Consider the following 57,671-nt stretch of genomic DNA (forward strand, 5'->3'; position numbering starts at 1 on the left):
ATCTGGCGTTGACTTTTGGCACGCTGTTGAGTTCTCAAGGAACGGCCGCTTCCTTTGTACTCACCCTCTCGGGCTTTCCTCCGGGCGCTTCCCTTTGGTCTTGCGTTTCCGACTCTATCAGATCATTTTCCGATCCGATTTCCTCGGTGCTTTCCAGGTTTCCGCTTCCGCGTTTCCCTTTCCTGCGACTCCGACTTTATCAGAAGTTCCGAGCCGGACTGACCGGCCACTCGTTTCCGATTTATCGGGAGAACTTCTTCGTAATCGACGTTCTATCGCCGTTCTGAAGAAGTAGACAGACACTCACCACTGCCGACCGGATCAGATCCAGTTCTAGGCAACTGTTCGAATCTACCTCCCCACCGGCTCCGCGTCAACGGCTCCTGTGGGGCGAAGGAGAGACTAACAGCTCAACAGACGTGTCTGCACATCAGGCAGCCGTGGGGACCGTGGCGCTGCGTTCCGCCTCCTCCACGTCGCCCGTCTCGCCGGTGCGAGCCGCTCGGCCGCCCAGGATGAACACGTAGGCCAGGAAGGCCGATTCGGCGCCCACTCCGATGGCGATCCGGGCCCAGGTGGGCAGGCCGGACGGGGTGACGAAGCCTTCGATGGCGCCGGAGACGAAGAGGACCAGCGCGAGGCCGATCGCCATGCCCACGGCGGCGCGGCCCTCCTCGGCGAGAGCTGTGCGTCGGGAGCGTGGGCCGGGGTCGATCACGGTCCAGCCGAGTCGGAGTCCTGTGCCCGCCGCCACGAAGACGGCCGTCAGCTCCAGGAGTCCGTGCGGGAGGACGAGGCCGAGGAAGGTGTCGAGCCGGCCGGCCGACGACATGAGGCCGAAGCCGACACCCAGGTTGAGCATGTTCTGGAACAGGATCCAGAGGACGGGCAGGCCGAGGAAGACACCCAGGATCAGGCACTGAGCGGCGGCCCAGGCGTTGTTCGTCCAGACCTGAGCGGCGAAAGAGGCTGCCGGGTGGCTGGAGTAGTACGTCTCGTACTCGCCCCCGGGGCGAGTGAGCTCGCGCAGTTCGTTGGGGGCCGCGATGCTGGCCTGCACCTCGGGGTGTGTGGCTATCCACCAACCCAGGAGCGCGCCCACAAGCGTGGACAGGAGTGCGGTGGGGACCCACCAGTACCGCGATCTGTAGACCGCCGCGGGGAATCCGTACGTGAGGAAGCGTGTGACGTCTCGCCAAGAGGCTCGCCGGGTGCCTGTCACGGCACTACGCGCGCGTGCCACCAGTTGGCTGAGACGTCCGGTCAGTTGCGGGTCTGGGGCGCTGGACTGGATCAGGGAGAGATGGGTCGCCGTGCGCTGATAGAGGGTGACGAGTTCGTCCGCCTCGGCGCCGGTGAGGCGGCGCTGACGTCCGAGGAGGGCTTCGAGGCGGTCCCACTCGGCTCGGTGGGCGGTGACGAAGACGTCGAGGTCCATCGTTGTGCCTGCTCCTCGGCTGTCGTCGGCGGCTCGTCGTTGAGGTCAGCTTGTCTTACTGCGGCGCAATGTGCCCTCAGCTTGGCAGACTGGCCGTTCACGGGGCAGGCCAGGGAAGGACGACGGGCGTGAGTGAGCTGGTGACGGGCGAGGCTGTGGCGTTGGAGCTGCGCCCTGCGAGGCTGCCCAGCAGGGCGCTTGCGGTATTGCTCGATCTGACCGCGGCCGTGTTCGTCTACACCGCCCTGACCATTGCTCTCGTCGCCGCGACCGCTTCGCTGGACGACGCCGCGCAGATCGCGGTGACGATCGCGAGCTTCGTACTGGTTCTGGTGGGTGCGCCGATCGCGGTCGAGACGCTCAGCCACGGACGGTCGCTCGGGAAGCTGGCCTGCGGACTGCGTGTGGTCCGGGACGACGGCGGGCCGATCCGGTTCCGGCATGCGCTGGTCCGCGGTGGGATCGGGGTGATCGAGATCCTGATGACGTTCGGGGTCGTCGCCGTCATCTCGTCCCTGGTCTCCGCTCGCGGCCGACGTCTCGGCGACGTCTTCGCCGGGACTCTTGTCGTACGGGAAAGGGTGCCGCTCGCTCGTTCCGGCTTCCTGCCTCCACCGCCGCCCTGGCTGGCGGGTCGGTTCACGGAACTGGATCTGTCCGCGGTCCCTGATGGACTGTGGCTCGCCATCCGCCAGTACCTGACGCGCATGCAGCAACTCGACCCGCAGGTCGGCTGGACCATGGCGGAGCGGCTCGCCGCCGACCTCGCGGCTCGTACGGGAGCTCCGGCTCCGCAGGGTGTTCCGCCGGCCGCGTATCTGGCAGCCGTCGTTCAGGAACGGCAGGCCCGGGAGGTACGACGGTCCTTCGCGAGCGGATCGGCACTGCGCGGCCCTGCCGTGGCCGGCCCGCCTGCGGCCGGAGCACCGGTAGCCGGGGCCGTCGGAGCGTCGCCTCCAGCCTTCCCCGCCTACCCGAGCGCCCCAGCAACCCCAGCAACCCCAGCAACCCCAGCAACCCCAGCAACCCCAGGAACCCCAGCAACCCCAGCAACCCCAGCAACCCCAGCAACCCCAGCAACCCCAGCAACCCGGACCAACGAATCCGCCGAGCCCACCGGCCCCTCCGGAAGCACGGGTTTCGCACCCCCGGCTTAGCCTCTCCCTGCACCGCCTCGCCCCGCCTCACGCGAACACGGACGGTGGTGACTCAAGGTCCTCCAGCTCGATCCCGGGCGCCACGAGGACCACGTCCCCGGCGATGTGCACGGTGTGCTGCTCGCCCGTGTCCAGGGCTGTGACCTGGTATTCGTCCACGGGCAGAGGGCCGTTGTCAGTGGCGTGTGCTTCGCTTTTCAGCAAGGCCCAGGACTGGTCCACGGTGCGCGGGGCGAGGACGGGGTCGGTGAAGGTGACGAGGCGTACGCGGGTCGCGGAGGCGGAAGGGGTGAGGCGCAGGAGACGGGCGGTGGCGATGAGGAATGCGGGGGATGTGGCGGCGAAGGCGTGTGCGGGGACGTTGCCTTCGGCGGCCTCGGCTCCGGTGGGGTCCGTGCGGACCCAGGTGACTCCGTCGAGGGCGGCCCCGCGCACCTGCCAACCCGCGGCATGGAGTTCGAGACGGATGGGGCGGCCCAGTTCGTCGAGGGTGAGGTCGACGGAGCCGCTGTGGTCGCCCGAGGGGGAGGTCACCTGGGAGACGTAGCGCCAGCCCGAGGGGCCGGGGGCGCAGTGGAAGTGTTCTTCGGCGAGGGGGGTGTGATCGTGCGGATCGTGGAGCGAATAACGGCCGCGGGGCATGTGGGTCCTGGATCTTGACGGGCCGGTCCGGCGCCGGGCCGCAGGGCCAAAGGGGCAGGCCCCCGACACGGGGGTGCGGGGGCCTGCCTCGGAGGACCTGCTGCTGGTGAGGTGAGCGTGTCAGCGCACCGACGCGCTCAACTCATCAGGGCGTGCGCCGAGTCGTGCGGCGGCGTCAGTAGCGGTAGTGGTCCGACTTGTACGGGCCCTCGACCTCGACGCCGATGTACGCGGCCTGCTCGGGGCGGAGCGTGGTCAGCTTCACGCCGAGCGCGTCCAGGTGGAGGCGGGCGACCTTCTCGTCGAGGTGCTTGGGCAGCACGTAGACGTCGGTCGGGTACTCCTCGGGCTTGGTGTACAGCTCGATCTGGGCCAGGGTCTGGTCCGCGAAGGAGTTGGACATCACGAACGAGGGGTGGCCGGTGGCGTTGCCCAGGTTCAGCAGGCGGCCCTCGGACAGCACGATGAGGACCTTGCCGTCGGGGAACGTCCAGGTGTGGACCTGCGGCTTGACCTCGTCCTTGACGATGCCCGGGATCTGCGCGAGGCCGGCCATGTCGATCTCGTTGTCGAAGTGGCCGATGTTGCCGACGATGGCCTGGTGCTTCATCTTGGCCATGTCCGCGGCCATGATGATGTCCTTGTTGCCGGTCGTGGTGACGAAGATGTCGGCCTTGTCGATGACCTCGTCCAGCGTCGTGACCTGGTAGCCGTCCATCGCCGCCTGCAGCGCGCAGATCGGGTCGATCTCGGTGATGATCACGCGGGCGCCCTGGCCGCGCAGGGACTCCGCACAGCCCTTGCCGACGTCGCCGTAGCCGCAGACGACCGCGGTCTTGCCGCCGATGAGGACGTCGGTGGCGCGGTTGATGCCGTCGATCAGGGAGTGGCGGCAGCCGTACTTGTTGTCGAACTTCGACTTGGTGACGGCGTCGTTCACGTTGATCGCCGGGAACAGGAGGGTGCCGTCGCGGTGCATCTCGTAGAGACGGTGCACGCCGGTCGTGGTCTCCTCGGTCACGCCGCGGATCTCCGAGGCGAGCTGGGTCCACTTCTGCGAGCCCTCGCTGATGGTGCGCTGCAGGACCTGGAGGACGACGCGGTGCTCATCGGACTCGGCGGTGTCGAGGGAGGGGACCTTGCCGGCCTTCTCGTACTCGACGCCCTTGTGGACGAGCATGGTGGCGTCGCCGCCGTCGTCCAGGATCATGTTCGGGCCGCCGGTGGGGGTGTTCGGCCAGGTCAGCGCCTGCTCCGTGCACCACCAGTACTCCTCCAGGGTCTCGCCCTTCCAGGCGAAGACCGGGATGCCCTGGGGGTTCTCGGGCGTGCCGTTCGGGCCGACGGCGACGGCGGCGGCCGCGTGGTCCTGGGTGGAGAAGATGTTGCAGGACACCCAGCGGACCTCGGCGCCGAGGGCGACCAGGGTCTCGATGAGGACGGCGGTCTGCACGGTCATGTGCAGCGAGCCCATGATGCGGGCGCCGGCCAGCGGCTGCGCCTCGGCGAACTCGCGGCGGATCGACATCAGGCCGGGCATCTCGTGCTCGGCGAGGGTGATCTCCTTGCGGCCGAACTCGGCCAGGGAGAGATCGGCGACCTTGAAGTCCTGTCGGTTGTCGACAGTGGTCATTAGGAGCTGCTCCTCGGGGTTGGGGCTACGGCTGATCTGCGCGGCGGCGGACACAGGGGTGCCCCGAAGGAGGACACAGGCATGCCCGCGTACGCGCAGCGCAGTTCGTCGGAGGCCCTCTCTCCCTCGGTCGGTCCGCGGTGGGACCGCCCGACCGCCATCAGCAGCGACGTCTGGCTCTGTTTCCAAGCTACACCGGCCGACCCGGCCGTCCCCAGTCCACCTACGAACAGATCGAGCCGATCACGGTGTGCGCCAGGGGGCGGCGACGGGATGCCGGTGGCGACGACCAGACACGTATCTCTCAGTGCTCGGGCGCCGGGTGCTGGGCCGGGCCACCTGGGGTCGCCTCGCGGTCCGGGCCCTTGGCGGCCTCGGTCTCGCTGTAGATGTCCGGTTCGAGGTAGATGACGCGGGCGATCGGGACGGCTTCGCGGATGCGGGCCTCGGCGGCGTTGATGGCGGTGGCGACCTGGCCGGCCGTGTCGTCGTGGTCGACGGCGATCTTGGCGGCGACCAGGAGTTCCTCGGGGCCGAGGTGGAGCGTGCGCATGTGGATGATGCCGGTGACCGTGTCGCCGTCGACGACCGCGGCCTCGATCTTCTTGACGTCCTCGATGCCCGCGGCCTCGCCCAGCAGGAGTGACTTGGTCTCGGCGGCGAGGACGAGCGCGATCAGGATGAGCAGGATGCCGATGCAGAGCGTGCCGACGCCGTCCCAGACGCCGTCGTCGGTGAGCAGCGCGAGACCGACGCCGCCCAGGGCGAGGACCAGGCCGATCAGCGCGCCGAAGTCCTCCAGGAGGACGACCGGCAGCTCGGGCGCCTTGGCGCGGCGGATGAACTGCGACCAGGAATGCGTGCCGCGCAGTTCGTTGGACTCCTTGATGGCCGTGCGGAAGGAGAAGCTCTCGGCGATGATCGCGAACGCCAGGACGCCCACCGGCCAGTACCAGTGCTCGATCTCATGCGGGTGCTTGATCTTCTCGTAGCCCTCGTACAGGGCGAACATGCCGCCGACCGAGAAGAGGACGATCGACACGAGGAAGGCGTAGATGTACCGCTCGCGGCCGTAGCCGAAGGGGTGTTGCGGGGTGGCTTCGCGCTGGGCCTTCTTGCCGCCGATCAGGAGCAGTGCCTGGTTGCCGGAGTCGGCGAGCGAGTGGACGCCCTCGGCGAGCATCGACGACGAGCCGCTGAACGCGAACGCGACGAACTTGGATGCCGCGATCGCGAGGTTGGCTCCGAGTGCTGCCACGATCGCCCTGGTGCCGCCTGACGCGCTCATGTGTCCGCGTTGTCCCTTCGCCTTCGTGCGTCTACGTCGGCCGGGCTCCGCGATCCCCGCAGTCGCCGCTGCCGTCGCTTTGCCCGGCCTTTGCCGGTGGGCCATTCTTGCAGCCCCGTCCACGAACGGCGCGTCAGGTATCCACAGCCCCGGTCATACGATCACAGTGGCGCGGAAGATCGTGCCTGCCCCGGACACCTCGACCTTCTCGGCGGCCGGCACGAAGACGGACTGACCGGGGGTCAGCTGCTGGTCGCCCGCGCGCACCGAGCCCGCCGTGCAGAGCAGGATCTGCGGGGCCTCGCGGGTGAGGTCGGGCGCGGTGCCGCCCTCGGGCAGGACGTACCTCGACAGCCGGAACTCGTCGATCGGCGTCTCGTAGACCTCCTCGCCGTCCAGGGACGCCTCGGGGCGCAGTACGCCCGCGTCGCCGGCCTCGAAGCGGACGATGCGCAGGAGTTCGGGCACGTCGACGTGCTTGGGGGTGAGGCCGCAGCGCAGGACGTTGTCGGAGTTGGCCATGATCTCGACGCCCAGGCCGGTGAGGTACGCGTGCGGGATGCCGGCGCCGAGGAAGAGGGCTTCGCCGGGCTGGAGGCGGACGTGGTTGAGGAGCATCGCCGCGATGACGCCCGGGTCGCCCGGGTAGTGGTGGGCGATGTCGGCGTAGGCCGTGTACGCGCCGCCCAGGCGCGTGCAGGCGGCCGCGGCCTCGGCGACCGTATGGCGCATCTGTTCGGGGTCGGCGGTGAGGATCGCCGTGAGGACCTCGCGCAGGGCGGCTTCCTCGGGGTGGGCGTGCAGGAGATCGACGTACGCCTTGAGGGAGTCGACACCGAGGCCGTCGAGGAGGTCGGCCGCCTGGAGCGGGTCGCGAAAGCCGCACAGGCCGTCGAACTCGGTGAGCGCGCAGATCAGTTCGGGCTTGTGGTTGGCGTCCTTGTAGTTCCGGAACGGGGCGTCGATCGGGATGCCGCGGCGCTCCTCGTCCTCGTAACCCTCCTTCGCCTGTTGGAGGTTGGGGTGCACCTGGAGGGAGAGGGGGGCGCCGGCGGCGAGGATCTTGAGGAGGAAGGGCAGGCGGGGGCCGAACTTGGCCACGGCCGCCGGGCCGAGTTCGCGCTCCGGGTCGGCGTCGATCACCTCGACGAGCGTGCCGCGTCCGGTGCGCGAGGGTGCTCCCGGGTGGGCGCCCATCCACATCTCCGCCTGGGGTTCACCGCTCGGCTCGACGCCGAGCAGGCCGGGGATGGCGGTGGTGGAACCCCAGGCGTAGGGGCGGACGGTGTTGTCGAGGCGGTCCATGCGGTTCTCTCTGCCGGGTCTCGGTACGTGCGGTGCGCTTGATGCGGGTGGGTGCCTACGGGCGGGACACCTGCGACGGAACAGTCACGCGCGCGTGCGTCCACGGCTGTTCGGTGCGCAGGCGTCCAGATCAGGCCCCCGAGGCGAGCGCCAGGTAGACGGCGGCGAAATCCGTCATGGCGATCAGTTCGGCGAGGGTCTCCAACTCGCCGCCCGCCTCCGGCTCCAGCTCGCTGATCGGGGTGTCATGGCCCAGGGCCAGGTCACGGGCGGCCGGGGCGGCGCTGAGGCCGCCGATCGGGCGGTCGCGGAGCAGCACCACGCGTGCGTGCAGCGCGGGCGCCTCCTCGACGCGGTCGCGGAAGAAGTCGTCGGGATCCGCGCTGGCGGCGAGACGACCCGAGAGCAGGACGCTGTGCGCGATGAGCGCCTCGGGGAGTTCGGCCACCACCGCGGGTGTGCCGGACAGCTCGGCGAGGGCGGCGGCGAAACGGCGACCCGCGGGTCCGGCCGAGACGCCCTCGGTCCATACGACGGGCAGTGACTCGGCGAGTTCGGCCGCGAGCGTCTTGGCGGGGTTGCTGTAGGTCGCGATGGCCGGTCCGCAGCGCTCGGCAACGTGGTCGAGGCGGTCGGCGACCTTCTCCAGGTCCTCCGGCGGGGCGGACAGCAGCCCGGTGCGGTCGAGGAGCGCGAGGAGGGGGGTGAGCAGCGCCCACAGGACTCCGGGGGCGGACGCGGTGAGCGGGCCCTCCTGCTCGTACGGGGCCGTCGCCATCGGCACGAACAGGCCGTGCGCGCCGTCCACCGCCTCGCTGAGCGGGGTGCGGGCGGGGGCCACGGCGACGACCGAGCAGCCGCGGCGATAGGCCGAGTCCGCGAGCAGGGACAGGCCGGGTTCGGTGCCGTCCGGGGTGGCGATCAGGAGCAGGTCGACCGAGCCGGCCCAGCCCGGGAGGTCCCAGCGCAGGGCGCCGGCCGCCGGGGCGACGCCGGTGGGGGCGAGGCGGGTGACGGGGCTGCCGGCGCCTGCCAGGGTGCCCAGGAGGTCGGCGACGCAGGTCGCGGCGGCGCCGGGGCCCGCGATGAGGACCGCGCGGGGGCGGCCGTCGGGCTTGAGTTCCGGGATGCCGGCCTCCACCGCGTGGCGGGCCGCGGTGCGGACGCGGGCGCCGGCTTCGGCGGCGCCGCGCAGGAGGCCGCGGTGGTCTGCCTCCGAGAGTGCCTCGGGGGTGTCGAGCAGCGACTCGTCGAGCATGTGCGGCAGCCTCCGATAGCCGTGCCGGGTCCTGGTGCGCGGGTCTGTCGTTACGCGGGCCGTGCCGTGGGGTGTTACGCGGGGCGGCGGGCCTCGTCGACCAAGAGGACGGGGATGCCGTCGCGGACGGGGTAGGCCAGGCCGCAGTCCTGACCTGTGCAGATCAGCTCGGTGTCCTGCTCCTTGAGGGGGGAGTGGCAGGCCGGGCAGGCGAGGATCTCCAGGAGGCCGGCTTCGAGCGGCATGGGGTGTCCCTTCGGGCGGGTGCACGTGCGTTGGGTTTGCGTGTGCGGGGTGGTGTGGGGATGTGCCTGGTCAGGGTACCGCCGTGGGGGTGGGGCCGGGGGTTTCTCGCCCCCGCCGCCCCTACCCGTCCCATCCCCAGGGGCTCCGCCCCTTCGACCCCGCTGGGGGCTGCGCCCCCAGACCCCCGCTTCGGCCTGAACGGCCTCGTCCTCAAACGCCGGACGGGCTGAAAGATGCGGACCGGCGTCCGAGAGGCGCAGGCCCGTGAGGTGGGGGTTGGGGTCACAGAGCCTTTGCCCCGAACGCCGGACCGGCTGAAAGGGACGGCTCGGCATCCACGAGCCTCGGCCTTGGAGGCAGGATCGGCTGGACGACAGAGATGCGGACCGCCGCCTAAAGGCGAAGGACCCTGTCCTCCCCCCATCCCCTCCGCCTCAGCCCCTGATCAACGCCAGTACCTCGTCCCGGACCTTCGTCATCGTCGCCTCGTCCCTCGCCTCCGCGTTGAGCCGCAGCAGCGGTTCCGTGTTGGAGGGGCGGACGTTGAACCACCAGTCGGTGGAGGTGATGGTGAGACCGTCGAGGGTGTCGACGGTGATGCCGTCCAGGGATTCGTACGTGGACTTGATCGCCGCCAGGCGGTCCTGCTGGTCGGCGACCGTGGAGTTGATCTCGCCGGAACCGACGTAACGGTCGTACTGGGCCACCAGGGCGGAGAGGGTGCCCTCCTGGCCGCCCAGGGCCGCGAGGACGTGGAGCGCGGCCAGCATGCCCGTGTCGGCGTTCCAGAAGTCCTTGAAGTAGTAGTGGGCCGAGTGTTCGCCGCCGAAGATCGCGCCCGCGCGGGCCATCTCGGCCTTGATGAAGGAGTGGCCGACGCGGGTGCGGACCGGTGTGCCGCCGTTCTCGCGGACCACCTCGGGGACGGACCAGGACGTGATCAGGTTGTGGATGACGATGCCCTCGCCGCCGTTGCGGGCGAGTTCGCGCGCGGCGACCAGGGCCGTGATCGCCGACGGGGAGACCGGCTCGCCGCGCTCGTCGACGACGAAGCAGCGGTCGGCGTCGCCGTCGAAGGCGATGCCGAGGTCGGCCTGCTCCTCGCGGACCCGCAGTTGGAGGTCGACGATGTTCGCCGGGTCCAGGGGGTTCGCCTCGTGGTTGGGGAAGGTGCCGTCCAGCTCGAAGTACATCGGGACGAGGGTCAGGGGCAGGCCCTCGAAGACCGTCGGGACCGTGTGGCCCCCCATGCCGTTGCCCGCGTCGACGACGACCTTGAGGGGGCGGATCGAGGTCAGGTCGACGAGGGAGCGGAGGTGGGCCGCGTAGTCCGACAACGTCTCTCGTCGAGTGATCGTTCCCGACTTCTCCGTGGGTTCCGGCGCGCCCGACTCCAGCCAGGCCTCGGCCAGTTCGCGGATCTCGACCAGGCCCGTGTCCTGGCCCACCGGTGCCGCGCCCGCCCGGCACATCTTGATGCCGTTGTACTGCGCCGGGTTGTGCGAGGCCGTGAACATCGCGCCCGGCAGGTTCAGCGCGCCCGACGCGTAGTACAGCTGGTCCGTGGAGCACAGGCCGATCTCGGTGACGTCGGCGCCCTGGGCGGCCGCCCCGCGCGCGAAGGCACGCGAGAGGCCGGGCGAGGAGGGGCGCATGTCGTGGCCGGTCACGATCGCGTCGGCGCCGGTCACCCGGACGAAGGCGGCTCCGAAGAGTTCGGCCAGCGGCTCGTCCCACTGGTCCGGGACCACTCCGCGCACGTCGTACGCCTTCACGATCTGTGACAGATCAGCAGCCACGGTCAAACCCCTCTGAAAGTCCTGTCGGTCGCCTCAAACTACCCGCCCTCACTGACAGTGCGCCGTGTGGACGCTGAGCCGACTTCCAGACGTAACCTCAGGTCAGGCAGGGGTGGGTGGGGAGGCGAGGAAGCGGGATGCGGAGACGGTCACGGCAGCATCCAGCCCAGGACCGGTGAGCTCTGGCCCATCACGATCAGGCACATCACCAGCAGCAGGCCCAGGCTCCACGGCAGCACCTTGCGCAGCAGATCCCCCTCGCGGCCGGCGAGGCCGACGGCCGCGCACGCGATGGTGAGGTTCTGCGGGGAGATCATCTTGCCGAGGACACCGCCCGAACTGTTGGCGGCGGCCAACAGCGCGGGCGACAGGCCCGATTCGCGGGCGGCGGTCACCTGCAGGCCTCCGAACAGCGCGTTGGCGGAGGTGTCCGAGCCGGAGACGGCCACGCCGAACCAGCCCAGGACGGGTGACAGGAAGGCCAGCCCGGCCCCGGCCGCCGCCACGAAGTGGCCGATGGTGGCGGCCTGTCCGGAGAGGTTCATGACGTAGGCGAGCGCCAGTACGGACGTCACGGTCAGGATCGCGAACCTCAACTCGCGCACTGTGGCGGCCCATTCCTCGACCGCCACGCGTGCGTGCACACCGAGCACGACGGCCGTGCACACCCCGGCGAGCAGCACGAGGGTGCCGCCCGTGGAGACGATCGGCCAGGTGAAGACGTTCGCGCCGACCGGCTTCCCGTCCGCGCCGACGACGTTCAGGAACGGCCAGTCGTACATGCGGGTCGCCCGGGCCAGCCAGTCCTTGACGGCAGGGATCTGCGCGATCGAGAAGATCACGACGATCAACGCGTACGGAGCGTACGCGCGCAGGACTTCACGCGGCGGGTCCTCCTCGTCCAACTCCTCGCTGCGCGCGCCGGTCAGCACGGACGCGCGTACGGACTCGGTGGCGGGCACACGCGCGTGCGGTACGGCGACCAGGGCACCCGCGCCCGCCAAGGCGGCGGCGATGTCGGCGAGTTGCGCGGAGACGTAGTTGGAGACGGCGAACTGGGCGATGGCGAAGGCGACTCCGCAGGCCAGCGCGGGGATCCAGGTCTCGCGCAGGCCGCGCCGCCCGTCCACCAGACCGACCAGCACGAGCGGCACCACCAGGGCCAGCAGAGGCGTCTGGCGGCCCACGACGGAGGCCACCGTGTCCAGCGGAAGTCCCGTCACCTGCGCGAGAGTCACGACCGGCGTGCCCATCGCGCCGAAGGCGACGGGCGCGGTGTTGGCCACCAGGGACACCACGGCCGCCCGGACCGGGTCGAAGCCGAGGGCGACGAGCATGACCGAGCAGATCGCGACCGGCGCCCCGAAGCCGGCGAGGGCCTCAAGGAGCGCGCCGAAGCAGAAGGCGACGACGAGTGCCTGGATGCGCGGGTCGTCGGAGAGCCGTCCGAAGGAGCGGCGCAGGATGTCGAAGTGGTGGGTGCGGACGGTCATCCGGTACACCCACAGGGCGTTGACGACGATCCACAAGATGGGGAAGAGCCCGAAGACGGCTCCCTGGGCGGCGCTGGAGAGCGTCTGGCCCAGTGGCATGCGGTAGGCGAGCCAGGCGACCAGAACGGCCGCCAGAAGGCCGATGAGGCCCGCGAGATGGGCTTTCAGGCGGACGCCGCCGAGCAGGATCAGGACGATCACCAGGGGCAGTGCGGCGACGAGGGCGGACAGGCCCAGTGAGCCGGCGACGGGTTCCAGTTCCTGGACGTACACGGGCGCCTCCCCGATGCGATCCGATGACGGCTCCGCACGCGATTCCGGCATGCGGAAAGCGATTTCTCGTTTCGGCCTACGGAATGGTCGTGTCCGCGACAAGCGCGCGTCAATGGGCGTGCACCGATGGCCGGAACGTGCACGGAACGCACACGAACGGGGTCGTCAGTAAGAGAGTCGATCGGCGGACCGGAACGGTCAGTTGTCCGGCGACCGCAGTACGCGCAGGTGGCCGCGGCGCGCGACCTCCATCGGGTCCGCCCCGCGGCTTCCGCCGCCGGCGCCGGCCGCGCGCTCCTGCGGACGGGCCGCCTCGCGCACGGCGTTGGCAAGCGCTTCCAGGTCGTCGCCGCTCGGACGGGCCGGAGCGGAACTGTCGAGAAGCCGGACGACCTCCCAGCCACGCGGCGCGGTGAGGCGCTCGGAGTGCTCGGCGCACAGGTCGTAGCAGTGGGGTTCGGCGTAGGTGGCGAGCGGGCCGAGGACCGCGGTCGAGTCGGCGTAGACGTACGTCAGCGTCGCGACGGCGGGGCGGCCGCAAGCGGTGCGCGAACAGCGACGTACAGGGCTCACGACGTTGGACGGTACCGCACTCTTGAGCGGGCCGCGACGACTCTCCCTCAGGTCACTCCACCGTGTCGTGGTGTGAATCACCCCACACACCCCTCCCGCCACACGGTGTTGACCTGCACGAACGGCCGTTCACAGGTCCGCACCCACCTCCAGAACCGATCAACTACCCGTACAAACACAGTCATTTGCCTCGTCGTCGGCGGTCTCGGAGAGATACGGAATCGAGCCCAACCTTGGCTGGAATGGTCATCCGGCGACATGCCCTCCGAGGGGGCCCGACGGTGTCCGTGACGGCGCGTGGGGTCGGGCACGCGGTCCCGTCGGGGACTACGCTTCACCAGTGATGGACAACCCTGTACCGCCCCGTGCCGCCGCCCCCGGGCCCCGCCGTCGTGATCGCCACGGCCGGGGCATGCGCGGCCCGATCGCGCCGCCCCAGGTGCCGCTCGCCGCGAGCCGCGCCGAGGCCTTCGCGGATCTGGTGCAGGACTCCGTGGAGCGCCTGGAGCGACGCTGGCCGCAGCTCGCCGACATCGATTTCCTCGTCCTGGAGGTGCCGCGACTGGACGGCCCGGGTCAGGCGTGGAACGACGAGGCCGTCCCCCTGGGGGGCACGATTCCCTCGCGCGAGGGACGCCCGGCCCGCGTGGTCGTCTACCGGCGCCCGGTGGAGATCCGTACCAAGGGGCGCGACGAACGCGCCGCCCTGGTGCACGAGGTCGTCGTCGAGCAGGTCGCCGAACTCCTGGGGCTGACCCCGGAGACGGTGGACCCGCGCTACGGCGAGGACTGAGCCCCGCCGCCTACGCGCGCGTGCCGTCCTACTTCTGCAGCACCGACAGATCCTGGTCCGCCTCCGGTACCGCCACCGTCCCCCGGTCGTCCGGGAGGGTCTGGATCGTGAAGCCCGGCACGCCGTCCTCCGTGGCGGCCAGCGTGCGGGCGCCGTAGACCGGGCCGCCGGACAGCGTCTCGACCGTCAGGGCGTACGTGCCCTTCAGACCGGCCGGGGTCGGGGCCTCGACGTTCTCGGTGGTGCCGGCCTTGATCGTGAACGTCTTGGAGACCGCCGTACCGCCGCCGCTGCCCGCCGACGCGGTGACCTTGACCTGGGCGGTCGCGGTCGGGGCGGTGAGGGACAGCGTGGAGCCCTTGGCGCTGTTGTCGGCCGACGTCGCGCGCGTGCCGACCGGTCCCGCGGCCGGGATGAACGCCGACTCCTGCTTGGCACCCTTTCCGCGTACGACCTGGAGGGCGGCGATGACCGGGACGGACTGGTCGGTGGGCGTGAGCACCAGGGAGCCCGCCTCGCCGCGCGTGACGTCGCCCAGATCGGTGGCGGTCGTCATGCCCGCCTTCACGTGCAGCGTCTCGTTGCCCGCGGGCGTGATCAGCCCGGACGGGGAGGCGAGGCGCACCTTGAGGTCGGCGTCCGCGTCACCGGGCGTGAAGGCGATCAGGCGTACGGCCGTGGCGTCCTTCGGGATGCCGGGCAGCACCAGGCTGCCGGCCGGGTCCGTGGTCGCGGCCAGCCAGTCGCCCCCGATCTTCTCGTCCAGGGCCTGCATGACGGCGCCCACGCGCCCGCTGCGCACGTTCACGTGCACGGAGAGGTCGGTCTGCTTCTCGTCGGTGAGCGTGGACAGCAGGATCGGGTCGCTGGAGTGCGGCGCGATCGTGATGCCCTCCCCCACCGTGGAGTCCAGGGCGCCGTCCTTGCCGTAGAGCTCGATGTCGACGACGGCCGCCGAGTCGTCGGGGTTGGTGAGGTGGACGTAGTCCGTGCGGTCGGCGGACGTGCTGGCGCCGGTGAACCAGAACTCCGTGTCCGGCGCGGTGCAGTTGACGCCCAGGAGGCCGCGTCCCGAGCCCGCGGCGACCTCGGTGGTCTCCTGAACGGCCCACCCGGGCGCGAACTTGCCCTCGGCCGTGCCCACCAGCGCGGGGGTCTCGCCGCCCGAGGTGTCGCCGGTGACCGGCGTACCGGGGTCCTTGGGGGTGAGGACCGGCTTGGCGGCCTTCTTCTTGCCGGTCTTCTTGCCCGAGCCGGCGCTTCCGTCGTCCGACTGCTCGTCGGCTGCGGCCAGTTCGGCCTTGCCGGTGGCCGCCGTGCCCTTCGTGACGGGCGTGAAGGACGTGTACGAGGTGTCGGCGAGGTCGGAGGTGCTGGGCTGCGGGCACAGCAGGCTGGTGCGCTCCACGGGCAGCACGGCGGCCGCCTCGGCGGTGTCCCGACCGGAGTCGCTCGGTGACTTGAGCGAGGCGAATCCGGTGACCGCGGCGAGCGCCGCCGTGCCGGCGATCAGGGACAGGGTGGTGCGGTTCACTGCTGGCTCCCGTCGGGGCGCTCGTTCGGGTGCGGGTGCTGTTGCTGCTGCTGCGGGTCGTACGCGGGGTCGTAGCCCTGCTGTGGGTACGAGGGGTCGTAGCCCTGGTCGTAGCCGCCCTGCCCGCCGTACGCGTACGGGTCGTACTGGCCGCCCTGGTAGGGATCGGCCTGGTACGTCTGGTCGTACGCGCCCGCCGGGTACTGCTGGGCGTCCTGGTACTGCTCGTCGTAGGTGCCGTACTCCGCGTTCGTGTACTGCGCCGGGGCCCACTCGTCGTAGGACTGCTGCGGGACCGCGACCGGGATGTCCTGGTCGGGCTGGACCGGGAACTCCTCGCTCTGGTCCGGCTCTTCGGACTCGGCCTGGGCGCGCAGGCGACGGGCGCGGCGGCCCTCGCCCGCGACGGGCTGGGCGGGGATGGCGGCCGGCTCGTCCGGCAGGTCGTCGTCGACGACCCGGCGCCGCCCGGGCAGGGCGAGCACGACGAGGACCAGCGCGAGGAAGCCCTGGGCCCACAACCACGCGGTGTGCGTGATCGGGTCGTCGTAGGTGACGGCCAACGTGCCGCCGGAGGCGGGCAGTTGGAAGCCCTGGGCCCAGCCGTCGACCGTGGTGCGGGTGAGCGGCTTGCCGTCCAGGGTGGCCGTCCAGTCCTCGGACGCGGTGTCGGCGAGGCGCAGGACGCGGCCGTCGGCGCCGGCCGGGACCGTGGTGCGGATGTCGACGGGGCCCGCGGCGACGGGCTGCGGGGTGCCGGTGCCGTCGGCGGACACGATCGTGGCGCGCGCGACCTCCTGGTCGACCCGCCACAGGGCGCCGCCGTCCTGCTGGCTGAGCCTGCTCAGACCGGGGGTGGCGTCCAGCACGCGCGTGACCTCGCGGGGCGCGCCCTTGTGGATGAGGACGTAGCGCACCGCGAACTTGCCGAGCTGGTCGGCCTGATCGGCGCCGGAACCGGCGACCAGGTTGGCGACGACCTTGTCGAGCTGGCTGTTCTCGCCGTCGGCGGCGGCGAGTTCGGCGTCACCGAGGCGGGCGCCGGAGCCGCGTACGAGGGTGTAGCCCACGCGCGCGGCGGAGTCGCTGTCGAGCACCAGCGTGCGGGCCTGGTCGCGCGTGCCGCTCTCCTCGGCGACGAACGCGGGCACCTGCACCGGATCGCGCCGCTCGACCGGTCCGTCGGCGCCGCCGATCATCCAGCCGCCGGCGACCAGCAGCGGGCCCGCCAGCGAGGCGAAGGCGATCAGCACGGCCACCGGCTGGCGCCAGCCGAAGCTCTGCTCGGCGACACGCGCGCGTGCGCCGTCGGCGCCGAGGACCGCGGCGGCCAGCAGGGCGATGCCGTAGACGAGAGTGGCGGGGCCGGCCCAGGTGGAGCTGTTGGACAGGACCGCGAAGACGAGGCCCACCAGGGCGACCAGCCAGGCCGCCCAGATGCCGAACTGCCGCTCGGAGCGCAGCAGGGCGGCCAGCGCGGCCAGGACGATGCCGATGAGCATCAGCCCGCTGACCGTGCCCGGGCCACCCGGGCTCGCGCCGAGCAGGTCGAGGGCGGAGGCGGCCGAGGAGCCGTACTCCAGACCGGCCTCCTGGAAGAAGCCGAACGGGAGCAGCGACAGCGACCAGGGCGCCAGGACTAGCAGCGGTGTGCCGAGCTGGGCCAGGAAGCGCAGGCCGTACGCGGTGATGTCGCCCCGGCGCACGGCCAGGACCGCGACGCCGAGGACCAGCGCGAGGGGCCACACGATCGGCGTGAACGCCGTGGTGATCGTCAACAGCAGGGCGTACGCCCAGGTGGCGCGCCAGCTGCCACGCGCGCCGGACGCGTGCGTGAGTCCGCTGGCGGCGATGCCCGCGCGGGCCAGCAGCGGCAGCAGGACGGCCAGGACGGCGGTGCCCAGGCGGCCGCCGGCGAGCGCGCCGGTGGCGGCGGGCAGGAAGGCGTAGACGACGGCCGCCCACGCGCGCAGCAGCCGGGACTCGACGAGCGGGCGGGAGGCGAAGTACGCGGTGAAGCCCGCGAGCGGCACCGAGCAGACCAGCAGCAGGGTGATCGCCAGGCCGGTCGAGCCGAACAGCGCGGAGGAGAGCATCGCGACGAGGGCGAGGTAGGGCGGCGCGGACGGGCTGCCGCCGGCGCCGACCGGGTGCCAGGAGTCGAGGTAGCGCGACCACAGCTCGCTGGAGTCGGCCGGGGCGGGCAGCAGGGCGCCGCCCGAGAGCGCGCCGCTGCCGAGCAGGTCGCGGCAGGCGACCAGCGAGAAGAACAGCAGCACCAGGAAGAGCATCGGGCCCGGCTTGCGGGCGATGCGCTTGAGGCGGGCGAACTGCTCGATCTCCAGGAAGTCGGCGTCGTCGCCGCCGGGTCCGGACTCGACCGCGCCGCCGTGCCGCCCCGCGCCGGAGACCGCCTCGGGGTCGGAGCTGCCGAACAGGTCGCCGGCGACCTGCTCGACCGTGGCCCGCACGGTCGCGCCGGGCGGCGGGAACAGCGCGCGCAGCTCGCCCTTGTCGATCTGCGGGGTGCCGCGCTTGCGGCGGCCCGCGATGATCCGCTCGGGCCGCAGGAGCGTGCCCAGCAGGCCGCGGATCTCGTCGAGGGCCTGCCCGGGGACCTTGCCGACCAGGTAGGCGACGGTCCTCAGGAGGGTGCCCAGCACCAGACGGAACAGCACCCACGGCAGCGCTGCCGTACGGGTGTTGACGAGGAGGGTGTAGGCGGCGCCCGCCTTGTCGACCTTGTGCGGAGAGGTGGCGGCGCGGCCCACGCAGTCGACGGTGCGGCGCTCGCGCGAGGACGCCTCCGCGTGGCGTACGACCGCCTCGGGGGCGATGAGGACGCGGTGGCCCGCGGCCGTGGCGCGCCAGCCCAGGTCGACGTCGTCGCGCATGAGCGGCAGCCGCTTGTCGAAGCCGCCGAGCTGCTCGAAGACGTCGCGCCGGATCAGCATGCCCGCGGTGGACACCGACAGCACGGTCCGTACGTGGTCGTGCTGGCCCTGGTCCTGTTCGCGGCGGTCCAGGCCCGTCCAGCGGCGGCCGGAGTTGGCGACGCTGACGCCGACCTCCAGGAGCTGGCGCCGGTCGTACCAGCCGCGCAGCTTGGGGCCCACAATCGCCACGTCGTCGCGGCCCAGCTCCAGTTCGGTGTCCACGACGCGCAGCAGCTGGGCCAGGGCGTCGGGCTCCGGGGCGCTGTCGTCGTGCAGCAGCCACAGCCACTGGATCGGTTCGCCGTACGGAAGCTCGGGCATGTCGTACGCGTCGTCGCGCCACGAGCGCGTGACGGGGTCCCAGCCGCTGGGCCGCTTCAGGTAGGTCAGCTCGTCCGGGGTCAGCACGGGCGCCGTCCGGTTGGCCTCCTCGACGGCCTGGCCGAAGCCGGTGCGCCGGGCCAGGTGCAGCACGTGGTCGGCGCCCAGGGCGTCGGTGACGAGCTGGGCGGAGGCGTCCGCGCTGCCGGTGTCGGCCGCCATGACGCTCTGAACGGGGCGTTCCTGGCCGAGCAGCCCGGCGAGCGCGTCGGGCAGCCAGCGGGCGCCGTCGTGGGAGACGATCACCGCCGTCACCACGTGACGCGGGAACTCAGGAGTGGCAGCGTCTGCTTGGGCTGCCGTATGGCTGTGCACGGACATCGAGGTACGGGCCCCGGTTCGATGGACTGCGGTGGACTCCCGCGCCCGCTGGTGGCGGCGAGGCGTCTCGGACGAGCAGCCACACTATCGGCTGGGCATGATTGCGGCCCGCCGCCTGTGGATAACCCACCTGCGACGGGCCGTTGAACACGTACCCGGATGCCGTTCGGACGGACGGCTCGGCAGCTTCGACTCCGGAAGCCTCGACTGTCGGTCCGCTCAGACCGCGGCTTTCTTCAGCCGGCGGCGCTCGCGCTCGGACAGACCGCCCCAGATACCGAAGCGTTCGTCATTGGCGAGGGCGTATTCGAGGCACTCGGAGCGGACCTCACAGGCGAGACAGACCTTCTTGGCCTCACGGGTCGAGCCGCCCTTCTCGGGGAAGAAGGACTCGGGATCGGTCTGGGCGCACAGTGCGCGCTCCTGCCAGCCGAGTTCCTCGTCCGCGTCGTCGACCAGCAGTTGCTGCACCGTCTCGGTCATGTGCGCCCCTCGTCTGTCTTTCGCGTCCCCGTGATGTAGCCGTTACCGATTTCGGCTGAACGACACGAGTGAAATTACAAGTGTGCTGCTCCGGGCGAGTCAAGCCGAGATCTGCTATTGGGCCCCTTATTCACTCTGCGGAACCAAGGCCATGCGGAAAGTGTTCAAATCGGCATAAACCTTGACATGCAGACGAGGCCCGGAAGGACCTCCGGCCCCGCGCAGAGCCTGTACGGGGAAGGACGCCCAGAGATCCGATCTCGTTCCACGCGCACCTCGGGGCGAACCGGATCACAGTCGGATCACAGGAACGCAACCAGGTTTGTGCGCCCGGTTGTGCGCCATGTGTCCCGGTGGGCGCATGGACAAACCTTTCGCCTCGGACATGAACCGGATGGGGTGAACCGTGTCCCACGATCCGGGCGTCGAGTTGACACTGAAGGTGTGAACCGATGTCCTTGTGGGCATGCTCGCGAACTTGGCACTCACCTCGACCCGCACCGCCGGGTCCCACGGTGCTGCCCGCGCTCGCTGTAGCTGTTGCTGTTCCAGCTGTTGAGCCAACCCCGCTCCAGCTGGAAACCGAGTCGACCACGATTCGTTCTCCGTTCCCTCTGACCTTCTTTCACTGAGGAACCAGCGCACCGAATGAACAGCGACAACGACCTCCAGATCGCCGGCGACATCCTCGAAGTCCCGCATCTGCTGCAGCCGCCGAGCGAGCACCCGGCCACCGTGGCCGAGTTCGTCGGCATGGCCCGCTCCATCGCCGCCGACCGCACACAGTGGGAACACCTCGTCCGCTACGACGCCACCGCGCGCTGGTACCACCGGCTGCGCACCGGGCCCGGTTACGAGGTGTGGCTGCTGTCCTGGGTGCCCGGTCAGGGCAGCGGGCCGCACGACCACGGCCCCTCCTCCGGCGTGCTGACCGTCCTGGAGGGCACGCTGACCGAGCGCACCGAGCGGGCCACGCGCGCGTTGGCGGCGGGCGCGCAGCGGGTGTTCGCGCCGGGGTACGTGCACGAGGTCGTGAACGACGCGCTGGAGCCGGCGGTGAGCCTGCACGTCTACTACCCGGGCCTGACCGAGATGCCGATGCACACCTCCCCGCACTGCGAGGCCCGGACCGAGCCGCGTGCAGTGACTGCCTGACGCGTTGTCGTACCCGCCTGCAAGACTTGGCCCATGCGCATTGTGGTTCTGGCAGGCGGCATCGGCGGTGCCCGGTTCCTGCGCGGTCTGAAGCAGGCCGTGCCGGACGCGGACATCACCGTCATCGGCAACACCGGTGACGACATCCACCTCTTCGGGCTGAAGGTCTGCCCGGACCTCGACACGGTGATGTACACGCTCGGTGGCGGTATCAACGAGGAGCAGGGCTGGGGGCGGGCCGACGAGACCTTCCATCTCAAGGAGGAGCTCGCGGCGTACGGCGTGGGGCCCGAGTGGTTCGGGCTCGGCGACCGGGACTTCGCCACGCACATCGTGCGGACCCAGATGCTCGGGGCCGGCTTCGCGCTGAGCGCCGTGACGGAGGCGCTGTGCGACCGGTGGCAACCGGGCGTACGGCTGATCCCGATGACCGACGACCGGGTCGAGACGCATGTGGCCGTGGAGGTCGACGGCGAGCGCAAGGCCGTGCACTTCCAGGAGTACTGGGTGCGGCTGCGGGCCTCCGTCCCGGCCGAGGCGGTCGTGGCCGTCGGCGCCGAACTGTCGAAGCCGGCGCCGGGTGTCCTGGAGGCGATCGCCGACGCGGACGTCATCCTCTTCCCGCCGTCCAACCCGATCGTCTCCGTCGGCACGATCCTCGCCGTGCCCGGCATCCGCGAGGCGATCGCCGACGCGGGCGTGCCGGTGGTCGGCCTCTCCCCCATCGTCGGCAACGCGCCCGTGCGCGGCATGGCCGACAAGGTCCTCGCGGCGGTCGGCGTGGAGTCCACGGCCGCGGCGGTCGCCGAGCACTACGGCTCGGGACTGCTCGACGGCTGGCTCGTCGACACGGTGGACGCGGACGCGGTGGACCGGGTCGAGTCGGCCGGGATCCGGTGCCGGGCGGTGCCGTTGATGATGACCGACCTGGACACGACGGCGGAGATGGCCCGGGAGGCGCTGGCACTGGCGGAGGAGGTGCGGGGGGCGTGAGCGGGGCGGACGGTGCGGGCAGCGGGGCGGAACCTGCGCGGGGTGCGGATTCGCGGAGTGCCGTGGGCGCGGGCGCTGTGGCCGGCGCGGGCTCGGGACCCGGCGCGGGTGCCACGGGCAGTACGCGCCCGGTGGGCGGCGAGGGCTCAGGGAGCGGCACGGATGGTGTGGCCGGCGGCGGCTCGGGAGGCGGCGCGGATGGTGTGGCCGGTGGCGGCTCGGGAAGCGGCTCGGACGGTGGGGACGGTGGCGGCTCGGGAAGCGGCTCGGAACCTGTGAGGGGCGCGGGCGCGAGCAGTGGTGCGGGGGGATTTCGGGTCTGGGCCGTGGGTGGGTTGCCTGAGGTTCAGCGGGGTGATGATCTCGGGAAGTTGATCGCCGAGGCCGAGCCCGGGCTGGTTGACGGGGATGTGTTGCTGGTTACCTCCAAGGTGGTGTCCAAGGCGGAGGGGCGGGTCGTCGAGGCGGACGACCGGGAGGCCGCTATCGATGCCGAGACCGTGCGGGTCGTGGCCCGGCGCGGGGCGCTCAGGATCGTGGAGAACCGGCAGGGGCTCGTCATGGCCGCGGCCGGGGTCGACGCCTCCAACACCCCTGCCGGGACGGTGCTGTTGCTGCCCGAGGACCCGGACGCGTCCGCGCGGGCCATCCGGGACGGTCTGCGGGACGCCCTCGGCGTCAACGTGGGGGTCCTGGTCACCGACACCTTCGGGCGACCATGGCGCTCCGGGCTGACGGACGTCGCGATCGGCGCCGCCGGAGTGCGCGTCCTGGACGATCTGCGCGGCGGCACGGACACGCACGGCAATCCGCTCAGCGCGACGGTCGTGGCGACGGCGGACGAGCTCGCGGCGGCCGGTGACCTGGTCAAGGGCAAGGCCGCCGGGCTGCCCGTCGCCGTCGTACGCGGGCTGGCGCACGTGGTGACCGACCGGCACGAGCACGGGGAGGGGGCGCGGGCGATGGTGCGCGATGCGCACGACGACATGTTCCGGCTGGGCACGTCCGAGGCGGTGCGGGAGGCGGTGACCCGGCGTCGTACCGTACGGGCCTTCACCGACGAGGCCGTCGACCCCGGGGCGGTACGGCGGGCGGTGGCCGCGGCGGTGACCGCGCCGGCGCCGCATCACACGACGCCGTGGCGGTTCGTGCTGCTGGAGTCCGCGGAGTCGCGGACGCGGTTGCTCGACGCGATGCGGGATGCCTGGATCGGCGATCTGCGGCGGGACGGGAAGTCGGAGGAGTCCATCGCCAAGCGGGTGCGGCGGGGTGATGTGCTGCGGAACGCGCCGTATCTGGTGGTGCCGTGTCTGGTCATGGACGGGTCGCACGACTACGGGGACCCGCGGCGGGACGGGGCCGAGCGGGAGATGTTCGTGGTCGCGGTGGGGGCGGGGGTGCAGAACTTCCTGGTCGCGTTGGCCGGGGAGCGGCTGGGGTCCGCGTGGGTTTCCTCGACGATGTTCTGTCGGGACGTGGTGCGTGAGGTGTTGGGGCTGCCGGAGGAGTGGGATCCGATGGGGGCGGTGGCGGTCGGGCATGCGGCGGAGGAGCCGCGGGCTCGGGCGGAGCGGGATGTGGGGGCGTTCGTTGAGGTGCGGTGAGTTGTTTCTTTTGCCGCTGGTTCGTCGTACGAGCGCCTAGGCTCTGGCTTTCCGACCTCCCTTCCGCCTTCCGACCTCCCTTCCGCTTCCCAGGACTTCCTTCGTGGCAGGACGATTCGCTCCGCGACCCACCCGTACGACCGTGCGCGGTGGGCATGTCGTCATGCCGTCCGGCGGGTCCGGCGTGCCTCGGCAGGCCGAGGAGTCGGGGCTGGTGCGGACCTGGGTGCCGGGGTGGCCCGTGGATCTCGGGCTTGTGCTCGGGCCGTTGCGGCGGGGGCCGGGGGATCCGACGTTTCGGGCGATGCCGGACGGGTCCGTGTGGCGGGCCAGTCTCACGCCGTGTGGGCCGGGGACCCTGCGGGTCTCCGTGCGGGGCGAAGAGGTGCGTGGGGAGGCTTGGGGGTCGGGGGGTGCGTGGCTGCTCGATCGGCTGCCCGAATTGCTTGGCGCCGCGGACGAGCCCGAGGCGTTCGTGCCGCGGCATCGGGTGGTGGCGGTCGCTCGGCACCGGCGGCCGGGGTTGCGGTTGACGCGGACCGGGTTGGTGCTGGAGTCGTTGATTCCGTCGGTGTTGGAGCAGAAGGTCACGACCGATGAGGCGTATCGGGCGTGGCGGTTGTTGGTGCGGAAGTTCGGGGAGCCGGCGCCGGGGCCCGCGGCGGTGGTGCGGGGGCGGATGTGGGTGATGCCGGGGGCTCGGGCGTGGGCGTTGATTCCGTCGTGGGAGTGGCATCGGGCCGGGGTGGACGACAAGCGGGCGTCGACGATTCTGCGGGCGGTTCGGGTGGCTCGGCGGTTGGAGGAGGCGGTGGTGATGTCTCCGGAGGTGGCTCGGGCGCGGTTGGAGGTGGTGCCGGGGGTGGGGCCGTGGACCTCGGCGGAGGTGGTGCAGCGGAGTCATGGGGCGGCGGATGCGGTGACTGTGGGGGATCTGCATCTGCCGGGGATCGTGGGGTGGGTGTTGGCGGGGGATCGGGATGCGGATGACTCCGTCATGTTGGAGCTGTTGGAGCCGTATGCGGGGCAGCGGCATCGGGCGGCTCGGTTGATTTTGTTGAGTGGGCGGGGGCCGGCTCGGCGGGCGCCGCGGATGCCTGTCGGCGACATTGGGCGGCTTTGAGGCGTACGGCTGTGTACTGACGGGCGTTTTTCGCCCCCGCCGCCCCTACCCGTCCCATCACCAGGGGCGTTGCCCCTTCGACCCCACTGGGGGCTGCGCCCCCAGACCCCGCTTCGGCCTGAACGGCCTCGTCCTCAAACGCCGGACAGGCTGAAAGATGCGGACCGGCGTCCGAGAGGCGAAGCCCCCTGGGGGTGGGTGGGGGATCGGGACGGCACAGCCACGGCCCCGGACGCCCGACAGGCTCACGGACGCGGACCGGAGTTCAAGAGGCGCAGCCTCGGCCCCGGACACCGGACGGCTCAAAGGCCCGGACCGGCATCCAGTCAGCGCCGCGTGCAGCGTGCTGGATGCCGGTCCGGGAAGTAATCGCCCTCCCCCGGAGGGAGCCCCGTTTACTGGTCCGACGAAAATCTCACCGATCCTGCCGGGATGCGGGCGTCGCACCACACCCTGACGCCGTCACGGAGTTCGTTGTCGGCGCCGATGATCGCGCCGTCGCCGATGACCGTGCCGGTGAGGACGGAGCGTTCGCCCACGCGAGCCCGGGTGCCGATGAGGGAGTCGGTGATGACGGCGCCTGGTTCGATCACCGCGCCTGGGAGGATCGTCGAGCCGAAGACCCTCGCGCCCTCGGCCACGAAGGCTCCTTCTCCCACCACCGTGCCGCCCGTCAGTTTCGCGTCCGGGGCCACCCTTGCCGTGGGGAGGACCAGTCGGTCGCCGCAGCGGCCGGGGATCGCGGGGGACGGCGCGTGGCCCAGGACCAGGTCGGCCGAGCCGCGCACGAAGGCCGCGGGGGTGCCCAGGTCCAGCCAGTACGTGGAGTCGACCATGCCCTGGAGGTGCGCGCCCGCCGACAGGAGGTCGGGGAACGTTTCGCGCTCCACTGACACCGGGCGGCCTGCCGGGATCGTGTCGATGATCGAGCGGCGGAACACGTACGCCCCCGCGTTGATCTGATCGGTGACGATCTCCTCGGGAGTCTGGGGTTTCTCCAGGAACGCCAGGACTCGGCCCGTCTCGTCCGTCGGGACCAGGCCGTACGCCCGCGGGTCCGTCACCTTCGTGAGGTGGAGGGACACGTCCGCGCCCGTCTCCTCGTGGGTGCGGACCAGGCGCCGGATGTCCAGGCCCGTCAGGATGTCGCCGTTGAAGATCAGGACCGGGTCGTCGGGGCCCGAGTGGAGGCGCGAGGCCACGTTGCGGATCGCGCCGCCCGTGCCCAGCGGTTCCTCCTCCGTGACGTACTCGATGTGCAGGCCCAAGGACGAGCCGTCGCCGAAGTACGGTTCGAAGACCTCCGCGAGGTAGGACGTGGCCAGGACGATGTGTTCGACCCCCGCCGCTCTCGCTCTCGCCAACTGATGCGTGAGGAAGGGGACACCCGCCGCCCGGACCATGGGCTTCGGCGTGTGCACCGTGAGGGGGCGGAGCCGCGTGCCCTTGCCGCCGACCAGGAGAATCGCTTCTGTCACCTGTCGTCTCTGCTTCCTGCCGGGACCGGCCGAACTGACTTTCGGCCGGCCAGTGTATGCAGAACGTTGTTCGGCGCCTTCGACGGTCGTGCGGCATCCCGCGAGTCCACCCATGCCCCCGACGGCGGTGAATGCGACCCCCGAAGTCCCGCCCGCCGGTCAGCGGCCCTGGAAGCGGGCGGCAGTCGTGCGGGTCGTGCCGAGCTTGCGGTAGAGCTGCAGGCCCGGGCAGTCCGTGGCGAAGCCGTCACGGTGACCGGAGATCACATTCAGTCGTACGTTCTTTCCTTTTCGGTAGAGATTGCCACCTCCGGACTTCAAATATGTCTTTCCCTTCGGATTGCCGCCCCAGATCCCGAGTTTCCAGGCCGTGAGGCGGGCGATCGCCTTCACCGCGGCGGTGGGCGGCTTGGCCGAGCCGAAGCTGCCGAGGACCGCGATCCCCATGCTCTTGGTGTTGAACCCGAGGGTGTGGGCGCCCAGCACCGGCTTCGCCACTCCCCCGGCCCGGCCCTCGTAGATGGTTCCGCACTTGTCGACCAGGAAGTTGTAGCCGATGTCGCGCCAGCCCATGCTCGTGACGTGGTAGCGGTAGATACCGCGGATGACGGAGGCCGCCTGCGAACACTTGTACCCGTTGCCGGTGTCCGTGTGGTGGACGAAGGCCGCCTTGACGTTCCTCGTGTAGACGAACTTCTTCTCGCGCAGCTTCTCGTCCGCGCCCCAGCCGCGCCGGGTGACGATGCGCGGACGGGGGCCGATGTACGGCTTCACGCGCTGACTCCGCGTCAGCTCGCTGCCGTAGAGCGCTTGTACTTCCTGTTCGGTGGCCCGCAGGTCCAGCGCCGGGATCTCGGTGGCCTCGGGCGGGGTCCCTGCTCGCGTCACCGGCTCCGGCCCGGCCGGCTCCGCCTCTCCCGGGTCCACCAGTTCGAGGCGCAGGCCCGTCGGGAGCGCGGTCGCGGACGTCAGCGTGCGGGTGCCGCGGGCCGTGTCCTCCGTACGGCTCACGCCCTCGGCGCGTACGCGGACCTCCACGCCGTCCGAGTCACCCACCCACAGCGGCGGGGTGGAGCCGCGGACGCGGCCCGAGGTGCGCTCGGCGGAGTCGGGGTCGGGCGCGTCGTCGTTGTGGGTCCCGATGTCCTGCCAGTCCGACCAGGTGCCGGAGCCGGTGGCCCGGGTGCGGACCTGGACGCTGCCGTGCAGGGCGGTGTCCGGGTCGTCCCAGATGACGCCGACCATTGAGAAGTGGCGTACGTCCCGGCGGGCCAGGCCCTGTTCGGGGGCGGCGGAGCCGAGGACGCGGGCGCGGGTGAGCGGGGCGAGGGGCAGGGACTGGGTGCCGCCGGACAAGCCGGCCGGGCGGGCCGCCGGCATGGACGCCGTGCGGCTCGACGCCGGACTCGCCACGGCGGACGCCGGCTGGGTCAGCGGAAGGGCGAGGGCGGTCGCACAGGCGACGCCGACCGAGGAAGCAAGGAATCCACGCATGCATCCGATGTTGGACATAGTCATATATATCTGTCCATCCGGGAACTGACGGACCGTCGGCTGCCGCTGCGCCGAACCGGTGGCCCCGCACCCGGCCGCGCACCGTTCCTCCCGCGTACCCTTGCGCGGGTGAACGCCACCGACCGCACCCCTGCCGACCTGCTGCGTTCCGCGCTCTCCGCGGACCCGGGACGCCCCCTGGTGACCTTCTACGACGACGCCACGGGCGAGCGCGTGGAATTGTCCGTGGCCACCTTCGCCAATTGGGTGGCCAAGACCGCGAACTTCCTCCAGAACGACCTCGCCGCGACCCCCGGCGACCGGGTCGCGCTGCTGCTGCCCGCGCACTGGCAGACGGCGGTGTGGCTGCTGGCGTGCGCGTCGGTGGGCGTGGTCGCGGACGTGGGCGGGGACGCGGGGACGGCCGACGTGGTCGTGAGCGGGCCCGACTCGCTGGACGCGGCGCGGGCGTGCCGGGGCGAGCGGGTCGCTCTCGCCCTGCGGCCGCTGGGCGGGCGCTTCCCGCAGGCCCCGGAGGGCTTCGCGGACTACGCCGTCGAAGTGCCGAGCCAAGGGGACCGGTTCGCGCCGTTCTCCCCGGTGGACCCGGAGGAGCCCGCGCTGATCGTGGCCGGGCGGGGCTTCAGCGGGGCCGAGGTCGTCGAGCGGGCGCGGGAGGAGGCGGGGGCGCTCGGGCTGACCGGGCCGGGATCCCGGATCCTGTCGGGGCTCTCGTACGACACCTGGGAAGGCCTCAACGCCGGGTTGTACGGGCCGCTCGCCACCGGCGGTTCCGTGGTGCTGTGTCGGAATCTGGATCAATTGGGCGAGGACGCCCTGGCCAAGCGGATCGAGAGCGAGCGCGTTACCGCTTCGCGCCACTGAGGGATCGGACGCGGCTGGTTCGGCGAGTGCGGGCCCGTCGCGGCCGGTCGCGCAGTTCCCCGCGCCCCTGGGGCATGCAGTCACCCGATCGGATCAGCACCGGCCGCCCCCGGCGGCCGCCACGGGTCATGGTCGTAGGAGCAGACCGCACCGCATGCTCGTACGCCATGAGGGGGATCCGCCGTGACCGACAGCGCAGGCACCCTCGGGCCCGGCGCCGGGTCGTCGGCGAGCGGCAAGGGGCTCATACGGCGGCGTCGGCGGAAGTGGGTCACGTACGGGGGGCTCGGGGTCGCCGTCCTGGTGGTCGTGGCCGCCGGGGGCGGGTGGGTCCTCTACGCGAAGCTCGACGGGAACATCACGCCCGACAACGCGGCGGCGGCCGAGCTGGCGCGGTACGAGAAGGAGCGGCCGACCTCGCTCGTCAAGGACGCGCAGAACATTCTGCTGATCGGGTCGGACTCGCGGTCGGGGGACGGGAACGCGCGCTACGGGCGGGACTCGGGAACCGAGCGGTCGGACACGACGATCCTGCTGCACCTGGCCGCCGGGCGGCGCGCGGCCACCGCCGTCTCGTTGCCGCGGGACCTGATGGTGGACGTGCCGGCCTGTCTGCGGCCGGACGGGACCCGGACCGAGCCGATGTTCGCGATGTTCAACTACGCGTTCCAGACGGGCGGTTCGGCCTGCACCATCCGGACCGTGGAGAAGCTGACGGACGTGCGGATCGACCATCACATGGTCGTCGACTTCCATGGCTTCAAGGAGATGGTCGACGCGGTGGACGGGGTGGAGATCTGTCTGCGCCGGTCCATCCACGACAAGGCCGCGAAGTTGAACCTGCCGGCCGGGAACGTGACGCTCGACGGGGAGCAGGCGCTCGGGTACGTGCGGGCCCGCAAGTCGCTGGGCAACGGCAGTGACACCGACCGGATGGACCGTCAGCAGCGGTTTCTCGGGGCGCTGGTCAACAAGGTGCGCGGCAATGACGTACTGCTGAATCCGGTGAAGCTCTATCCCGTGCTGGACGCGGCGACTTCGTCGCTGACGACCGACCCGGATCTGGCGAGCCTGCGCGGGTTGTACGAACTCGTGCGCGGGGTACGCGACATCCCCACGGAACGTGTGCAATTCCTTACCGTGCCGCGGGAGTCGTACGTCTACAACGCCAATCGTGACCAGCTCGTGGAACCCGAGGCCGAGAAACTGTTCGAACGGCTGCGCACCGACGCGCCACTCGCGGTGGCCAAGGAAATTCCGCGGGATTCCGCCGCAAAGGGCCGCAATTCGACGTCTCGCGACGAGGAGAACTCGTACGGGGACGGAGAGGAGTCTTCGTACGAGGGGTCGTACGAAGACGCGTATGACTACGGCGAGTACGGAGACGACGACTCAAAGGCAGGCGGAAAGCGGCCCGACGAGCCCGTGGCCGGTGTTTCTCCCCGGCCGACGTTCCGCGGCAACACCGCCGCCGAAGACTTGTGCGGGTAAAGCGCTCACCAAATCGGCGCACTAATGTCCGAGAAAATGGGCGAATTGACCAGTTGCCCGGACGTGCAATTCGTCACCGCGGTCCCCCGGCACTGAACAGGGCGGATAGTGTGAGCGATCCGGTGCGTTCGGCCGCGAGGTGCTTCCTGGCGTCGTGCACTGTGTGACCAGACAAGCGCCTTGTAGGGGGGAAGGCGCTTGCGTGGCCCCGACGGAGGATTCGGACAACCGTGGACGCGCAAAGCCGTGGGCGGGCGGACGACATCGACCCCGCAGACCAGTGGGTACTCAACCCGAACACCGGTGAATACGAACTGCGACTGACCCCTTCCGCACCGCAATCGGGTGTGCCGGGCCCGCGCAGATCCGCCTCACAGGGCGCGGTCCGGACGGCGGCGCCCGGGCGGGCGGCGGGACGGGCGGCACCGCAGGCTCCCGAGCGCGAGACGCAGCCTTCGCGTCGGCGGCGCGGGGCGCCCGAGGAACCGTTGCCGGGGCGGCGCGGCCGGCGGCCGGTGAAGAAGAAGTCGAAGACCAAGAAGGTCCTGTTGTGGACCGGCGGCATCATGGCGTTCGTGCTCGTGGGCACGGCGAGTGCCGGCTATCTCTACATCAAGCACCTCAACGACAACATCACGGCCGTCTCCGACGACGGCGCGAGCACCGGTGGCTTCAACAAGGACAAGGCGATCAACATCCTGTTGATCGGCACCGACAAGCGCACGGGCGCGGGCAACACGAAGTACGGCGACGCCGGCAGCGTCGGCCACGCCGACACCACGATCCTGCTGCACGTCTCCAAGGACCGCTCCAACGCGACCGCGTTGAGCATCCCGCGCGACCTGATCACCGACATCCCGGACTGCCCGACCAGCCAGGACGACGGCTCCTCCAAGGTCATCCCGGGCTCGACCGGCGTCCGCTTCAACACCAGCCTGGGCCAGGACGCACGGACGCCCAGCTGCACCATGCGGACCGTCACCGAACTGACCGGGATCACACCGGACAACTTCATGGTGGCCGACTTCAACGCGGTGAAGACGCTGACGGACGCGGTCGGCGGGGTCGAGGTCTGCCTGGCCAAGGACATCGACGACCCGGACTCGCATCTGAAGCTGTCCAAGGGCACGCACAACATCTCCGGCGAGCAGGCGCTGGCCTTCGTGCGCACCCGGCACTCGGTGGGCTTCGGCGGTGACCTGAGCCGGATCACGCTCCAACAGCAGTTCCTGAGCGCGCTGATGAGGAAGCTGAAGTCCAACTCCACGCTCACCAACCCGACGAAGATGCTGAAGCTGGCGGAGACCGGCACCAAGGCGCTGACCGTAGACTCCAAGCTCGACAGCATCGGCAAGCTGAAGGACCTGGGTCTTGAGCTGGGCAAGCTCAACCCGAAGAACCTGACCTTCACCACGGTTCCGGTGGTCGACAACCCGGCCGAGAAGGTCGCGGCGACCGTCGTCCTCAACGACACGACGGCACCGCAGGTCTTCGACATGATCAAGAACGATGTGTCGTTCACCGCGGTCAAGCAGCAGCAGAAGAAGGAAGCCGCCGCCGTGGCCGCCCGGCTCAAGGGCACCAAGTCCGCCGCCGCGGACGTGCGGGTCCGGATCCTCAACGGCGGTGCCGCGCCCGGCAGTGCGCAGGCCGAGCTGAACTACCTGCAGAACGACGAGGGCGTGCTGAAGTCCGAGAACGCCGGCAACGCGGACGCGGCGCTCGCGAAGACCACCCTCGAATACGCCCCCGACCAGGCCGACCAGGCCCGCCGCCTGGCCGCCATCATGGGCCTGTCCGGCTCGGCGCTGAAGCCGGGCAAGAGCGTGACCAACTCCCAGGGCCTGCCGACCATGACCCTCACCCTCGGCAAGGACTTCAAGGGCGCCGGAGTCAAGATCAACGCCTCCTCCGGGTCGACCCCCGCAGGGGTCCAGAAGTCCACCGCGGACAAGGTCGAGTGCGCCAAGTGATCCTGAAGGGCCTGCCGTACGTCTTACAGGACGCACGGCAGGCTCTTTTCTTTTCGGATGCTTTCGGCGCAGGGGTGGGGAGACAGCGGAATGACGCAGAGCAGTGTGCAGGGGGAAGGGACGTCCGAGGACGTCCGGCACGCTCCTGATCTGGGCAGGGGCGGCTCCGACGGCCCCGCCGAGCCGGCGGGTGGTCCCCGCGGGCCGGAGGGATCCGGCCGCCGCAGACAGCCGCCCAAACGCGGGCACCGGGTGCTGCGCTGGTCGGCGCTGACCCTGTCGGTGCTGATACTCGGGACGGCCGGCGCCGGATACCTCTACTACGAGCACCTGAACAGCAACATCGAGAAGGGCCGGCGCAGCAGCGGCGACTCGAAGGCGCGGAAGACCGGTCCGAACGCGGACGGGCAGACGCCGATGAACATCCTGCTGATCGGCTCCGACAGCCGCAACTCCGCGGAGAACCTCAAGCTGGGCGGCTCCAGGAACGACGTCGGCAGCCCGCCGCGCGGCGATGTGCAGATGCTCATCCACCTCTCCGCGGACCGCAAGAGCGCCGCGATGGTCAGCATCCCGAGGGACACCCGGGTCGACATCCCCAAGTGCGAGGACCCCGACACCGGCACGGTGTACCCGGCGACCAACACCATCATCAACGAGTCACTGGCCCGCGGCGGCGCCGGCTGCACGCTGGCCACCTGGGAGAACCTCACCGGGGTCTACATCGACCACTGGATGACGATCGACTTCGCCGGCGTGGTGCGGATGGCGGACGCCATCGGCGGTGTCGACGTCTGTGTGCGGCAGAACGTGTGGGACCACCCGACGGCCGCCGTACCCGGCGGTTCGGGGCTGAAGCTGACGGCCGGCACACACAAGGTCAAGGGCAAGAAGGCGCTGCAGTGGCTGCGCACCCGGCACGCCTGGGGCAGCGACCTGATGCGGGCCAGGGCCCAGCACATGTACCTCAACTCGATGATGCGCACGCTGACCAAGCAGAACGTCTTCACCGACACCGGGCGCCTGACCGGCCTCGCCGAGGCGGCCACCAAGTCGCTGACGGTCTCCGAGGAGATCGGCACCGTCAAGAAGCTGTACGACCTGGGCATGCAGCTCAAGGCGGTGCCGTCCGACCGGATCACGTCGCTGACGATGCCGAATGTCGAGGACGCCGAGAACAGCGACCACGTGGTGCCGGACGCCACCAACGCCGACAAGCTGTGGCGGATGCTCCGCGACGACGTGCCGCTCGACAAGAACGGCAAGGCGTCCGACGACAAGGCGTCCGACGACAAGAAGAGCAAGGGCACGGGTACGGCCACCGAGGCGCCCTCGGTCGACCCGGCCGCGCTGGGCGTGCTGGTGCAGAACGCCACCCGCACCCCCGACCGGGCACCGGTCTCCGGCCGGGCGGGCGCGCTCACCCAGGTGCTCGCGGGCAAGGGCTTCACCAGGGCGGCGGCGGACACCACGGCGACGCTCTCCGAGGAGAAGACGGTGGTGCGCTACCCGAGCGCGGACCTGAAGGGTGACGCCCAGGCGGTCGCCAAGTCCCTCGGGATCCCGCTGAGTTCGGTGAAGAAGTCGACCGATGTGTCGGGAGTCACGGTCGTGGTGGGCGCCGACTGGCGGGAGGGCACGGCGTATCCGAAGCAGTCCGCGCCGCAGGCCGGTGACCTGCCGGACAACGCCGACGCCATCAACGGCTCGGACAAGGGCCAGTGCATGGATGTGTACGCGCCCTATCGCTGGTAGCGGATCCGTGTTCGAGATTGAGAGGGAATGACCACTTGTAGGGGGGCGCGTTTGCCCAGCGGCGACACCTGAGGCGGAACTGTGCGGTTAGTGTGGGCGATCCAGCGCCGCGCCTGACGGAGGACTCATACACCGTGGACGTGCAAGGCCGTGGCCGTGCGGACGGCATCGACCCCGCAGACCAGTGGGTCCTCAACCCGAACACGGGCGAGTACGAACTGCGTCTGACGCCGTCCGCGCCCGACTCGGCGGTCCCGGGCCCGCGCAGACCGGCCCCCCGGGACCCCGCACCCCGTGCCAACGCCCCCCGGGGAACCGGCCGTACGCCGTCCTCGGCGGCGAGCGCGGGCCGGCGCGGCCGTCGTCCGGTGCCGAAGAAGCCGAAGGCGTCGCGGGCCAAGAAGGTCCTGCTGTGGACCGGCGGCACCATGGCGTTCGTGCTGGTCGCCACCGCCGGCGGTGCCTACTTCTATCTGAAGCACCTCGAAGGCAACGTGGCGACGACCGACATCGGCGACGCGGGCAAGAGCGGCTTCAGCAAGGACGAGGCCTTCAACATCCTGATCATCGGCACCGACAAGCGCACCGGTGACGGCAACGAGGGCTACGGCGACCAGGGCAGCGTCGGCCACGCCGACACCAACATCCTGCTGCACGTCTCCAAGGACCGTACGAACGCGACCGCGTTGAGCATCCCGCGCGACCTGATCGTGGACATCCCCGACTGCCCGACCAAGCAGGCCGACGGCACCGAGAGCGTCGTCCCGGGGCAGCAGGGCGTGCGCTTCAACCGGAGCCTGGGCGAGAGCGGCCGGGACCCCGGCTGCACCATGCGCACGGTCAAGGAGACCACCGGCATCTCCGTCGACCACTTCATGATGGCCGACTTCAACGCGGTCAAGACGCTGACGACGGCGGTGGACGGCGTCACGGTCTGCCTCGAACACGCCGTCAAGGACAAGCAGTCCAAGCTCGACCTGCCCGCGGGCGAGTCCAAGGTGGAGGGCGAGCAGGCCCTCGCCTTCGTGCGCACCCGGCACAGCTTCGGCAACGAGGGCGACCTCGACCGCATCAAGGTGCAGCAGCAGTTCCTCGGTTCGCTGATGCGCAAGATGTCCTCCGGCGACACCCTCACCAGCCCCACCAAGCTGCTGAAGCTGGCCGAGGCCGCCACCAAGGCGCTCACCGTGGACAGCGCCATCGGCAAGGTCGGCACGCTCAAGGACATGGCCCTGGAGCTGAAGAAGGTGCCGACGAAGAACATCTCCTTCACCACGGTGCCGGTGCTGGACAACCCGGCCGAGACGATCAAGGCGACGGTCGTCGTCAACGAGGCGAAGGGCCCCCAGCTCTTCGACCTGATCAAGAACGACGTCTCGCTCACCGCGGTCAAGCAGCAGAAGAAGAAGGAAGCCGCCGCCGTGGCCGCCCGGTTGAAGGGCACCAAGTCCGCCGCCGCGGACGTGCGGGTCCGGATCCTCAACGGCGGTGCGGCCGGCGGGAGTGCGCAGGCGGAGCTGAGCTATCTGCAGAACGACGAGGGCGTGCTGAAGTCCGAGAACGCCGGCAACGCGGACGCGGCGCTCGCGAAGACCACCCTCGAGTACGCCCCCGACCAGGCCGACCAGGCCCGCCGCCTGGCCGCCATCATGGGCCTGTCCGGATCGGCGCTGAAGCCGGGCAAGAGTGTCACCAACTCCCAGGGCCTGCCCGCCATGACCCTCACCCTCGGCAAGGACTTCAAGGGCGCCGGGATCAAGCTCAACTCCTCCGCCGCGGCGAACGTCGACGTCGACAAGTCCACGGCCGACAAGGTCCAGTGCGCCGGTTAGAGGGTCCGCGCGCGGGTTAACCGTGCGGTAACGCGGATCAGGGCAACCTCACGGGCCCGTCGCATGTCTCCAGAACGTACGGGGGACAGGTGGGAGGACGGGTAAGTGACGCAGGGGACTGTGCGGGAGGCCGAGTCCGCCGCCGCGGGGGACGGCGCCGGTGACGACACCGGCGCGGCCGAGGGTTACGGGCGGCACGGCGGAGGCGGCCGGTCGCCGCGGCGATTCCGGCTGCTGAGATGGTTGGCGCTCACGCTCGCCGTGCTCATGATCGGCGCGGCCGGGGCCGGATACCTCTACTACGAGCACCTGAACGGCAACCTCAAGAAGGACGACCTCAACCTCGGCGACAACAAGGTCGCCGCGCCCACGCCGAACGCTGCCGGGCAGACCCCGCTGAACATCCTGATCATCGGCTCGGACGCGCGGGACACCAAGGAGAACCAGGAACTCGGCGGCGCCCGGGAGACCTTCGGCTCCACCCCGCTCGCCGATGTCCAGATGCTGGTCCATCTGTCCGCCGACCGGTCCAACATGTCGGTCGTCAGCATGCCCCGCGACACCCTCGTGGACATCCCGAAGTGCACCGACCCCGACGACGGCGAGGTGTACCGGGCGAGCGACGGGCGGGTGATGACCAACCAGAGCCTCGGGCGCGGTGGTCCGGGCTGCACGGTGGCCACCTGGGAGAAGCTGACCGGGGTGCACATCGACCACTTCATGATGGTCGACTTCTCGGGCGTGGTGTCCATGGCGGACGCGATAGGCGGTGTCCCGGTCTGCGTCGACGCCAACATCCACTCCCGCGACAGCGCGGGTCACGGGTCCGGGCTGAAGCTGAAGAAGGGCACCACGTCCATCAAGGGCGAGCAGGCCCTGCAGTGGCTGCGCACGCGGTACGGGTTCGAGGACGGCAGCGACCTCGCCCGCGCCAAGGCCCAGCACATGTACATGAACTCGATGGTCCGCCAGCTGCGCGAGAACGCCACGCTCAGCAACCCGGGCAAGCTGCGCACCCTCGCCGAGAAGGCCACCGCGGCCCTCACGGTCGACCCGGGCCTGGACACCGTGAAGAAGCTCTACGACCTCAGCAACGAGCTGCGCAAGCCCGCGCCGAAACGAATCACCATGACGACCATGCCGAATCGATACGTCGGCGCGCGCGTCGAGCCCACCGAGGACGCCGACCAGTTGTTCCGGCTGGTGCGCGAGGACATCGCGCTGGACGGCAAGGACAAGAAGAAGACCACGGCGGAGGAGACCTCGGACGACCCCGCAGCCGCTCCCGGCGCGATCGACGTCCAGGTGCGGAACGGCACCCGCACCGACACCCTCGGCGCGGCCTCCGGACGGGCGGGCGCGGTCGCCGGGCTGCTGGCGGAGAAGGGCTTCACGAAGGCCGCCGTCGACCGGGGCACGATCCTCAGCGAGGCCCGGACGGTGGTCCGCTACCCGAGCGCCGACCTGGAGGGCGACGCCCAGGCGGTCGCCAAGTCCCTCGGGATTCCGCTGAGTTCGGTCAAGAAGTCGACGGACGTCTCCGGGGTCACGCTCGTCGTGGGCGCGGACTGGCGCGAGGGCAGCGCGTACAAGGCACCCAAGAAGAACGACCGCACGCCGAAGACGGCCGAGGCGCTCAACGGGGCGGACGAGAAGGCGTGCATGCACGTCAGCCCCGGGTTCACGTGGTCCTGAGCCTCGGGGCCGCGGGGTCCTGAGCCGACGGCCGGCGCTTCCTCGTCAGGAACCCACAGCGAACTCCTAGCTCTCTCCCGAATGATGAGCCCGGCTCGGTCGGTCGCCGTCAGGCGCAGGGGTGGGAGGGCACTGAGTTGACGCAGAACAGCGTGCGCGCCGAGGTTCCGGCGGTCGAGGACACCATGTCCCTCACACCGCAGGCCGGCGGCCGGCGCGGACGTGGCCCGGGCGGTGGCCGAAGGCGTCGTGGACGGCGGATCCTGCGCTGGACGGCGATCGTCACCACGTTGGTCACCGTGAGCACGGCCGGCGCCGGCTACCTCTACTACCGGCACCTCAACGCCAACATCGAGAAGGACGCCCTCAACATCGGCGACTCCAAGGACCGGGCCGCCGAGTCGAAGGCGAACGCGGCCGGGCAGAAGCCGCTGAACATCCTGCTGATCGGCTCGGACGCGCGGGACTCGGCGGAGAACCAGAAGCTGGGCGGCGCCGAGGACACGTACGACACCCCACCGCGCGCCGACGTCCAGATGCTGCTGCACGTCTCCGCCGACCGCACCAACATGTCGGTCGTCAGCATGCCCCGCGACACCCTGGTCGACATCCCCGAGTGCACCGACCCCGACACCGGCAAGGTCTACCCGGCGAGCACCTCGGCGATGACGAACACCACGCTGGAACGCGGTGGTCCGGGCTGCACGGTGGCCACCTGGGAGAAGCTGACCGACATCCACATCGACCACTTCATGATGGTCGACTTCGCCGGCGTGGTCTCCATGGCGGACGCCATCGGCGGAGTCCCGGTCTGTGTGGACGCCAACATCTACTCCCACACCTCCTCCGGCCACGGCTCGGGCCTGAAGCTGGAGAAGGGCACGACGTCCGTCAAGGGCGAGCAGGCGCTGCAGTGGCTGCGGACGCGCTACGGGTTCGAGGACGGCAGCGACATCGCGCGCACCGAGGCCCAGCACATGTACATGAACTCGATGGTCCGCCAGCTGCGCGCCAACGCGACTCTCAACAACCCGGGCAAGCTGCGGAAGTTGGCCGAGACGGCCACGAAGGCGCTGACCGTGGACGACGGGCTCGGCACCGTGGCGAAGCTCTACGACGTGTCGACGGAGCTGAAGAAGGTGCCCACCGCGCGCATCACGATGACGACGATGCCGTGGGTGTACTCGGCCGACGGCAACCGTGTGCTGCCCAAGGCCACCGACGCGGAGAAGCTGTGGCGGCTGGTCCGCGAGGACATCGCGCTGGACGGCAAGGACAAGAAGAAGACCGACACGGCGGCCGTGACGACCGACAAGGCCGCGGCGGACGACGAGATCGCCGTCCAGGTGCAGAACGGTACGGAGTCCGACGCGGAGCCGGCGGTGACGGGCCGGGCCGGCGCGGTCGCCGAACTCCTCGTCTCCAAGGGCATCGACAAGGCGGTCGCGGACTCCTCGGCACCGCTCAGCCAGGCCGAGACGGTCGTCCGCTATCCGTCGGCGGACCTCCAGGCCGACGCCCAGCGGGTCGCCAAGTCGCTGGGGATTCCGGTGAGTTCGGTGCAGAAGTCGACCGCCGTTTCCGGTGTCACACTGGTGGTCGGCGCGGACTGGCGCTCGGGGGCGAAGTACACCGCCGAGGACGACACCACACCGGCCTCGGCGAGCGCTCTCAACGGCGCGGACAGCAAGGCCTGTATGCATGTCGACCCGGACTACACCTGGTAATTCGACAGCAGCTCGACGGGAGAGCCGTGATCCGTTGGTCCACCGCCCTGACTCAGGCGGGAATCACCGATCCGCGTCTGCGCAGAACCTATGACGCCCAGCGCACGCAGGTACGAAGATTCGCGCTGCACGAGTACGTCGCGGCCCGGCTCCTGCTGCCGGCGCGCCTTCATCCGCCCGTGGTCGCCGCGGTGGCGTACATGCACGCGACGGACGAGCTGATCGACACCGGTGCCGTGCGCGACCGCCACGCGGCCCTGCGCGTCTGGGAGGCCGACACCGTGGCGGCCCTCGACGGCGACGAACCACCCGCGAACGGCACCCTGTCGGCCCTCCGGGACGCCGTGGACCGCCACCCGCACCTGGCCGCCCGGGTACGCGCCTTCCTCGACGGCGCGCCCGTGGAGGCCAGTTGGACCGGTTTCGGGACGGAGGCCGACTTCCAGGCCTACGTGGACGGGTACGCGCTGCCCGCCCTGATGCTCACCGCGTCCCTGATCGCGCCCGACCCCGACGCGGGAGACGACGACCCGTTCGTCATGGGCTGCCGGGCCCTGATCGAGGGAATGCAGCGCACGGATTTCCTGGCCGACCTCTCGGAGGACGCCGGCTGGGGCCGGATCGGCATACCGAAGGACGAGCTGGCCCTGCACGGACTGAAGTTCGGGGATCTGCTGAGCAAGTCGGAGGAGTGCGTACCCGCGTTGGAGGACCTGGTCCAGGCCCAGGCCGACCGCGCCGAGTCCGCCCTCGCGGAGGGCCGTGGACTGCCCGGTCTGGTCGCGCCCGAGTACCGCCCGTTCCTCGACGCCCTGATCACCGTCCAGGACCTCCGCCTCGCCGCGGTACGGCGCGCGGGAGGCGGCCTGCTGCACCGCGCGGCGAACCCGTCGGCGACCGCCTCGCTGCGGGTCCTGGGCCGCCAGTACCGCCACGCGCGGGCCGCGCGGCGGTAGCTCACGGGCGAGCGGTGGGCCCCCACCCGGTGGCGCTCAGCCCGCCGTCAGTACCGCCGGACGGCGGGACGCGATGACCTTCTTCGCCAGGGACTTGGGGCTGGTCAGGAAGCCCCAGCCCCAGCTCATGTGCATGGTGGCCAGGGCCACGGGGATCTGGAGGCGTGCCTTGAGGGGGAGGCCCCTGCCCGCCGGGAGGGAGCCCAGCACGATCGCCGCGAGATAGCCCCCGGGGATCACCAGACCCCAGGGCGTCAGGGCCGCGCCGACCACGAGGCCGGCCGCGATGGCGAGCACGGCCGTCGGCGGGGCGAGGTAGCGCAGGTTGATGGAGCCCTCGTGGTAGCGGGCGACGACGTGCCGCCAGCGGCCGTAGTCCTTGTACTGCTTGGCGAGGGCTCTCACCGACGGACGGGGGCGGTACGACACCCTCAGCTCCGGCGAGAACCAGATCAGGCCGCCCGCCTCGCGGATGCGGAAGTTCAGCTCCCAGTCCTGGGCGCGGATGAACTCCTCGTTGTAGCCGCCCTGTTGCTCCAGCGCCTCGCGCCGGAACACCCCGAGGTAGACCGTCTCGGCCTCCCCCGCGGCGCCGCCCGTGTGGAAGACGGCGTTGCCCACGCCGATCTTCGACGTCATCGCGGCGGCGACGGCGTGCTCCCAGTCGTTCTCGCCCTCGGCGTGCATGATGCCGCCGACGTTCTGCGCGCCGGTCTCCTCCAGGAGCCGTACGGCGGTGGCGATGTAGTTCGGCGAGAGCATGCCGTGGCCGTCGACGCGGACGACGATCGGATGGCGGGAGGCCTTGATCGCGGCGTTGAGGGCGGCGGGCGTGCGGCCGACCGGGTTGGGGACGGTGTGCACGCGCTTGTTCTCGAAGGATGCGGTTTCGCGTACGAGCTCGGCCGCGATCTCGTCCGTGCGGTCCTTCGAGGGACCGAGGGCGAGCACGACCTCCATCTCGCCGTCGTACTCCTGCGCGAGGATCGCTTGGACGGCTCCGCGCAGATGCCGCTCCTCGTCGAGGACGGGCATGATCACAGATACGGCGGGGAGGCGCACGTCGGAATTGGCGTTCATCGGTGCTCACGTTACCGCGAACGGGGGACACGTTCGCGCCCGGCCGGGGCGGCGGACCGGGCCACAGATCGTATGGACCTACGGTGCTCACGGATCCCACATACGGCCGTCGCCCGGAGGTGTCCCCCTTGCCCACGCCGCCACGGTCCGCCGCCACCGCCCGCCCCCAGCCGCCCCGCGCGCCACAGGGGCGCGCGCCCAGGCCCCCCGTCCGGCGCAAGAAGCCGCGCTGGGCCATGCGGGCGGTGACGACACTGTCCGTCGTCGTCCTCGCCTCGGCCGGGATCGGGCACGCGGTGGTCACCAGCCTGGACGCGGACATCGCCCGCGTCGACCCCTTCAAGGACATGAAGAACCGCCCGCGTGCGGGCCACGGCATGAACGTCCTGCTGGTCGGCACGGACGGCCGCGACAGGATCACCGAGAAGGAGCGGCGCCGCTACCGCCTGGGCGGCGCGCCCTGCCACTGCACCGACACGATCATGATCGTGCACATCTCCGAGGACCGGGAGCGGGCCAGCGTGGTCAGCCTGCCGCGCGACTCGTACGCCATGACGCCCCCGCACGTCGACGAGACCACCGGGCACCGCCACAAGGGCCACCCCATCAAGCTCAACGCGGCCTACGCGGAGGGCGGTCCGAACCTCACCGTGCGGACCGTCGAGGACATGACCCATGTGAAGGTCGACCACTATCTGGAGGTCGACTTCACCAGCTTCATGAAAACGGTGGACGTGCTCGGCGGGGTGAAGGTCTGCACGGCCGCCCCCCTCAAGGACACCTACACCGGCCTGAACCTCCCGGCCGGCTCCCACACCCTGATGGGCGGCCAGGCCCTCCAGTACGTCCGTGCCCGGCACGTCGACGGCGCCTCCGACCTCAGCCGGATGAAGCGTCAGCAGCGCTTCCTGGCGGCCCTCATCGAGCGGGCCACGTCCTCGGGGATCCTGCTGAACCCGATGAAGTTCCGTGACGTGACCCGGGCCGTGCTCGGCTCGGTCCGCGCCGACAAGGGCTTCGGCACCGACGAACTGCTCGACCTCGGCCGGGCGATGCGCGACTTCTCCCCCTCCTCCTCGGAGTTCACGACGGTCCCCATCGGCCGGATGGGATACGCCGTCAAGGGCGTCGGCTCGACCCTGAAGTGGGACACCGCCAAGGCCAACCGGCTCTTCCGCGCCCTGAACGACGACAAGCCGCTCACCGCGCACCGGCCGGTCAGCAGGGCGGTAAGGGTGGACGTGGCCCCGCAGCAGATCCGCGTGCAGGTCGAGAACGGGACTCCGACCGTCGGCCTCGGCAGGCGCGTGGACGCGCAACTGGCCGGCACCGGCTTCCGTACCACCCGTGCCCCGTCGAACGCGGCCGACCGGACCGTGAAGCGCACGGTCGTGGCCTACGACCCCCGCTGGGACCGTTCCGCCAAGTCCCTGGCCGCCGCGCTGCCCGGCAGCGAGCTACGGGCGGTCAAGGGCCTGGGGCCGACCCTGAAGGTGATCGCGGGCGCGGACTTCCGCCAGGTGCGCACGGTGCGGGCGGACGACCCGTACCAGGGCGAGTTCGGGGTGGTGACGGGCGACCAGGTGGTGTGCCCGTAGTCCTTCGGACGCGTCGCTCAGCGGAACAGCGGCTCCAACGCCCGCTCCAGGTCCGCCGGTTCGCGGAAGTGGACGGTGTGCATGCCGAGGGCGGCGGCCGCGGTCACGTTCTCCTCGCTGTCGTCGATGAAGAGACAGCGGTCGGTGCTGACGCCGACCAGGTCCGCGGCGAGACGGTAGATGCGCGGGTCGGGCTTGGCCAGGCCGACCCGCGCGCTGTTGACCACGTGGTCGGCGAGGTCGCTCAGGCCCATCGAGTCCAGGTCGGACTCCAGCTCGAGGGCCGCGTTGGAGACCAGCACCAGCGGCACCCGGACGCGAGCCCGGCGCAGCAGGCCCACCACCTCGTCGTCCGCGTGGAAGGGCGTCTCCAGCAGGGCGCGGGCCAGGTCGAACGCCGTCTGCGGCTCGGGCACCAGATCGGCGAGGTCCGCCGCGATCGCCTCCGCCCACTCCTGGGAGGTGATCTCGCCCAGCAGCAGCGGCAGATCCGCGTCCGGCGCGAACGCCAGCTTCCTGGTGGTGCCCTCGGCTATCCCGGCCACCCGCTCCAGCGCCTCCAGGCGCCCGGAGTCGAAGGACCGGATCACGTTGTCCACATCGCACAGAACCGCCCCGAAGGGCGGTCTGGCATCGCCGGTGTCAGTCACTCGACACCGTGACCTTCTGGTCGTTGTTCAACTCGTTCACCAGCGTCTTGACCTTCGCCTTGTCCCAGAGGAGGTTGCCGCCGCTGGAGCCGGAGATCGGCATGTTCATGGAGGTGCCGTCACCGCCGCTGACGCCCTTCATCGCGAAGAACATCGACGCCAGGTCCCACAGGCTCATGTCCTTGTCCACGCTCAGCGAGTCGAGGCCCGCACCGAGCGTCGGGTAGAGCTTGAAGGGGTTGAGGATGGTCGACGGGGTCGCCACCTGGTGGGCCAGCGCGGACAGGAACTTCTGCTGGTTCTTGGTGCGCTGCAGGTCCGAGGCGGCGAACGCGTGCCGGGTGCGGACGAAGGCGAGGGCCTGCTCGCCGTTCAGCTTCTGCTTGCCGGCCTTGAAGTCGGCGCCCGAGTACTTGTCCTTGAAGGCCTGGTCGATGTCGATGGTGACTCCGCCGACCGAGTCCACGATGTTCGCGAAGCCGGCGAAGCCGATCTCGACGTAGTGGTCGATGCGCAGACCCGTGTTGAACTCGACGGCGCGCACCAGCAGGGTCGGGCCGTCCTCGGCGTAGGCCGCGTTCAGCTTGGTGTGCCGGCCGGTGCTCGGGTAGGTCTTGCCGGAGGTCGAGCCCTTGTACGACGGGATCTCCACGTCCGAGTCGCGGGGCAGCGAGATCAGGGTGTCGCCGCTGTCACCGACGTGCAGGATCATCATCGAGTCGGTGCGCTTGCCCTCGGCGGAGCCGGTGTGCAGGTCCTTCTTCTGCTCGTCGGACAGGCCCGCGCGGCTGTCGGAGCCGACGATCAGGTAGTTCGTGCCGTCGCCCCCCGAGGGGCGGTCGATGACCTTGGAGAGGTCGACGTCACGGTTGAGCTTGGAGTCGGCCCAGAAGTAGGTCGCGACCGATGTCACCACCAGCACGGTGACCAGCGTGATCGCCGTCCACTTGATGCGGCGGCGCCAGTTCGGCCGGGGCCGCTCGCCCTGGTAGCCACCGCCGCCGGCGCCCCCGCCGCCGGGCGAGCCGTAGACCTGGCCGGTGTTGTAGCCGTCACCGGCGGAGCCCTGGCCGTAGCCGCCGTACCCCTGGCCGTCGTCGTACCCCTGGTCGCCGTATCCCGGCTGCTGCGGCACGGAGCCGCCGTAGGGCGGTGCGGACGGGCCGGAGGCGCCATAGGCGCCCGAGGCGGGTCGACGAACCTGGCGCATGACGCGTGCAGGGTCGGGCTGTGCGCTGGCGCTGCCTCGTCCGTACCCGCCGCCGCGGTTGTTGTCGGACCATTCCTCGGGCCAATCGTTCATGGGGCCCAGTGTGCCGTCCGCGGCCATGTCCTTCACAAGGGTCGTCGGAAAATCAGGGCACTGCTGTTGCCAACCCGACACAAAGTCCCCGGAAGTCGCCTCGGCATAAAGTGGCGGTCATGACAGATCAGGCCCTCGCACCGGAGTCGGGCACCCCGGGCACCCCGGACAGCCCGGGTACGCCGGACATCCCCGGCAAGCCCACCTCGGCGTCCCGGACCACGCTGAGCCACATCATGACCAACGCCGACACCAACCTGCTGGGGACCGTGCACGGCGGCGTGATCATGAAGCTGGTCGACGACGCGGCCGGGGCGGTGGCGGGCCGGCACAGCGGCGGTCCCGCCGTCACCGCGTCCATGGACGAGATGGCGTTCCTTGAGCCGGTCCGCGTCGGCGACCTGGTCCACGTGAAGGCGCAGGTCAACTGGACCGGACGGACCTCCATGGAGGTGGGCGTACGGGTCCTGGCCGAGCGCTGGAACGAGTCGACGCCGGCCACGCAGGTCGGGTCGGCCTACCTGGTGTTCGCGGCCGTGGACGCGGACGGCAAGCCCCGGCCGGTGCCCCAGGTGATCCCGGAGACCGAGCGCGACGAGCGGCGCAACCAGGAGGCCCAGATCCGCCGCACGCACCGCCTCGCGCGGCGCCGGGCGATCATGGAGCTGCGGGAGAAGCGGGCGGCGGAGGGCCTGGACGACTGACGAACGACGAACGTCGACCGGCCCCCGAAGCGACTTCGGGGGCCGGTCGGCCTGTTACAGAACGGTCAGTTGTGGACTTTTCTGTTACAGAAAGGTGCGTTACGGAAGGTTTCGCGCCATGACGATGCGCTGGACCTGGTTCGTGCCCTCGTAGATCTGCGTGATCTTCGCGTCGCGCATCATGCGCTCCACCGGGTAGTCCCGCGTGTAGCCGTACCCGCCGAGCAGCTGGACCGCGTCCGTGGTGACCTCCATCGCCGCGTCGGAGGCGAAGCACTTCGCGGCGGCACCGAGGTAGGTGAGGTCGGCGTCGCCGCGCTGGGAGGCGGCGGCGGCCTGGTAGGTGAGGGCGCGGGCCGCCGAGATCTTCATGGACATGTCGGCGAGCATGAACTGGATGCCCTGGAAGTCCGCGATCGGCTTGCCGAACTGCTTGCGCTCCTGGACATAGCCCTTGGCGTAGTCGAGGGCGCCCTGCGCGATGCCGAGGGCCTGGGCGGCGATGGTGATGCGGGTGTGGTCCAGCGTCTTCATCGCCGTCGCGAAGCCCGTGCCCTCCTCGCCGATCATGCGGTCGGCGGGGATGCGGACGTTGTCGAGATAGACCTCGCGGGTCGGGGAGCCCTTGATGCCGAGCTTCTTCTCAGGGGCGCCGAAGGAGACGCCCTCGTCCGCCTTCTCGACGACGAACGCGCTGATGCCCTTGGAGCGCTTGGTGGGGTCGGTGACCGCCATCACCGTGTAGTACTCGCTGACGCCCGCATTCGTGATCCAGCGCTTGACGCCGTTGAGGACGTAGTGGTCGCCGTCGCGGACCGCCTTCGTCTTCATGCCGGCCGCGTCGGAACCGGCGTCCGGCTCGGACAGGGCGTAGGAGAACATGCCGTCGCCCTTGGCGAGCGGGGTCATGTACTTCTTCTTCAGGTCCTCGGAGCCGGAGAGGATCACGGGGAGCGAGCCCAGCTTGTTCACCGCGGGGATGAGGGAGGAGCTGGCGCAGACGCGGGCCACCTCCTCGATCACGATGACCGTGGCGAGCGCGTCGGCGCCCCCGCCGCCGTACTCCTCGGGGACGTGCACGGCGTGCAGGTCGTTGGCCACGAGGGCGTCGTGGGCCTCCTGCGGGAAGCGGGCCTCCTCGTCCACCGCGGCGGCGTACGGCGCGATCTTCGCCTCGGCCAGTGAGCGGATCGCGTCGCGGAGCATGTCGTGCTCCTCGGACGGGCGGTACAGGTCGAAGTCAGCCGATCCGGCCAAGGTCTCTCACGCTCCAAGGACGCTTGTGACGCACTGCGGTGAAGGTGCTAATTACCGTTAAGTAACTCAAATTTTAGGGGCCCGCCCACGGGAGTGATACGTGAGCTTGGCGACAGAGGGAAAGGTGCCCGTCGAAGGCCCTTTCCACGCCCCGGATATGCTCGGGCACCGCACCAGCAGCCGTACCTCTCGGGAGCCCCCATGAGCCTCAAGATCACCGTGATCGGCACCGGCTATCTCGGCGCCACGCACGCCGCGGCCATGGCCGAGCTCGGGTTCGAGGTGCTCGGGCTCGACGTCGTGCCCGAGAAGATCGAGATGCTCCAGCGGGGCGAGGTCCCGATGTACGAGCCCGGTCTGGAGGAGCTGCTGCGCAAGCACGTCGCCGGCATCGAGGGATCGAGCGGGCGGCTCCGCTTCACCATGGACTTCGCGGAGGTCGCGGCCTTCGGAGACGTGCACTTCGTGTGCGTGAACACCCCGCAGCGGCACGGCGAGTACGCCGCCGACATGTCCTACGTCGACTCCGCGATCGCCTCTCTCGCGCCGCACCTGACCGGGCCCGCCCTGGTCGTCGGCAAGTCCACCGTGCCCGTCGGCTCGGCCGACCGGCTCGCCGCCTACCTCGCCGCGAACGCCCCGGCGGGCGCGGACGCCGAGCTGGCCTGGAACCCGGAGTTCCTGCGCGAGGGATACGCCGTCCAGGACACCCTGCACCCCGACCGGATCGTGGTCGGCGTGCGCAGCGAGCGGGCGGAGAAGCTGCTGCGCGAGGTCTACGCGACGCCCCTCGCCGACGCGACACCGTTCGTGGTCACCGACTTCCCCACCGCCGAACTGGTGAAGACCTCCGCCAACTCCTTCCTCGCCACCAAGATCTCCTTCATCAACGCGATGGCGGAGGTGTGCGAGGCCGCCGACGGCGATGTGGCCAAGCTCGCCGAGGCGATCGGCTACGACGACCGGATCGGGAAGAAGTTCCTGCGGGCCGGCATCGGCTTCGGCGGCGGCTGTCTGCCCAAGGACATCCGGGCGTTCATGGCCCGCGCCGGTGAGCTGGGCGCGGACCAGGCGCTGACCTTCCTGCGCGAGATCGACTCGATCAACATGCGCCAGCGCGGCCGCATGGTGGAGCTGACCCGGGAGGCGCTCGGGGGCGGTTCCTTCCTCGGCAAGCGGGTCGGGGTCCTCGGCGCCGCCTTCAAGCCGGACTCGGACGACGTCCGGGACTCCCCCGCGCTGAACGTCGCGGGCCAGATCCACCTCCAGGGCGGCCAGGTCACGGTGTACGACCCCAAGGGCATGGCCAACGCCCGCCGCCTCTTCCCGACCCTGGGCTACGCCGACACGGCCCTGGAAGCCGTCCGCGGCGCCGACGTCGTCCTGCACCTGACCGAGTGGCAGGAGTTCCGCGACCTCGACCCGGCGGCCCTCGGCACGGTCGCCTCCCACCGCCTGATCCTCGACGGCCGCAACGCCCTGGACGCGGAACTGTGGCGCAAGGCGGGCTGGACGTACCGGGCGATGGGCCGCCCGACGGCGTAGGACCGCGCAGCGGCACAGCGCTCGACGGCCGGACAGGCGACGCCGGTTCGGCCGAGGCTCAGTCGGCCGAACCGGCGTCTGGCTGCATTCTGCACCACCGCAACCACCCGCAGGCGGGGAACCGCTCCGCCTTGGGAGCTACTTGGCCCGGTACCGCCGCATCTTCGCCCGGGCCCCGCACACCTGCATCGAGCACCAGCGGCCGCGGCCCGCCGGGCTGCGGTCGTAGTAGGCCCAATGGCACGTCGGGGCCTCGCAGGCCTTGAGGCGGGTCCAGGTGCCGGTCGTGAGGGAGTCGGCGATCGCCGCCGCGACGCGGGAGAGCAGGGGTTCGCCGTCGGCGGGCGTGAGGCGCGCGGAGCCGTCGTCGGTGTCGATCGTGACGAGGAGCGGGGCCCTGGCCAGCAGGACGCCGAGCGGGGTGACCTCGCGGTGCGGCGGGTGGCCCGCGTGGGCGAGCAGGGTGACGCGGAGCGACTCGCGCAGTTCACGGGCCGCGGGCACCTCGTCCGCCGTGAGTCCGTAGCGCGCCCGGCCGTCCGCCGTGTCGAGTCCGTCGACGCCGTCCTCCATGTCCAGCGTGTTCACCAGGCCCTGGACCAGGACCAGGCCGCCGGGCGCCGGAACTCTCTCACTCATGCCTGCGACCTCATGCTTGCGACGTTACCTCCCATACGGGAGCATGCAGTAACCGTTACCGCATCCATCCATCTACAGGTAACTCGAAGGAGTAGTCATGGCCATCGCCAAGCTGGGTGCCGTCGTCCTGGACTGTCCCGACCCCCGCGCACTCGCCGCCTTCTACGCCGGGATCCTGGGCGGGACCGTCGAGGGCGAGGGAGAGTGGGTGGACCTCAAGGTGCCCGACGGGCAGTCGCTGGCGTTCCAGGAAGCACCGGGGTTCGTACCGCCGAAGTGGCCCGCGCCGGACCACTCCCAGCAGTTCCACATCGACCTCACCGTCGAGGACCTGGACGCGGCCGAGGCGGACGTGCTGGCGCTCGGCGCGAAGGCGCTGGACGCGGACGACCGCTCACGGACGTTCCGTGTGTACGCCGACCCCGCGGGGCACCCGTTCTGTCTCTGCGCCTGCTGAGAGGCGACGCCGGCGCCCGCTGAACCGACCGTCGACCAGGAAGGACCCGTCATGCCCGTGGCCCGTTTCCGATCCGTCGTGCTCGACTGCCCCGACCCCCGCGCGCTCGCCGAGTTCTACTCGGCGATCCTCGGCGGCACGCCGCGCGTGGAGGACGAGGACTGGGTCGTCCTGGAGGCACCCGGCGTACCGCGCCTCGCCTTCCAGGGCGCGCCCGACTTCGTACCGCCCAAGTGGCCGAGCACCGACCGCGACGCGCAGCAGTTCCACCTCGACCTCGACGCCGGCCCCACCTGGGCGGAGTTCGACGCGGCGCACGAGCGGGTGATGGCGCTGGGTGCCCGGCCGCTGGACCTGGAGGACCGCGAGGAGAAGGACTTCCAGGTGTACGCCGATCCGGCCGGGCATCCTTTCTGCCTCTGCCGGATCGAGCACCCGCGCGCGGCGGAGAGCCTCTAGCCGTCCAGCTCGGCGATCTTCGCCGTCGAAGGATCCCGGCGCTGCTGGGCCGCGCGGGCGGTGAAGTCGGCGCCGCGCAGGACGCGTTGGACGTTGCCCCAGGTCAGCAGGGCGATGTCGGGCTCGGTCCAGCCGCGGTGCAGGAGCTCGGCGATGAGGTGCGGGTAGCAGGAGGCGTCGCCCAGGTCCTGCGGGTGCGCGGTGCCGGCGTCGTAGGTCCCGGACAGGGCGACGCACTCCGGCCCCGCGACCTCGCGCACGTGGTCGAGGTGGTCGGCCACATCGCGGACCGACGGCCCGGTCTGCTCGGCGGTGAGCGGCACCATGCACAGCCCCTTGGCCGCGCCCAGCGCGGCGAGCAGGCCGTCGGGGAGGTTGGCGGGGTGCGGGCGCAGCGCGCGGGCGGCGGAGCGCGTGCACACGACCGGCGCCTTGGAGACGGCGAAGGCGCGACGGGCGGTCTCCTCGGAGGCGCCGGAGACGTCCGCGAGCACGCCGAGCCGGTTCATCTCCCGTACCACCTCCTCGCCGAACCGGGTCAGCCCCGCCTCGCTCGCCCAGGACGCGCCGGACAGGGTGAGGACGCGCAGGCCCAGGGCGTGCAGGGCGCGCAGGATGCCGAGGGAATCACCGAGGGCCGAGGCTCCGGCGGGCCCCAGCAGCACGGCGACCCGGCCGCAGTGCCGGGCGTCGGTGGTCTCCCCCGCGGTGCGGGCCAGCCGCAGGCCCTCGGGGTGGCCGTGGACGACGGTCTTCACCAGGTCCAGCTGCTCCAGGGTGGCGCCGACCGCCCGGTCCCCGGCCAGCCCCTCGGGCAGGTGCAGGGACCAGAACAGCGCGCCCACGTGCCCCTCGCGCAGCCGCGGCACATCCGTGTCGACCGCGCTCTCGCCGAGCTCCAGGTCGAACCAGGGCAGGTGACGAAGGGCCCACGGCAGTCCGCTGTAGCCGTCGGCGACGGGGTGGGCGGCGAGGATGGCGTGGGCGCGCTCCAGGGGCGCGGTGTCCGGATCGGAGACGGGGGTGTACGGCTCGCCGGGCTCGAAGGGGTCCGGCAGGTCGTCGAGCGCGCCCACCTCGGTGGTGGGGTGCAGTTCGTCCTGGAGGTCTGCCATGGCGGGCTCCGTACGTCGTGAAAGTCCCGGTGGGGGTACGGTCACCGTCGCACGGGGGCCGGAGGCCTTCCTGGTGGATGGGGCGTTCGGGGGTCGGCCGGTTCAGCGACCTGCCTTCCCCCGGGCCGTCTCAGCCGTCCAGTGACTCGATCGTGGCATTGGACGGCCCCCGCGTCGCGCGCAGCTCCCGCGCCACGTCCTCCGCCGCGCCCAGCACCCGTACCGAGTTCTGCCAGGTCACCTTGGCCAGGTCCGACTTGGACCAGCCGCGGTCCAGCAGTTCCGCGATGAGGTTGGGGTAGCCGGAGACGTCGTTCAGGCCGTCGGGGGTGAAGGCCGTGCCGTCGTAGTCACCGCCGATGCCGAGGTGGTCGACGCCCGCGACCTCGCGCATGTGGTCGAGGTGGTCGGCGACGGTGGAGACCGTCGCGACCGGACGGGGGGTGCGCTCCTCGAAGGCGCGGTGGAGCTTCATCGCCTCGGGACTCGTGTCGAGGTGGTGCAGTCCGTGGGCGCGCAGGTTCTCGTCGGCGGCGGCCGTCCAGTCCACGGCCGCCTGGAGCACGAACTTCGGCACGAACGTCACCATCGCCACACCGCCGTTGGCGGGCAGCCGCTCCAGGACGTCGTCCGGGATGTTGCGGGGATGGTCGCAGACGGCCCGCGAGGAGGAGTGGGAGAAGATCACCGGCGCCGCCGACGTGTCGAGCGCGTCCCGCATGGTCGTCGCCGCCACGTGCGAGAGGTCGACGAGCATGCCCTCGCGGTTCATCTCCCGCACCACCGCACGGCCGAACTCCGACAGCCCGCCCACACCCGGCTCGTCCGTCGCCGAGTCCGCCCACGGCACGTTGTCGTTGTGGGTGAGCGTCATGTACCGCACGCCGAGCGCGGACAACCCCCGCAGCGTGCCGAGGGAACTGGCGATGGAATGCCCGCCCTCCGCACCCATCAGCGAGGCGATACGGCCGTCCCGACGCGCCGCCTCCATGTCCGCCGCGGTCAGCGCGGGCGCCAGGTCCGCCGGATAGCGGGCCAGCAACTGCCGTACGCAGTCGATCTGTTCCAGCGTCGCGGCGACCGGCTCGGGCTGGTCGGCGGGCACGTACACCGACCAGTACTGCGCCCCGACCCCGCCCTCGCGCAGCCGCGGGATGTCGGTGTGCAGATGGGCGTTCTGGTGCGCGGCGATGTCCCGGGAGTCCAGGTCGTAGCCGACCTGCTTGCGCAGCGCCCAGGGCAGGTCGTTGTGGCCGTCGACGACGGGGAACTCGACGAGCAGCGCGCGGGCCTCTTCGAGGGACGTCATCGCCGTCACTTCCCGAAGCCGAAGCCGCCGTTGCCGCCCTCGACCTTGGCACGCAGGCGCTTGCCCTTCTCGGTGGCCTGGTCGTTCAGTTCCTGCTGGAAGTCCCGCATGCGGCCCAGGAGTTCCTCGTCGTGGGTGGCGAGGATGCGGGCGGCGAGGAGGCCGGCGTTGCGGGCGCCGGCGACCGAGACGGTCGCGACGGGGACGCCGGCCGGCATCTGCACGATGGAGAGCAGAGAGTCCATGCCGTCGAGGTACTTCAGCGGGACGGGGACGCCGATCACCGGCAGCGGGGTCACCGAGGCGAGCATGCCCGGGAGGTGGGCGGCGCCGCCCGCGCCGGCGACGATCACCTTGAGGCCGCGGCCGTCGGCCCGCTCGCCGTACGTGATCATCTCGCGGGGCATGCGGTGCGCGGAGACGACGTCGACCTCGTACCCGATCTCGAACTCGTCGAGGGCCTTGGCGGCGGCCTCCATGACGGGCCAGTCGGAGTCCGACCCCATGACGATGCCTACGACGGGTCCTGCAGCGGGGCTCATTCGGTGATCGTGCCTCTCAGATAGCCGGCGGCGTGACGGGCGCGCTCCAGCACCTCGTCCAGGTCGTCGCCGTAGGTGTTGACATGGCCGACCTTGCGGCCGGGCTTCACGTCCTTGCCGTACATGTGGATCTTGAGCTTGGGGTCGCGGGCCATGCAGTGCAGGTACGCGGAGTACATGTCCGGGTAGTCGCCGCCCAGGACGTTGACCATGACGGTCCACCCGGCGCGGGGGCGCGGGTCGCCGAGCGGGAGGTCGAGGACCGCGCGGACGTGGTTGGCGAACTGGCTGGTGATCGCGCCGTCCTGGGTCCAGTGGCCCGAGTTGTGCGGGCGCATGGCCAGTTCGTTGACGAGGATGCGGCCGTCGTGGGTCTGGAAGAGCTCGACGGCGAGGTGGCCGACGACGTCCAGTTCCTTGGCGATGCGCAGGGCCAGTTCCTCGGCCGCGAGGGCGAGGGACTCATCCAGGTCGGGGGCGGGCGCGATGACCGTGTCGCAGACGCCGTCCACCTGCTGGGACTCGACGACCGGGTAGGCGACGGCCTGGCCGTGCGGGGAGCGGACGACGTTGGCGGCGAGCTCGCGGACGTAGTCGACCTTCTCCTCGGCGAGGACGGGGACGCCGGCGCGGAAGGGGGCCTCGGCCTCCGCCACGGACCCGACGACCCACACGCCCTTGCCGTCGTAGCCGCCGCGGACGGTCTTGAGGACGACCGGGAACCCGTCGCCCTCAGCCGCGAAGGCGGCGACGTCGGCCGGGTCGGCCACGATCCGGTGCCGCGGGCACGGCACCCCGATCGCGTCGAGCCGGGCCCGCATCACGCCCTTGTCCTGGGCGTGCACGAGCGCGTCGGGGCCGGGGCGCACGGGGATGCCGTCCGCCTCCAGCGCCCGTAGATGCTCGATGGGTACATGTTCGTGATCGAAGGTGATCACATCGCAGCCCCGCGCGAAGTCACGCAGCGTGTCGAGGTCGCGGTAGTCGCCGATGACGACATCGCCGACGACCTGCGCCGCGGAATCCTGAGGGGTGTCACTGAGGAGCTTGAACCTGATGCCGAGCGGGATGCCTGCTTCGTGTGTCATACGCGCGAGCTGGCCCCCGCCGACCATGCCGACTACCGGGAACGTCACGCTCCTAGGGTATCGGCCGGACCGGCGCCGCCGATTTCCGGCCGTTCTCTCCACCGTTCCCGGGGCTCTTACCCGCCTTTTCCCTTGCATTTCCGCAGCTCTTCCCAAGCTGTTCCCCAGCTGTGAGCTCGTACACAGGAGATTACGAAGAGGGGGTGGTTAGCATGGCTGGGTTGACGAAACCGACCGGACGGGGGCCTGCACGACCATGGGACGTGGTTCCTCCGGGCTGCGAAGGCTCGTACACGAGGCCGCCAAGTTCGGCGCGGTGGGCGGCGCGGGGCTTCTCGTCAACCTCGGCGTGTTCAACCTCATGCGGCACTCCACCGACCTCCAGGTGGTCCGCGCGAGCGTCATAGCGACGGTCGTGGCGATCGTCTTCAACTACGTCGGCTTCCGCTACTTCACCTACCGTGACCGCGACAAGGGCGGGCGGACGAAGGAACTGACACTGTTCCTGCTGTTCAGCGCGGTCGGCCTGGTGATCGAGAACGGCGTGCTGTACGCGGCGACCTACGGCTTCGGCTGGGACAGCCCGCTGCAGAGCAACATCTTCAAGTTCCTCGGCATCGGCATCGCCACCCTCTTCCGCTTCTGGTCCTACCGCTCCTGGGTCTTCCGCGCCCTGCCGGCCCGCGAGACCGTCGCGAGCGCGGAATCGTTCCTGGAGGAGGCGGAGACCGCGGTACGGCCCGCTGTGGGGCGGCGCGCCGGCTGAGAAGCACCTCCGGCGGACGCTGAAACACCTCTAACGGACTGTCGTCGGTTCGTCGTCGTCCGGGTCCAGGGGGCGCTTGAGGGGGTTGCGGGAGAGGAAGAGGCCGAAGACCGGGGGCTTGGTCTGGAGCATCTCCAGGCGGCCTCCGTCGGCCTCGGCGAGGTCACGGGCGACCGCGAGGCCGATACCCGTGGAGTTGCGGCCGCTGATGGTCCGCTCGAAGATCCGCGCCCCCAGGTCGGCGGGCACCCCCGGTCCCTCGTCCGTCACCTCGACGACGGCCTGGTTGCCCACCACGCGGGTGCGCAGCGCGACCGTGCCGCCGCCGTGCATGAGCGAGTTCTCGATCAGCGCCGCCAGCACCTGCGCCACCGCGCCGGGTGTGCCCACGGCCTGCAGATGCCGCTTGCCGGAGCTGACGATCGCGCGGCCCGAGCTGCGGTAGGCGGGGCGCCACTCGGCGAGCTGCTGCTGGATGACCTCGTCGAGGTCGAAGGAGACGGCGTTGCCGGTGCGCGGGTCGCGGGAGTTGGTCAGCAGCCGCTCCACCACGTCCGTGAGCCGCTCCACCTGCGTGAGAGCGACGTTCGCCTCCTCCTTCACCGTGTCCGGGTCGTCGGTGAGGGTGATCTCCTCCAGCCGCATCGACAGCGCCGTCAGCGGCGTACGCAACTGGTGCGAGGCGTCGGCGGCGAGCCGGCGTTCGGCGGTCAGCATGCGGGCGATGCGCTCGGCGGAGGCGTCCAGGACGTCGGCGACCCGGTCCAGCTCGGGGACGCTGTAGCGCTTGTGGCGGGGGCGCGGGTCGCCGGAGCCGAGGCGTTCGGCGGTCTCGGCGAGGTCGGTGAGCGGGGAGGCGAGCCGGTTGGCCTGGCGGATCGCCAGCAGGACGGCGGCGATCACCGCGAGCAGTGCGACCAGGCCGATGATCAGCAGCGTCCGGCCGACCTCGCGGGTGACGGTCGACCGTGGCTCCTCGACGACGACGGTCTCGCCCTCTTCCCCCTTGGCATGCCCGCGGATGACCTCACCGTCGGGCCGCGTGCCGACCTCGATGACCGGCTCACCCGGGATCCGGATCACGGCGAACCGATCCTGCGTGACCTGGCTCCGCAGCACCTCGGCGTTCACGGTCCCGGCCCCGATGAGCCGGCTGTCCACGATGCTCGCCAGCCGCTGCGCCTCGGAACTCACCCGTTCCTGCGCGCTGTTGCTGATGGTCCGCGTCTCGACGATGACGAGGGACACCCCGAAAACGGCGATCACGACGAGCACGACGGCCAGGGTGGACTGAATCAGACGACGGCGCACGAACTTCCTCCGGGCGGTGACTTCAAGGGGCGCCGGCGGGGCGACGCCCCCGTCTTTGTCTTTTGGGGGCGCGGGGAACTGCGCGACCAGCCACACACAACCCGCACCCGCCGAGACCACATCAGCGCCTACGGCGAGAGCGCACTCAACTCTTCTCGAACCGGAATCCCACACCACGCACCGTGGCGATGTACCGAGGGTTCGCCGCGTCATCGCCCAGCTTCTTCCGCAGCCAGGAGATGTGCATGTCGAGCGTCTTGGTCGACGACCACCACGTCGTGTCCCAAACTTCCCGCATCAACTGGTCACGAGTCACCACGCGCCCGGCGTCCCGCACGAGAACCCGAAGCAGGTCGAACTCCTTGGCAGTGAGCTGGAGTTCCTCGTCCCCCATCCACGCACGGTGCGACTCGACGTCGATGCGCACGCCGTGCGTGGCAGGCGGCTGCGCCGGCTCCGCCGCCCCGCGCCGAAGCAGCGCCCGCACCCGGGCCAGCAGCTCGGCCAGCCGGAAGGGCTTGGTGACGTAGTCGTCCGCGCCCGCGTCGAGGCCGACGACGGTGTCCACCTCGTCGGCGCGCGCGGTCAGGATGAGGATGGGCACGGCGTGCCCCTCGGCGCGCAGGCGGCGGGCGACCTCCAGGCCGTCCATGCCGGGCAGACCGAGGTCGAGCACGACCAGGTCGATGCCGCCCTGGATCCCGGCGTCGAGCGCGGTGGGGCCGTCCTCACGCACCTCGACCTCATAGCCTTCCCGGCGCAGGGCGCGGGCCAGCGGCTCCGAGATGGACGCGTCGTCCTCGGCGAGCAGTACACGGGTCATGAGGTGATGGTAGACCGCTCTTTACCTGAGCTGGGGTGTGATCGGCCCCCATGATTCTTACCTTTGGGCGTTCTGGTGCGAACCTCTGTCTGTGGGATGCGATCGTGGGAGAGACCTTGGAAACAGGCTTGCGGTTCCGCCGCCACCTGTGATCCGTGTCTCAAGTCCTTCCATATCCGGCAGTGTCCTGCCGTATGGTGATGCGAATGCCTGTAGCGACACCGGGGACCTTTAGCGAGCTTTGCGGCTGAAGGTCTCTTTTGTGTGCGGGCTGTCCCCCATCAGCAAGGATCGACCCATGGCGTCCAGCCTGACGAAGGACTCGGTGACTCCGGGCACCCCCGGTTCCGAGCAGACCTTCTTCGGCCACCCCCGCGGACTGGCCACCCTCTTCATGACCGAGATGTGGGAGCGCTTCTCCTACTACGGCATGAAAGCCCTGCTCCCGCTGTACCTGGTCGCCCCGGGCGGCCTGCACCTGAGCGCGGCCACCGCTACCGCGATCTATTCGGTGTACCTCTCGCTCGTGTACCTGCTCGCCCTGCCGGGCGGCTGGTTCGCGGACCGGGTCCTGGGCCCCCGCAGGACCGTCGCCGTCGCGGGCGTGATCATCATGCTCGGCCACCTCACCCTGGCCCTGCCGAGCGCGGGCACGTTCTACGGCGGTCTCGGCCTGGTCGCGATCGGCTCGGGACTGCTGAAGGCCAACATCTCCACGATGGTCGGCCACCTCTACGACGGCCCGGACGACCCGCGCCGCGACGGTGGCTTCACGGTCTTCTACATCGGCATCAACGTGGGCGCGTTCGCCGCGCCGCTGGTGATCGGCACCGTCGGGGAGAACGTCAACTGGCACCTGGGCTTCGCGCTCGCCGCGCTCGGCATGGCGCTGGGGCTGGCCCAGTTCCTGCTCGGCACCCGTCACCTCAGCTCGCGCTCGGACATCGTCCCCACGCCGATGTCCGCCGAGGAGAAGGCGGCCACGCTGCGCAAGGCGGGCTTCTGGGCGGCCGTCGCGATCGTCTTCTACGCGGTCGTCGGCTTCTCCGGCCACTACACCCTGAACTGGCTGCTGGTCCCGATCACCGTGGCAGGACTGGTCATCCCGGTGCTGGTCATCGCCCGGATCAAGCGGGACAAGGACCTCGACCGCGCCGAGCAGTCGAAGATGTCCGCGTACATCTGGTTCTTCGTGGCCGCGGCCGTGTTCTGGATGATCTACGACCAGGGCGGCTCGACCGTGTCCCTGTTCGCGGACTCCTCCGCCGACAACACGGTCTTCGGCTGGGAGTTCCCGGTCTCCTGGTACCA

Annotated in this window: 48 protein-coding genes (1 of these 48 running past the window's edge); 22 read left to right on the top strand and 26 right to left on the bottom strand. The window is 70.6% G+C overall.

Annotation, left to right across the window (positions count from 1 at the left end; all coding sequences use genetic code 11):
- On the top strand, positions 1–287 hold a 287-nt coding region (locus tag ACIQI8_RS31925), incomplete at its 5' end, for a hypothetical protein (protein ID WP_402358001.1).
- 143 nt (positions 288–430) lie between these two features.
- Here ACIQI8_RS31925 and ACIQI8_RS31930 read toward each other — a convergent pair.
- On the bottom strand, positions 431–1,438 hold the full coding sequence (locus ACIQI8_RS31930; RefSeq protein WP_402358004.1) for a stage II sporulation protein M: 1,008 nt from the start codon (positions 1,436–1,438) through the stop codon (positions 431–433).
- A 128-nt stretch (positions 1,439–1,566) separates the two neighbouring features.
- On the opposite strand from ACIQI8_RS31930, the gene ACIQI8_RS31935 reads away from it, so the two are divergent.
- Positions 1,567–2,595 (top strand): RDD family protein, encoded by a 1,029-nt coding sequence (locus ACIQI8_RS31935; protein WP_402358007.1) that lies wholly within the window; start codon positions 1,567–1,569, stop codon positions 2,593–2,595.
- Positions 2,596–2,622: 27 nt separating this feature from the next.
- Here ACIQI8_RS31935 and ACIQI8_RS31940 read toward each other — a convergent pair whose 3' ends face one another.
- From ACIQI8_RS31940 to ACIQI8_RS31980, 9 genes are all read right to left on the bottom strand, one after another.
- Positions 2,623–3,237 (bottom strand): hypothetical protein, encoded by a 615-nt coding sequence (locus tag ACIQI8_RS31940; protein ID WP_402358010.1) that lies wholly within the window; start codon positions 3,235–3,237, stop codon positions 2,623–2,625.
- Between the two features lie 175 nt (positions 3,238–3,412).
- Entirely contained in the window at positions 3,413–4,870 is a 1,458-nt protein-coding gene (ahcY, locus tag ACIQI8_RS31945; RefSeq protein ID WP_402358013.1) for an adenosylhomocysteinase, read from the bottom strand.
- Positions 4,871–5,174: 304 nt separating this feature from the next.
- Positions 5,175–6,158 carry a cation diffusion facilitator family transporter gene (locus ACIQI8_RS31950; RefSeq protein WP_402358016.1) on the bottom strand — a complete coding sequence of 328 codons (984 nt, stop codon included), beginning with the start codon at positions 6,156–6,158 and terminating at the stop codon, positions 5,175–5,177.
- A gap of 153 nt (positions 6,159–6,311) precedes the next feature.
- Positions 6,312–7,463: a mannose-6-phosphate isomerase, class I gene (gene manA, locus ACIQI8_RS31955; protein WP_402358019.1), complete on the bottom strand. Its 1,152-nt coding sequence runs from the start codon at positions 7,461–7,463 to the stop codon at positions 6,312–6,314.
- Positions 7,464–7,593: 130 nt separating this feature from the next.
- Positions 7,594–8,721 (bottom strand): SIS domain-containing protein, encoded by a 1,128-nt coding sequence (locus ACIQI8_RS31960; RefSeq protein ID WP_402358022.1) that lies wholly within the window; start codon positions 8,719–8,721, stop codon positions 7,594–7,596.
- Between the two features lie 74 nt (positions 8,722–8,795).
- The gene (locus tag ACIQI8_RS31965; protein ID WP_079057723.1) at positions 8,796–8,966 is read right to left on the bottom strand and encodes a Trm112 family protein; all 171 of its coding nucleotides are present in this window, start codon (positions 8,964–8,966) and stop codon (positions 8,796–8,798) included.
- 435 nt (positions 8,967–9,401) lie between these two features.
- Positions 9,402–10,766 (bottom strand): phosphomannomutase/phosphoglucomutase, encoded by a 1,365-nt coding sequence (locus ACIQI8_RS31970; protein ID WP_402358027.1) that lies wholly within the window; start codon positions 10,764–10,766, stop codon positions 9,402–9,404.
- A 149-nt stretch (positions 10,767–10,915) separates the two neighbouring features.
- Positions 10,916–12,532, bottom strand: a complete 1,617-nt coding sequence (locus ACIQI8_RS31975; protein WP_402358030.1) for an L-lactate permease — start codon at positions 12,530–12,532, stop codon at positions 10,916–10,918.
- A gap of 198 nt (positions 12,533–12,730) precedes the next feature.
- The gene (locus ACIQI8_RS31980; protein WP_402359665.1) at positions 12,731–13,156 is read right to left on the bottom strand and encodes a DUF3499 domain-containing protein; all 426 of its coding nucleotides are present in this window, start codon (positions 13,154–13,156) and stop codon (positions 12,731–12,733) included.
- Between the two features lie 292 nt (positions 13,157–13,448).
- On the opposite strand from ACIQI8_RS31980, the gene ACIQI8_RS31985 reads away from it, so the two are divergent.
- Positions 13,449–13,898, top strand: coding sequence for a metallopeptidase family protein (locus ACIQI8_RS31985; protein WP_124004088.1), 450 nt, complete (start codon positions 13,449–13,451; stop codon positions 13,896–13,898).
- 28 nt (positions 13,899–13,926) lie between these two features.
- Here ACIQI8_RS31985 and ACIQI8_RS31990 read toward each other — a convergent pair whose 3' ends face one another.
- The 3 genes from ACIQI8_RS31990 to ACIQI8_RS32000 form a co-directional block, all read right to left on the bottom strand.
- Positions 13,927–15,432: a DUF5719 family protein gene (locus tag ACIQI8_RS31990; protein WP_402358034.1), complete on the bottom strand. Its 1,506-nt coding sequence runs from the start codon at positions 15,430–15,432 to the stop codon at positions 13,927–13,929.
- On the bottom strand, positions 15,429–19,070 hold the full coding sequence (locus ACIQI8_RS31995; protein ID WP_402358037.1) for a glycosyltransferase: 3,642 nt from the start codon (positions 19,068–19,070) through the stop codon (positions 15,429–15,431). Before ACIQI8_RS31995 ends, ACIQI8_RS31990 begins: the two co-directional genes overlap by 4 nt.
- A 219-nt stretch (positions 19,071–19,289) precedes the next feature.
- Positions 19,290–19,553: a WhiB family transcriptional regulator gene (locus ACIQI8_RS32000; protein WP_010034659.1), complete on the bottom strand. Its 264-nt coding sequence runs from the start codon at positions 19,551–19,553 to the stop codon at positions 19,290–19,292.
- Positions 19,554–20,201: 648 nt separating this feature from the next.
- Between ACIQI8_RS32000 and ACIQI8_RS32005 the strand changes: the two genes are divergently transcribed.
- The 4 genes from ACIQI8_RS32005 to ACIQI8_RS32020 all read left to right on the top strand — a co-directional run bounded on the left by ACIQI8_RS32005 (position 20,202) and on the right by ACIQI8_RS32020 (position 24,428).
- The gene (locus ACIQI8_RS32005) at positions 20,202–20,708 is read left to right on the top strand and encodes a cysteine dioxygenase (protein ID WP_402358041.1); all 507 of its coding nucleotides are present in this window, start codon (positions 20,202–20,204) and stop codon (positions 20,706–20,708) included.
- A 33-nt stretch (positions 20,709–20,741) separates the two neighbouring features.
- The gene (cofD, locus tag ACIQI8_RS32010; protein WP_402358044.1) at positions 20,742–21,701 is read left to right on the top strand and encodes a 2-phospho-L-lactate transferase; all 960 of its coding nucleotides are present in this window, start codon (positions 20,742–20,744) and stop codon (positions 21,699–21,701) included.
- A gap of 275 nt (positions 21,702–21,976) precedes the next feature.
- The gene (locus tag ACIQI8_RS32015) at positions 21,977–23,305 is read left to right on the top strand and encodes a coenzyme F420-0:L-glutamate ligase (protein WP_402359667.1); all 1,329 of its coding nucleotides are present in this window, start codon (positions 21,977–21,979) and stop codon (positions 23,303–23,305) included.
- 103 nt (positions 23,306–23,408) lie between these two features.
- A complete protein-coding gene (locus ACIQI8_RS32020; protein WP_402358047.1) occupies positions 23,409–24,428 on the top strand; it encodes a DNA-3-methyladenine glycosylase family protein in 1,020 nt (339 codons plus the stop codon).
- Between the two features lie 395 nt (positions 24,429–24,823).
- Here ACIQI8_RS32020 and ACIQI8_RS32025 read toward each other — a convergent pair whose 3' ends face one another.
- Both ACIQI8_RS32025 and ACIQI8_RS32030 read right to left on the bottom strand, forming a co-directional pair.
- Positions 24,824–25,906 (bottom strand): sugar phosphate nucleotidyltransferase, encoded by a 1,083-nt coding sequence (locus ACIQI8_RS32025; protein WP_402358050.1) that lies wholly within the window; start codon positions 25,904–25,906, stop codon positions 24,824–24,826.
- 159 nt (positions 25,907–26,065) lie between these two features.
- Complete coding sequence (locus tag ACIQI8_RS32030; protein WP_402358053.1) at positions 26,066–27,400, bottom strand: peptidoglycan recognition protein; 1,335 nt, start codon at positions 27,398–27,400, stop codon at positions 26,066–26,068.
- 129 nt (positions 27,401–27,529) lie between these two features.
- Between ACIQI8_RS32030 and ACIQI8_RS32035 the strand changes: the two genes are divergently transcribed.
- From ACIQI8_RS32035 to ACIQI8_RS32070, 8 genes are all read left to right on the top strand, one after another.
- The gene (locus ACIQI8_RS32035) at positions 27,530–28,285 is read left to right on the top strand and encodes a TIGR03089 family protein (RefSeq protein ID WP_402358056.1); all 756 of its coding nucleotides are present in this window, start codon (positions 27,530–27,532) and stop codon (positions 28,283–28,285) included.
- Between the two features lie 183 nt (positions 28,286–28,468).
- Positions 28,469–29,776: an LCP family protein gene (locus tag ACIQI8_RS32040; protein WP_402358059.1), complete on the top strand. Its 1,308-nt coding sequence runs from the start codon at positions 28,469–28,471 to the stop codon at positions 29,774–29,776.
- 230 nt (positions 29,777–30,006) lie between these two features.
- Positions 30,007–31,749 carry an LCP family protein gene (locus ACIQI8_RS32045; RefSeq protein ID WP_402358062.1) on the top strand — a complete coding sequence of 581 codons (1,743 nt, stop codon included), beginning with the start codon at positions 30,007–30,009 and terminating at the stop codon, positions 31,747–31,749.
- A gap of 90 nt (positions 31,750–31,839) precedes the next feature.
- Positions 31,840–33,504 (top strand): LCP family protein, encoded by a 1,665-nt coding sequence (locus ACIQI8_RS32050; RefSeq protein WP_402358065.1) that lies wholly within the window; start codon positions 31,840–31,842, stop codon positions 33,502–33,504.
- A 134-nt stretch (positions 33,505–33,638) separates the two neighbouring features.
- Complete coding sequence (locus tag ACIQI8_RS32055; RefSeq protein WP_402358068.1) at positions 33,639–35,336, top strand: LCP family protein; 1,698 nt, start codon at positions 33,639–33,641, stop codon at positions 35,334–35,336.
- A 105-nt stretch (positions 35,337–35,441) separates the two neighbouring features.
- A complete protein-coding gene (locus ACIQI8_RS32060; RefSeq protein ID WP_402358071.1) occupies positions 35,442–37,031 on the top strand; it encodes an LCP family protein in 1,590 nt (529 codons plus the stop codon).
- Between the two features lie 137 nt (positions 37,032–37,168).
- Positions 37,169–38,758: an LCP family protein gene (locus tag ACIQI8_RS32065; protein WP_402358074.1), complete on the top strand. Its 1,590-nt coding sequence runs from the start codon at positions 37,169–37,171 to the stop codon at positions 38,756–38,758.
- Positions 38,759–38,784: 26 nt separating this feature from the next.
- Positions 38,785–39,714 carry a squalene/phytoene synthase family protein gene (locus tag ACIQI8_RS32070; protein WP_402358077.1) on the top strand — a complete coding sequence of 310 codons (930 nt, stop codon included), beginning with the start codon at positions 38,785–38,787 and terminating at the stop codon, positions 39,712–39,714.
- Positions 39,715–39,750: 36 nt separating this feature from the next.
- On the opposite strand, the gene ACIQI8_RS32075 is transcribed toward ACIQI8_RS32070, so the two are convergent.
- A complete protein-coding gene (locus ACIQI8_RS32075; RefSeq protein WP_402358080.1) occupies positions 39,751–40,794 on the bottom strand; it encodes a glycosyltransferase family 2 protein in 1,044 nt (347 codons plus the stop codon).
- Positions 40,795–40,913: 119 nt separating this feature from the next.
- On the opposite strand from ACIQI8_RS32075, the gene ACIQI8_RS32080 reads away from it, so the two are divergent.
- A complete protein-coding gene (locus tag ACIQI8_RS32080; protein WP_402359670.1) occupies positions 40,914–42,392 on the top strand; it encodes an LCP family protein in 1,479 nt (492 codons plus the stop codon).
- A 17-nt stretch (positions 42,393–42,409) separates the two neighbouring features.
- Here the strand turns inward: ACIQI8_RS32080 and ACIQI8_RS32085 are convergent, their stop codons facing one another.
- Both ACIQI8_RS32085 and ACIQI8_RS32090 read right to left on the bottom strand, forming a co-directional pair.
- The gene (locus tag ACIQI8_RS32085) at positions 42,410–43,042 is read right to left on the bottom strand and encodes an HAD-IA family hydrolase (RefSeq protein ID WP_402358083.1); all 633 of its coding nucleotides are present in this window, start codon (positions 43,040–43,042) and stop codon (positions 42,410–42,412) included.
- Positions 43,035–44,345: an LCP family protein gene (locus ACIQI8_RS32090; protein WP_402358086.1), complete on the bottom strand. Its 1,311-nt coding sequence runs from the start codon at positions 44,343–44,345 to the stop codon at positions 43,035–43,037. The genes ACIQI8_RS32085 and ACIQI8_RS32090 overlap by 8 nt, the downstream gene beginning before the upstream one ends.
- A 119-nt stretch (positions 44,346–44,464) precedes the next feature.
- Here ACIQI8_RS32090 and ACIQI8_RS32095 point away from each other — a divergent pair, with 119 nt between their 5' ends.
- Positions 44,465–45,049: an acyl-CoA thioesterase gene (locus ACIQI8_RS32095; RefSeq protein WP_402358089.1), complete on the top strand. Its 585-nt coding sequence runs from the start codon at positions 44,465–44,467 to the stop codon at positions 45,047–45,049.
- A 99-nt stretch (positions 45,050–45,148) separates the two neighbouring features.
- Here ACIQI8_RS32095 and ACIQI8_RS32100 read toward each other — a convergent pair whose 3' ends face one another.
- Entirely contained in the window at positions 45,149–46,306 is a 1,158-nt protein-coding gene (locus ACIQI8_RS32100; RefSeq protein ID WP_402358092.1) for an acyl-CoA dehydrogenase family protein, read from the bottom strand.
- Between the two features lie 201 nt (positions 46,307–46,507).
- Between ACIQI8_RS32100 and ACIQI8_RS32105 the strand changes: the two genes are divergently transcribed.
- Positions 46,508–47,851, top strand: coding sequence for a UDP-glucose dehydrogenase family protein (locus ACIQI8_RS32105; RefSeq protein WP_402358095.1), 1,344 nt, complete (start codon positions 46,508–46,510; stop codon positions 47,849–47,851).
- Positions 47,852–47,989: 138 nt separating this feature from the next.
- Here the strand turns inward: ACIQI8_RS32105 and ACIQI8_RS32110 are convergent, their stop codons facing one another.
- Positions 47,990–48,490 carry a CGNR zinc finger domain-containing protein gene (locus ACIQI8_RS32110; protein ID WP_402358098.1) on the bottom strand — a complete coding sequence of 167 codons (501 nt, stop codon included), beginning with the start codon at positions 48,488–48,490 and terminating at the stop codon, positions 47,990–47,992.
- A 97-nt stretch (positions 48,491–48,587) separates the two neighbouring features.
- On the opposite strand from ACIQI8_RS32110, the gene ACIQI8_RS32115 reads away from it, so the two are divergent.
- Together ACIQI8_RS32115 and ACIQI8_RS32120 are read left to right on the top strand one after the other, a co-directional pair.
- Positions 48,588–48,947 (top strand): VOC family protein, encoded by a 360-nt coding sequence (locus ACIQI8_RS32115; protein WP_402358101.1) that lies wholly within the window; start codon positions 48,588–48,590, stop codon positions 48,945–48,947.
- A gap of 51 nt (positions 48,948–48,998) precedes the next feature.
- Positions 48,999–49,406 (top strand): VOC family protein, encoded by a 408-nt coding sequence (locus ACIQI8_RS32120; protein WP_402358104.1) that lies wholly within the window; start codon positions 48,999–49,001, stop codon positions 49,404–49,406.
- Here ACIQI8_RS32120 and ACIQI8_RS32125 read toward each other — a convergent pair.
- From ACIQI8_RS32125 to ACIQI8_RS32140, 4 genes are all read right to left on the bottom strand, one after another.
- Positions 49,403–50,521: a dipeptidase gene (locus tag ACIQI8_RS32125; RefSeq protein ID WP_402358107.1), complete on the bottom strand. Its 1,119-nt coding sequence runs from the start codon at positions 50,519–50,521 to the stop codon at positions 49,403–49,405. The genes ACIQI8_RS32120 and ACIQI8_RS32125 overlap by 4 nt on opposite strands.
- 130 nt (positions 50,522–50,651) lie before the next feature.
- A complete protein-coding gene (locus ACIQI8_RS32130) occupies positions 50,652–51,830 on the bottom strand; it encodes a dipeptidase (RefSeq protein WP_402358110.1) in 1,179 nt (392 codons plus the stop codon).
- A gap of 5 nt (positions 51,831–51,835) precedes the next feature.
- On the bottom strand, positions 51,836–52,372 hold the full coding sequence (purE, locus tag ACIQI8_RS32135) for a 5-(carboxyamino)imidazole ribonucleotide mutase (RefSeq protein WP_402358113.1): 537 nt from the start codon (positions 52,370–52,372) through the stop codon (positions 51,836–51,838).
- Positions 52,369–53,508 carry a 5-(carboxyamino)imidazole ribonucleotide synthase gene (locus tag ACIQI8_RS32140; protein ID WP_402358116.1) on the bottom strand — a complete coding sequence of 380 codons (1,140 nt, stop codon included), beginning with the start codon at positions 53,506–53,508 and terminating at the stop codon, positions 52,369–52,371. The genes purE and ACIQI8_RS32140 overlap by 4 nt, the downstream gene beginning before the upstream one ends.
- Positions 53,509–53,716: 208 nt before the next feature.
- Here ACIQI8_RS32140 and ACIQI8_RS32145 point away from each other — a divergent pair, with 208 nt between their 5' ends.
- The gene (locus ACIQI8_RS32145; protein WP_402358119.1) at positions 53,717–54,226 is read left to right on the top strand and encodes a GtrA family protein; all 510 of its coding nucleotides are present in this window, start codon (positions 53,717–53,719) and stop codon (positions 54,224–54,226) included.
- A gap of 30 nt (positions 54,227–54,256) precedes the next feature.
- Here ACIQI8_RS32145 and ACIQI8_RS32150 read toward each other — a convergent pair whose 3' ends face one another.
- Positions 54,257–55,537 (bottom strand): ATP-binding protein, encoded by a 1,281-nt coding sequence (locus tag ACIQI8_RS32150; RefSeq protein ID WP_402358122.1) that lies wholly within the window; start codon positions 55,535–55,537, stop codon positions 54,257–54,259.
- A 145-nt stretch (positions 55,538–55,682) separates the two neighbouring features.
- Positions 55,683–56,360 (bottom strand): response regulator transcription factor, encoded by a 678-nt coding sequence (locus tag ACIQI8_RS32155; protein ID WP_124003719.1) that lies wholly within the window; start codon positions 56,358–56,360, stop codon positions 55,683–55,685.
- Positions 56,361–56,658: 298 nt separating this feature from the next.
- Between ACIQI8_RS32155 and ACIQI8_RS32160 the strand changes: the two genes are divergently transcribed.
- Positions 56,659–57,671, top strand: partial view of an oligopeptide:H+ symporter gene (locus ACIQI8_RS32160; protein ID WP_402358127.1) — the 5' portion only. The gene runs 484 nt beyond the window's last position; only the first 1,013 of its 1,497 coding nucleotides appear in the window; its start codon is at positions 56,659–56,661; the stop codon falls past the right edge of the window.

Source organism: Streptomyces sp. NPDC092369, from assembly GCF_044755245.1.
Lineage (GTDB): Bacteria > Actinomycetota > Actinomycetes > Streptomycetales > Streptomycetaceae > Streptomyces.

What these genes read in the sequence shown, in the direction of transcription:
- ACIQI8_RS31930 (WP_402358004.1), bottom strand. Translation starts at nt 1,438, where the DNA reads ATGGACCTCGACGTCTTCGTCACCGCCCACCGAGCCGAGTGGGACCGC.
- ACIQI8_RS31940 (WP_402358010.1), bottom strand. Translation starts at nt 3,237, where the DNA reads ATGCCCCGCGGCCGTTATTCGCTCCACGATCCGCACGATCACACCCCC.
- ahcY (WP_402358013.1), bottom strand. Translation starts at nt 4,870, where the DNA reads ATGACCACTGTCGACAACCGACAGGACTTCAAGGTCGCCGATCTCTCC.
- ACIQI8_RS31950 (WP_402358016.1), bottom strand. Translation starts at nt 6,158, where the DNA reads ATGAGCGCGTCAGGCGGCACCAGGGCGATCGTGGCAGCACTCGGAGCC.
- manA (WP_402358019.1), bottom strand. Translation starts at nt 7,463, where the DNA reads ATGGACCGCCTCGACAACACCGTCCGCCCCTACGCCTGGGGTTCCACC.
- ACIQI8_RS31960 (WP_402358022.1), bottom strand. Translation starts at nt 8,721, where the DNA reads ATGCTCGACGAGTCGCTGCTCGACACCCCCGAGGCACTCTCGGAGGCA.
- ACIQI8_RS31965 (WP_079057723.1), bottom strand. Translation starts at nt 8,966, where the DNA reads ATGCCGCTCGAAGCCGGCCTCCTGGAGATCCTCGCCTGCCCGGCCTGC.
- ACIQI8_RS31985 (WP_124004088.1), top strand. Translation starts at nt 13,449, where the DNA reads ATGGACAACCCTGTACCGCCCCGTGCCGCCGCCCCCGGGCCCCGCCGT.
- ACIQI8_RS31995 (WP_402358037.1), bottom strand. Translation starts at nt 19,070, where the DNA reads ATGTCCGTGCACAGCCATACGGCAGCCCAAGCAGACGCTGCCACTCCT.
- ACIQI8_RS32000 (WP_010034659.1), bottom strand. Translation starts at nt 19,553, where the DNA reads ATGACCGAGACGGTGCAGCAACTGCTGGTCGACGACGCGGACGAGGAA.
- ACIQI8_RS32005 (WP_402358041.1), top strand. Translation starts at nt 20,202, where the DNA reads ATGAACAGCGACAACGACCTCCAGATCGCCGGCGACATCCTCGAAGTC.
- cofD (WP_402358044.1), top strand. Translation starts at nt 20,742, where the DNA reads ATGCGCATTGTGGTTCTGGCAGGCGGCATCGGCGGTGCCCGGTTCCTG.
- ACIQI8_RS32030 (WP_402358053.1), bottom strand. Translation starts at nt 27,400, where the DNA reads ATGCGTGGATTCCTTGCTTCCTCGGTCGGCGTCGCCTGTGCGACCGCC.
- ACIQI8_RS32050 (WP_402358065.1), top strand. Translation starts at nt 31,840, where the DNA reads ATGACGCAGAGCAGTGTGCAGGGGGAAGGGACGTCCGAGGACGTCCGG.
- ACIQI8_RS32075 (WP_402358080.1), bottom strand. Translation starts at nt 40,794, where the DNA reads ATGAACGCCAATTCCGACGTGCGCCTCCCCGCCGTATCTGTGATCATG.
- ACIQI8_RS32090 (WP_402358086.1), bottom strand. Translation starts at nt 44,345, where the DNA reads ATGAACGATTGGCCCGAGGAATGGTCCGACAACAACCGCGGCGGCGGG.
- ACIQI8_RS32095 (WP_402358089.1), top strand. Translation starts at nt 44,465, where the DNA reads ATGACAGATCAGGCCCTCGCACCGGAGTCGGGCACCCCGGGCACCCCG.
- ACIQI8_RS32105 (WP_402358095.1), top strand. Translation starts at nt 46,508, where the DNA reads ATGAGCCTCAAGATCACCGTGATCGGCACCGGCTATCTCGGCGCCACG.
- ACIQI8_RS32110 (WP_402358098.1), bottom strand. Translation starts at nt 48,490, where the DNA reads ATGAGTGAGAGAGTTCCGGCGCCCGGCGGCCTGGTCCTGGTCCAGGGC.
- ACIQI8_RS32115 (WP_402358101.1), top strand. Translation starts at nt 48,588, where the DNA reads ATGGCCATCGCCAAGCTGGGTGCCGTCGTCCTGGACTGTCCCGACCCC.
- ACIQI8_RS32120 (WP_402358104.1), top strand. Translation starts at nt 48,999, where the DNA reads ATGCCCGTGGCCCGTTTCCGATCCGTCGTGCTCGACTGCCCCGACCCC.
- ACIQI8_RS32125 (WP_402358107.1), bottom strand. Translation starts at nt 50,521, where the DNA reads ATGGCAGACCTCCAGGACGAACTGCACCCCACCACCGAGGTGGGCGCG.
- ACIQI8_RS32130 (WP_402358110.1), bottom strand. Translation starts at nt 51,830, where the DNA reads ATGACGTCCCTCGAAGAGGCCCGCGCGCTGCTCGTCGAGTTCCCCGTC.
- purE (WP_402358113.1), bottom strand. Translation starts at nt 52,372, where the DNA reads ATGAGCCCCGCTGCAGGACCCGTCGTAGGCATCGTCATGGGGTCGGAC.
- ACIQI8_RS32145 (WP_402358119.1), top strand. Translation starts at nt 53,717, where the DNA reads ATGGGACGTGGTTCCTCCGGGCTGCGAAGGCTCGTACACGAGGCCGCC.
- ACIQI8_RS32155 (WP_124003719.1), bottom strand. Translation starts at nt 56,360, where the DNA reads ATGACCCGTGTACTGCTCGCCGAGGACGACGCGTCCATCTCGGAGCCG.